The organism is Polaribacter sp. R2A056_3_33, assembly GCF_019278485.1.
Taxonomy (GTDB): Bacteria; Bacteroidota; Bacteroidia; order Flavobacteriales; family Flavobacteriaceae; genus Polaribacter.
The window spans coordinates 1,787,817-1,845,487 of sequence record NZ_CP058984.1; the positions used below are offsets into that span (position 1 = coordinate 1,787,817).

Consider the following 57,671-nt stretch of genomic DNA (forward strand, 5'->3'; position numbering starts at 1 on the left):
TTAAAGTAAACAACGCTTTAGATTACCAAACCAATATTCCAGGTATTTATGCCATTGGAGATGTAAATACCTATCCAGGAAAATTAAAGTTGATTTTATGTGGTTTTCACGAAGCTACTTTAATGTGTCAGAGTGCGTATCAACGTATTTTTCCAGATAAAAAATATGTAATGAAATACACAACAGTTGGTGGTGTGGAAGGTTTTGACGGATCTAAAAAAGAAGCGCCAAAAGCTGTAGTTAAAAAGATTGAGTAATTAACTTGTAATTCTTAACTTAGTTTTATAATCTTATTATAAAAGACCCTCCAGGTTTTTGAAACCTAAAGGGTCTTTTATTTTTTGTTGTTTATCTTAGTTAAAATTATAAACGATGTATAGCCTTAATATATTACCTTTTTTTCCTTTTTTCGATAGGGTTTTAACTGCATATGATTTATTAATGTTTAGTTTTGGTTCATTTGTAGTAATTTCATTTTTACTCTTTTATTATCAAAAGATTCCAAAAAATAATTCCCCAAAAAGTAAATTAGACCATCCATTATATCAATCAAACGATATTTTACTACAATCTAATAGTACAGATGTTAGTTTTAAAATAGCAGAAAGAAAAACATCTTCTTTGTTTACTGTATTAGCATGTATTTTAATCCTTTTAATAGCATTTACTCCTTTTCAAGATTGTAGTTTTTAATTCTGTAAATCAATCTTCTAACAATCTTTTGTTATATTTGTTGAACAACGAAATCGATTGAGATGTTTTCAGGTTTACTTGCATATCTAAAATTCTTCATAAAACGCAATCCAGAGTGATGATAGTTTACTGTCATTCTGAACTTGTTTCAGAATCTCTCAATTAAAACCTAAATTTTTATTTAAAGAACTATGTAGGTTTTATTCATCTATTCATTTTTTTAATCATTTAATACATTAAAATTATGCCTTTTTATCATAAGCTAGGGAAAATTCCACCCAAAAGACACACACAATTTCGTAAAAAAGATGGCAGTTTGTACTATGAGCAATTGTTTGGTACCGTTGGTTTCGACGGAATGTCTACCAACTCATATCATGAGCACAGACCTACAATGGTCAAAGAAATTAGAAAGCAATATTCTGTAAAACCCAAAATAGCGAAAACAAATAACATTCAATCATACCGTTTTCGAGGGTTTCAAGTTCCGCCAGAAAATGATTATTTAGAAAGTAGAAAAATTGTTTTAACAAATTCTGATTGTAATATTATTTTATCAGCACCAAAAAAATCTACCACAGATTATTTTTACAAAAATACAGATGCAGACGAAGTAATTTTTATTCATAAAGGAACTGGAAAATTAAGAACGCATCTTGGTAACATCAACTTTAAATACGGTGATTATTTGGTAATTCCACGTGGAATTATTTACAAACTAGATTTTGATGATGAAAACAACAGACTTTTTATTGTAGAATCTTACTCGCCAGTGTATACGCCAAAAAGATATCGAAATTATTTCGGTCAATTATTGGAACACTCACCTTTTTGTGAACGAGATTTAAGAAGACCCGAGGAATTAGAAACGCATAACGAGTTAGGCGATTTCCTAATAAAAGTAAAAAAACAAGGCGAAATTATAGAAATGATTTATGCTTCACATCCTTTTGATGTAGTGGGGTACGACGGTTATAATTTTCCTTATGCATTTTCAATTCACGATTTCGAACCAATTACGGGACGTATCCATCAACCGCCTCCTGTGCATCAAACATTTGAAACAAATGCCTTTGTAATTTGCAGTTTTGTGCCGCGTTTGTATGACTATCATCCAAACTCGATTCCCGCACCATATAACCACAGTAACATAGATTCAGACGAGGTTTTATACTATGTAGATGGCGATTTTATGAGTAGAAACAACATCGAACAAGGGCATATTTCCTTGCATCCAGCCGGAATTCCTCACGGTCCACACCCAGGAACTACTGAGAAAAGTATTGGTAAAACAAAAACCGAAGAATTAGCAGTTATGGTAGACACCTTTAAGCCTTTAATGGTTACAGAAGAAGCTATGAAAATTGCCGATGAAGAGTATTATAAATCATGGCTTGAGTAAATAGAAAATAGAAACAAGAAGCAAGAAAAGAGATTATGACCGTTAGAAAATGACATAATTATAAGAATTTAAAGATTTGGTTTAATTTATCAAATTAGTAGATGTTCAGTTTCTATTCCAAGTAATATTGCAGAAGGATCATCGAGAACAGATAAATCTTTTTCTGACTTTATTGATATCGCTTTAGGTTCTTCTTTCGAACTCGAAACTCAATTAATAATAGCTTGTAACAGAAATTATATAAATAAAGAACAATTAGCAAAGATTGAAATTAAAATTCAAGAATTTCAAAAGATGACAATGGGTTTTCAAAACAAACTCTAAAAGTCTTTTTTTTTGTTCTATAAAACATAAAGATGGCAAAAGAAATAAAATCAGTAAGCTACGGTTTAGAAAAAATATTTGAAGGCGCACAAGATTTCCTTCCATTGTTAGGAACAGATTACGTAGAGTTTTATGTAGGTAATGCAAAACAAGCAGCACACTTTTATAAAACAGCATTTGGATTTCAATCGCACGCATATCGCGGTTTAGAAACTGGTTCAAAAGATTCAGTGAGTTATGTGTTAACACAAGATAAAATAAAGTTAATGTTAACAACTCCGTTAAATAGCAAATCTCCCATAAATGATCATATTGTAAAACATGGCGATGGTGTAAAAATTATTGCACTTTGGGTAGAAGATGCTAGAAAAGCGTATGCAGAAACAACTTCTAGAGGAGCAAAATCTTATATGGAACCAACTGTAGAACAAGACGAACATGGTGAGGTTGTTAGAGCAGGAATTTATACGTACGGAGAAACAGTACATCTATTTGTTGAGCGTAAAAACTACAACGGTGCATTTTTACCAGGTTTTAAAAAATGGGAATCAGATTACAATCCGCCAGCTGCAGGATTAAAATACATAGACCACATGGTTGGTAATGTGGGTTGGAATCAAATGAATACGTGGGTAAAATTTTATGAAGATGTTATGGGCTTTGTTAACTTTTTATCTTTTGATGACAAGCAAATTCATACAGAATATTCCGCATTAATGAGTAAAGTAATGTCTAATGGAAATGGAAGAATCAAATTCCCTATAAATGAACCTGCAGAAGGAAAAAAACGTTCTCAAATTGAAGAATATTTAGATTTTTACGAAGGTTCTGGCGTGCAACATATTGCAGTTGCTACAGATGACATCATAAAAACGGTTGGTCAATTAAAAGTAAACGGCGTAGAATTTTTATCAACGCCACCAGAAGAATATTATAATGCAGTTCCAGGAAGATTAGAAGAATATAGCCATGAGTTAAGTGAAGATATCGAAAAATTAAAAGGTTTGGGTATTATGATTGATGCTGATGAAGAAGGATATTTATTACAAATTTTTACAAAGCCTGTGGAAGATAGACCAACTTTGTTTTTTGAAATCATTCAAAGAATGGGGGCTAAAGGTTTTGGAGCAGGAAACTTTAAAGCATTGTTCGAATCTATAGAAAGAGAGCAAGCAAAAAGAGGGACGCTTTAAAAAAAGCTGAACCAAGAATCAAGACAAAATTTAGTAAATAGTTTTCAGTTTCAGTAAACATTTACATATTCATTATCCTGCAAGGTTTCAAAAACCTTGTAGGTATAAACTAAAATTAGGACAAATCAAGAAATATTTTTATTCTAAAAAAAATCAATTTTTATAGTAAATTGCCATTAAAGTCAAAAAATCAAAATCATCTTGTTTCTTGACTCTAAAAATATAGATTTTAAAAAAGCATGAACAGAGAAGAAATACTAAAAGCAATAGAAGAAAAATACGATAAATTAGGAGTTCCGGTAGACTCTATGCTAGAAGGTTTACTCTGGAGCACACCAATAACATATTGGGATTATATTCAAACAGATGCACTTTTAGGCTTGCAAACCCCAAGAACCACGCAGCCAGATGAAATGGTTTTTATCATGTATCATCAAGTAAACGAGTTGTTATTTAAAATGATTTTGTGGGAAATTGATCAGGTTGCAAAAACAATAGAAGTTACTGCAGATAAATTTTCTTTGCATTTGGGGAGAATCAGTCGATATTTTGATATGTTATGTAGCTCTTTTAATGTGATGGCAGACGGAATGGAGAAAGATCAATATTTAAAATTTAGAAATACATTAACGCCCGCAAGTGGTTTTCAATCTGCTCAATACCGAAAAATAGAATTTGCTTCTACAGAATTAATCAATTTAATAGATGTACGTTTTAGAGATGAAATAGATAGAAATTCTTCTTTTAAAAATGCATACAATCACTTGTATTGGCAAGCAGCTGGTAAAAATTATACTACGGGACAAAAATCTACCTTATTAAATCTTTTTGAACAAAAATATATGGGAGATTTTATCGATTTTATGGAAGATTACAATGATATTAATCTGTCTTTAAAGTTTAAACAATTACCCAAAAAAGTTCAAGAGAATGAAGAATTAATAAAAGCCATGCGTCATTATGATTATACTGTAAATGTAAAATGGGTAATGGCACATTATAATGCGGCAGCAAAATATATTGGTGGAAAAGAGAAAGATTTAGAAGCAACGGGAGGTAGTAGTTGGCGTAAATATATGCACCCGAAATATCAGCGAAGAATTTTTTATCCATATTTATGGAGCGAAGAAGAATTGAAAAACTGGGGAACATTTTAAGGTTATTTATTCCTTAAGGATACAGTATTAAATAGTTAATAAGTTGCTTTTTATCGTTTTGGAACGGTAATTGTCATTACTTTTTTATAAGTTTGATTTTTATGAAAAGATATACCCTATTATTTTTTGCCCTTCTTTTTTTGACAACTACTAATAGTCAAGAAAATTTAAAAGCTTTTAAAAGCGGAGAGTCGTTACGTTATAAAATGAGTTACAGTGGTTTTTTAAGAGCGGGAACTGCGGTCTTAGAAGTGAATGAAAAAGAGCTTAATGGCAAAACAGTTTTTTATACAAAAGGAACTGGTTGGACTTCTGGAATGATAAAGTGGTTTTTTGAAGTAGATGATGTGTATGAATCTTATTTTGATAAAGATTCTGTAAAACCTTATCTTTTTAAAAGAAAGATTGATGAAGGTGGTTATAAAAAACATAGAATTACTTCTTTTAATTATAACTCTAATAAAGCTTACGTTCAGGATTTTACCATTCAAAAAGATACTTCTGTAGCTTTTTCTAATGTACAAGATATACTATCCTCTTTTTACTATTTAAGAAATAAAGATGTTTCTGGTATGAAAGTAGGTGAGGAAATTGCTATAGATATGTTCTTAGACTCTCAAGTATACCCTTTTAAATTACGTTTCTTAGGAACAGAAACTTTAAAAACGAAATTCGGAAAAATAAATACTTTAATTTTTAGACCTTTGGTGCAATCTGGTAGAGTTTTTAAAGCACAAGAAAGTGTTACACTTTGGATAACTGCTGATGCTAATAAAATACCAATAAAGATAAAAGCAGATTTAGCAGTTGGCTCTTTAAGAGCTGAACTAGAGACGTATAAGGGGTTGGCGAATCCTTTCGTTAAAAATTAAGAAATTTTTAACGAAACCGTTATCGGAAGTTCATAAAGATAGCGGCCTTAGAAATATTTTTTATTTGTACTTTTGAAACCACATTCAATAGCACCTATTCTTGAGAAAAATAATCTTCCTTTTAGTCTTAATTACCTCTATATCATCTTGTAAGAAAGAAGTTGAGAAAACCGTCACACCTCCCAAAAAAGTAAAACCTAAACCTGTTTTTAAATATGGGTATAATACAGATGATTATAAAGTAATTCAAGACACTATTAGAAGTGGAGAAAGTTTTGGTGAAATTTTAGATAGACACCATGTAGGTTACCCTAAAATTAGCGAAATATCTAACTCAATAAGAGAAGAGTTTGATGTTAGAAGATTAAGAGCAGGGAAACCTTATTTAATTTTATCGAGTAAAGATTCCTTAGCAGAGGCTAAGGTTTTTATTTATAAAAACAGTGTAATAAATGCGACAGTTATTGATTTTAAAGATTCAATAATTAAAGCACAAGTTTATGCGCAACCAATAAAAACGGTTGAAAGAGTTGTAGAAGGAGTCATTTATTCTAATCTATCTAATACAATGGATAGTTTGCATTTATCATCAAGTTTAACGTATGCAGTTGCAGATATTTATGCTTGGACTTTAGATTTTTACAAACTTCAAAAAGGAGATTCATTTAAGCTTGTTTTTGAAGAGAAATATATAAAAGATTCTCTTTTTGCGGGATACGGAAATATTAAATCGGCAGTTTTTAATCATAATGGTGCAAATTTACTAGCCTTTAGATTCATTTCAGATTCTAAATTAGGGATTCCTGAGTATTATGATGAGAATGGAAACATGTTGCGTAGTCAGTTTTTAAAATCTCCTATTAAGTTTCAATACAGAATATCATCAAGATATAATTTAAGAAGACGAATTGCCTATTATGGTAATAAAATTAAACCTCATAAAGGTACTGATTTTGCAGCAAAAATAGGAACACCAATTTTAGCAACAGCAAGTGGAACTGTTGTAGAATCTACAAGAAGAGGTGGTAATGGTAAGTTTGTTAAAATTAAGCACAATAGTACATATTCAACCCAATATTTACACATGAGAAATCAGAATGTAAAGAAAGGTCAGTATGTAAAACAAGGAGACGTTATTGGTTACGTAGGTATGACAGGTAATACTGGTGGGCCTCATGTTTGTTATCGTTTTTGGAAACATGGGCAACAAGTAGATCCATTTAAAGAAAAATTACCTTCCGCAGAACCTTTAAAGAAAAGTTTATTACCAGAATATTTAGAGTTTATTAAACCGCTTAAATATCAATTAGAAAACAAAATTCTTCCAGTTGAAGAACCAGAAGTTATAGAAAGAATAGCACAAAATTAAAATAAAATGGCTTTAAAAAACATCAACCCAACTACAACAAATGCATGGGAAGCATTAACAAATCATTTTAATGATATTAAAAATATCAGCATAAAAGATTTAGATAAAGAAACCAATAGAAAAGAAGATTTTTCTTTAAATTTTGATGATTTATTAGTAGATTTTTCTAAGAATAGAGTTACTAAAGAAACTATTAAATTGCTAGTTGATTTAGCAAAAGAGGTAGATTTAAAAGATGCAATAGATAAGCAATATGCAGGTGAAGTAATTAATGTTACTGAAGGTAGAGAGGTGCTACATACTGCATTAAGAAGTACTTCTGATGAACCTATTTTAGTTGATGGAAAAAATATTAAGCCACAAATACAAGCTGCTTTAAGAAAAATTAAAAGTTTTTCTAACAAAGTTATTTCTGGTAAATGGAAAGGATATACAGGTAAAGCAATTACAGATATTGTTAATATAGGTATTGGTGGGTCTGATTTAGGACCAGATATGGTTGTAGAATCTTTAAAGTTTTACAAGAACCAATTAACAACACATTTTGTTTCTAATGTAGATGGAGATCACGTTTCTGAAGTGATGAAAACTTTAAACCCAGAAACAACTTTATTTGTAATTGTGTCTAAAACTTTTACAACACAAGAAACTATTTCTAATGCGGAAACGCTTAAGAACTGGTTTTTAAAATCGGCAACTATTTTTGATATTCCAAAACACTTTGTGGCAGTTTCTACAAACTTAGAAGCAGTAGATAGTTTTGGTATAGATAAAGCAAACGTTTTTCCGATGTGGAACTGGGTTGGTGGTCGTTTTTCACTTTGGTCTGGAGTTGGTTTGTCTATTAGTTTATCTGTAGGATATGATAATTATAAGCAACTTTTAGAAGGAGCAGAAGAAATGGACCTTCATTTTAAAAATGAAGATTTCGATACAAATATTCCTGTAATTTTAGCATTGTTAAGCATTTGGTATAATAATTTTTACGGTGCAGAAACAGAGGCGGTTTTACCGTATTCTCAATATTTAGCAAAACTTCCAGCTTATTTACAACAAGCTATTATGGAAAGTAATGGTAAAGGTGTAGATAGAAACGGTGAGAAAGTAAATTACCAAACAGGTACTATTGTCTGGGGAAGTACAGGTACTAATATGCAACATGCTTTTATGCAATTAGTGCACCAAGGGACTAAGTTGATTCCTGCAGATTTTATTGGGTATAAAGAGTCGTTATATGGTTTAACAGATCATCATAAAAAATTAATGTCTAATTACTACGGGCAAATGGATGCTCTAGCTTTTGGTAAAACAAAAGAAGAAGTGCATTTAGAATTAAAGTTTTCTGGTGATGAAGATAAAATTGCAAAACTGTTACCTTTTAAAGTTTTTGAAGGAAACAGACCAAGTAATGCAATTCTTTTTGATAAATTAACACCTCGTTCTTTAGGGAAACTTATAGCCATGTATGAGCATAAAATTTTTACTCAAGGAATTTTATGGAATATCTATAGTTATGACCAATTTGGTGTAGAATTAGGGAAAGAAATGGCTAAAAAATTATTAAGTAATTCATAAAGATTTTTTTAAGTTTATAACACAGAAAAGCCTGCTATATAGCAGGCTTTTCTGTGTTATAAATAGGCTCTTTTAGCTAACAATCAAAAGAAATTTATCGAAATCGACTCACTATAATAAGGGGGCTTTAGGTAGCTGTCTTTAAATTATTTGGTTTCAATTTTTATTGTCGTTTTGTTAAATATTTGGTAACCTTAAAACACAAGTTTGTTTTATTGTAATAGTATAGTTTTCAGTTAAGAAAGTATAGATTTATTGCTTTAAGTGTCTTAATTTTTTGTTAAACCTTAACATTAAGTTAACATTAAACGTCTGTAAAAAGAGGAATTTTGCAGAACATTTAATAATATAAAATTAAACAATGAGAAATTTTAAAAACTTATTATTTGTAGCACTACTATTAGTAACGGCTACTGTTTTAGGACAAACTAAAATTACTGGTACGGTTGTAGATGATACAAACCAACCTTTACCAGGCGCAAGTGTTGTTGTGAAAGGCACAACAAACGGTACATCAACAGATTTTGATGGAAAATTTACGCTAACAGCAGATGTTAATTCTGGTACTATCGTTATTTCTTTTATTGGTTTTACAAATAGAGAAGTTGCTTTTTCTACTTCAAAAGCTAATTTAAAAATGATTAAATTAACAGAAGATGCTGGCGCCTTAGATGAAATAGTTGTTACTGCAACTTCTTTTGCTATTGGTAGAAAAACACCAGTGGCTGTTTCTACAGTTAAAGCTGCAGATATTGAAGCGAAGTTAGGAAGTCAAGAATTTCCTGAAATTTTAAAATCTACTCCTGGAGTATATGCTACTAAACAAGGTGGTGGTTACGGAGATGGAGATATTAACTTACGTGGGTTTAGAACTCAAAATATTGCTGTTATGATTAACGGTATTCCTGTTAATGATATGGAAAACGGAGCGGTATATTGGTCTAACTGGGCTGGTTTATCAGATGTTACTTCTGCAATGCAAGTACAAAGAGGTTTAGGAGCTTCTAAAGTAGCTGTACCTTCAATTGGTGGTACAATTAACATTATCTCTAAATCTACTGATGCTTTAAAGGGTGGTTCTGTTACAATGAGTACTGGTAATAATGGATACCAAAAATATGGTATGACTTTATCTACAGGAATGATGGATAATGGTTTTGCTGTTACAGCATCTGCTTCTAAAGTTTCTGGTGAAGGATATGTAGACGGATTACAGTTTGAAGGAACTAATTACTTTTTAAATGTTTCTAAACAAATTAATGATAATCACAAATTATCTTTTAATGCTATTGGAACAATTCAAGAACACGGACAAAGATTTAACAGAAGAACTATTGCTGAGTATAGAGCAACAGAACAAGGTGGAAAAAGATTTAATCCAGATTGGGGTTATAGAGACGGACAAGTAGAAAACTCTTCATTTAACTCTTATCACAAGCCTCAGTTATCTGTAAATTATGACTGGACAATTTCTGATAAAACATTCTTAACTACTTCTGTTTATGCATCTTTTGGTTCAGGTGGAGGTAGAAGAACTCAAGGAACAAAATTTACAAACAATGATTATAGATTAGGAGATATAGATCAACCAATCGATTTTGATTTAATTGTAGCAGAAAATAAAGCGAGTGGAGCTAATGGAGCAACAGATATTTTTGCTTCTTCAGAAAACTCTCATGAATGGTATGGTATTTTATCAACATTAAAAACAGACTTAACAGAAACACTTACTTTTTCTGGAGGTATAGATGCTAGAGATTATGTTGGTTCTCACTGGTATGAAGTAACAGACCTTTTAGGTGGAGAATATTTCTATAATGATGATCTTGAAGAAAAAACAGGAGGTCAAGCATTAAAAGTAGGAGATAAATTTAATAAAGATTACGATGGTCATGTAGGTAGATATGGTTTATTTGCACAATTAGAATATAGTAAAAATGACTTATCTGTATTTTTCTCATCAGCAGTATCTAACTCTGTATATAGTAAAGTAGATAGAATGTCTTATGGTGCTGAAAATAGAGAATCAGAATCAGCAGATTTCTTAGGATACAGTACAAAAGCAGGTGCTAACTTTAATATTGATGACGCACAAAATGTATTTGGTAATATTGGGTATTTCTCAAGAGCTCCAATTTTCGACAATATATTTGATAGTGACCAATCTGTAGAATTATATGACGGGGCATTAAATGAAAAAGTGTTTAGTGTAGAATTAGGTTACGGTTTTAAATCACAAATGTTTTCTGCAAACGTTAACTTATATAACACTTCTTGGTTAGATAGATTTATGACTTTTAGTCTTCCTGGTGCAGGCGGAGAAGTAATTACATCTAACGTAACAGGTTTAGACGCTTTACACCAAGGTTTAGAAATAGATTTCTTATTTAAGCCAATCGAAAAATTAGCTATTACAGGTATGGCTTCTTTAGGAAACTGGAGATGGAAAGACAATGCATCTGCAACTACGTTTGATGAAGCTACTGGAGACATTATATCTAGTGGAACAGTATATGCAAAAGACTTAAAAGTTTCTAATGCTGCACAAACAACATTTGCTTTAGGTCTTAAATATGATTTATTAGATAAAACTAGTGTTTCTTTAGATTATAATTATGCTGGAGACAACTATGCTACTATGAATGTTACATCTAGAACAGATGAGGCTGATAGCGGTATTGATACTTGGAGAATGCCTAACTTTCATTTATTTGATTTAGGACTTAGACATGGTTTCGAAATAGCTGGTTTATCTTCTACGTTAACTGCAAATGTGAATAACCTTTTTAATGTAGAATACATTTCAAATGCAAATAACGGTAATACTTCAGACTATGATACTGCACAAGTATATTACGGAGCAGGAAGAACATTTAGTTTAGGATTAAAAGTTAAATTTTAGAAAAATATAAAAATGAAAAAAATACTTTTATTATTAACAGTTTTTTCAATGGTTTTCACTTCTTGTGATCCATTAGAAGATATATATGAAGAAGTTGATGCTAATGCATCTGGAGTAGCAGGAGACGTAGTACTTACGCTTACGGATGAAGATTATGAAACTTTAGGTTTGTCTTATGGTAGTTTTAATTCAGAAGATGAAGCAAAAGAAGCTTTACCTGGTTTTTTATCAGATAAATACCCAGTTTGGGGAAATAGATCTACTGCATTAATTTCTTATGACTTATATGTAGGGAATGCATTTTCTGTTAAAAATTATACTTTAAGTTTAGAAGATTACGCAACTAGCGGAAGTACTTTATTAGGCTTTGAAGTTACTACAACGCCAGCAGACTATTTAACAGACATCATTGCAGGTGAATATGACGAGGCTAATGAAGGAGATTATGTATCTGCTTATTATGACCAATATACAGGTAGCGTATTTACGGTAACTCCAGAGGTTTCTTTAGATGAAAATTTAGATTACGGTACAGTTGCTGGAAATTTAACTACTATTTCTGGTGGTTCTTGGGTTAGTCATTCAGGTGCTCCTAATGAATTAATGTATGTAACTGATGGTTTAACAATGGCAGATTATCCATCTTCAAATGTTGGTGGAGCTTTAGAAATTTCTACTTCAGGTTCAGAAGATGTCAATACAGCTATTTCTCCAGAATTAACTTCAAATAAAGTTTACTCTAGTGCTTTAATTAAATTAAGTGAAGTAGGAGACGGAACTTATTTTTTCCATTTAATGGAAGAAGATGGGAGTTTTAACTTTTCAGCAAGAACAGGAGCTAAAAGCGATGGTAATGGAAAAGTATTATTTGGTATAGGTGCAAGTTCAAGTTCATTAACTTACGGAACAACAGCTTACGAATTAGATACTACTTACCTTATAGTAACTTCTTATGAAGTAGAAACAGGTATTGCAAATTTATATGTATTAACAGCAGTTTCAGATGTAGAACCAACAACTCCTGAAGCTACTAATACTGGAAACTCTGGTAATTCTGCAAAAAGAATTGGTATCCGTCAAGGAGGTGGTGGACCATCTGCAATAATTGATGGTTTCCGTGTTGCAAACACTTGGTCTTCTATTATGAGTAATGAAACTTTAGAGGATGAAACTGTAGGTGATAAAGAAACATATAATGCAATTTATACTTTTACTGAAGGAGCTTGGGTATTACCTTCTGGTAATGGTTATTATTCATTAACTGATGCAGATTTTGCTTCAATAGGTATCGAAAACTTTGGAAGTTCAACTTCTGCAGGTGATTATTTACCAGCATTCTTAAATCTTAAATATCCTTATGCATTAGAAGGAGATGTATTAAATGTATTGTATAAATATGTTTCTAGTTCAAGTGGAGAGCAAATACGTGGTGATGCATATACAAAAACAGCTGGTGTTTGGGTTGCACATGAGTCTACAGTAGTTGCTTCTTTACAATTAGAGCATGATGGTAGTAATTGGTTACCAGATAATACGATTAAATATGAATTAGTTGATGCTGATTATACATTAATTAAAGATACGTATGGAGAAAACCCAGATTTTGCAGCTGCTGTTGCAAACTTAGATACTTATGGAAACATCAGTACTTTTAACTGGACAGACGAGCAAATTGATACTGTAATTAATACAGTAATTAATAAGCACTTCTCTGGTATGGAAGAAGATCAAAAATTTGCAATTACAGTTTTTGTTTATAATGGTTCTTCTCAAAATGTAGTTTACAGATATATTTTAAAAGGAGATACTTACATAAGAAATTAATTTTTTCTTACATAAATTATTAAAACCACCTCAAATGAGGTGGTTTTTTTATTATTAAAATTAGTAACTTTACAGCTTTAAAAATCTATTAAAAAATATAATGAAAGACGTACATTCATATTGGGCTTATTTAGTATTAGCAATTTTAATCTTTACAGTATTTAATGCTATTACAGGTGTTCTTAAAAAAAGAACATTTACAGACAAAGATTTAAGATTAGGGTTGTTTACCTTAATTCTATCTCATATTCAATTATTAATTGGTTTAGGATGGTATTTTATGTCGCCTTGGTATAAAGCATTAAAAGCTAACGGAAGTGAAGTTATGGGAGATAAAGCAGCAAGATTATTAGCTGTAGAACATCCTTTAATGATGGTTATTGCTATTGTACTTATTACAATAGGTTGGTCTAAACATAAAAAGAAAACAGAAGACACAGCAAAATTTAAAACGTTTGCAATCTTTTACGGAATTGCTTTATTATTAATTCTTTCTAGAATACCTTGGAGTAACTGGTTTTAATAACTAACATTTCTGCCTAAGTAGAAACCTTTATTAGAGTTCAATGAAAATTTTAAGTTATATAGTATCACCAATTTTTATATTGGTGTTTTTTTTAAGTCTAGTTATATTTCATCCATTACAATGGTTGGGCTTAAAAATATTTGGATATAAAGGACATCAGTTGGTGGTAGATTATATGAACTGGTTTTTATCCAAAACACTATTAATTTTAGGAGTCGTTGTAAAGGTTAATAATCCACATAAATTACCAGAAAATTGTTCACTTATTTTTGTGTCTAACCATCAAAGTATGTTTGATATTTCTCCAATTAGTTGGGCGTTTAGAAAGTATCAACCAAAATTTGTATCAAAAAAAGAGTTAGGTAAAGGCATACCAAGTATTTCATTTAACCTAAGACATGGCGGTGCCGCATTAATAGATAGAAAAGATCCAAAGCAAGCAATTTCTGCTTTAATAACCTTTTCCAAAAGAATTAAGGAAAATAAATGGGGAGCTGTTATATTCCCAGAGGGGACTAGGAGTAGAGACGGTAAGCCTAAGCAATTTGCAATAAACGGACTAAAAGTAATAACTAAAGTCAATAAAGAGGGCTATATTGTGCCGATTACCATAAATAATTCGTGGAAAATTTTTAAATACGGAAAATTTCCATTAGGTTTAGGTAGTCCAATTACATTTACAGTTCATCAACCCGTAAAAATAAACACTTTACCTTTTGATGAATTATTAGAAAAAACAGAATCAGATATTAAAGAACACATAAAATAAAACCATGTCTATACACAACGTAAGAAAAGAAGTGATGATAACTTTAGAAAAAAGTATGGATCGCTTTATGGAAAAATACTTAATCCCTGCAGAAAAAATCTGGCAGCCAACAGACTTTTTGCCTAATTCTCAAAAAGACTCTTTTATTACTGAGGTAGAGGAGATTAGAGAACTATCTAAAGAGTTGCATGACGATTTTTGGGTTGTACTTGTAGGAGATACCATTACAGAAGAAGCATTACCAACCTACGAATCTTGGTTATTAGATTTAGATGGAGTATGTCAAGATCCAGACAATAGTTGGGCAAAATGGGTAAGAACCTGGACAGCAGAAGAAAACAGACACGGAGACGTGTTAAATAAATACCTTTACTTATCAGGGCGCGTAAATATGCGTGAAGTAGAAATTTCTACACAACACTTAATTGCAGATGGTTTTGATATTGGTACATCAACAGACCCATATAAAAACTTTGTCTACACTAGTTTCCAAGAATTAGCAACCTATGTTTCACACAACAATGTAGCTAAAATTGCACGTAAAAAAGGACACAAAGCCTTGGCTAAAATGTCTAAGATTATTGCAGGAGACGAAATGCGTCACCACAAAGCATATACAGAATTCGTAAAAGAAATCTTTAAAATTGATCCGAGTGAAATGATGTTGGCTTTTCAACACATGATGAAATATAAAATTGTAATGCCTGCAATGCACTTAAGAGAATCTTTTGAAGAGAAAGGGACTTTGTTCGATGATTTTTCTATCGTTGCACAAAGAGTGGGCGTTTATACAGGTTTCGATTATGTAGACATTATAAGAAAGTTAAATGAAGCTTGGGAAATTGATAAAATTACAAATCTTACGCCAGAAGCAGAAAAGGCAAGAGATTATTTAATGAAGCTACCAGACAGAATGTACAGAATTACAGAAAGAATTGTAGTTCCTCAAACTGACTTTAAGTTCAAGTGGATGTTAAATCCTAGTTAGTATTAGAAGCTATTTCCTGCTTTCCGTTATATCTTTTTGTGAAAAACAAAAAGGATGTCACTGCAATCAGGGCTAAACTAGTTTGCTTACTAAGGTCATTTCAAAGCAAATGTTTTGTATAATCTAGCAATCTTTTATAATAAAAATCAACCCCTTCAGGTTTCAAAAACCTAAAGGGTTTTTTTGTTTTAATACAATTATGTTTTCTATGCTCTATCTTGTCAACTTTTTTTGATGTTTATTTGTAATTGCTGGCTTGTAAAGAATTCTAGTAAAGGAAATGTAATTAGAGTTTTCATTGAACCCTCAAAATCTTTCACATCGAAGTATTGTGAAGTCTCATAACAGTGATAATGCCAAACTGTACGTAAAACAGATATTATATAAAAAGTTTTGCAAATTAATTAGTTGTTCTAAATAGGTTTCAGAGCTTAATTCTATGAGTTCATAAAAAAAATACACGCCATTTAGAGGAGCAAAGCAATTTCACCTTCTACTTATATCTAATAATAAATCATTTACAGAAGAGTTCCTCTCATATATTAGAGTCTATGTTCTTGTTTTTTTTGTAAAATCTATATTAAAAGGATCATTCTAATATTTTGAGGATAATTAACCTAAGTACTTTTTTACAAAAAGAACCATGGCAAGAACTATTATTGCGCCAGAAATGACGTAATTCTTAACTAACTGAACACATTTCAACCACACTATTTCATAGAACAACGCACATTTCAACAAACCACAAACAATAAAAAGGTCTATTTCTACTAAAATAAACCTTCCAACGATCTTGTATTTTCTGTGTTAAAAACAAGCATGCACTTCCAAAACCACCCCAAAACCTAAAACCTTCAAAATACCCTCAAAAAAACTTTCTTCATAAACAGTTAAAAACAAGTGTCTTAAAACGCATTGTAAAATTAAATTAAAATAAAGGTAAAAAAATAGTTGTTAGATTAAAAATGAGTTGTAAGTTTGCACCCGCTAACAGTAATATCACACAGTTAGCAGCGTTCATTAAGGAGTTGTAAGTAAGGTGAGGATTAGTAGTTTATCTAAATAAAATGTCAAAATTTTATTAAAAATAAAATAATAATTTCCTTAGGTTTATAATTAAAAAGAGTTGTATGTTTGCAGTCCGAAATTTTCGGCAAAACGTTCAGAAGTTTTTTAGTTTTAGAGCAAGCAAAAAGAAATTAAAAAAAAGTTTAATTTTTTATTGTCAGATTAGAAATAGTTTGTATGTTTGCAGCCGCTAAGAAATACAGCGAAAACGATCAGAGAAAATTTGGAATGACTCTTAAAAGAGTCAGTTAGTTCGAGTCTAACATTTCTACAAAGTTTTATTTAGGGAGTAGCTTTTAGGTTACTGTTTAAGATTAAAACAAAGTTCATTGAAAATATTGAAATTGACAGCGTAATTAAAGAGTAGAATAACCATGTTTAGATTTATTTAAACAAATTCTTTTGAAACTTATTCATTAAAATATTTAAAATATACAATGAAGAGTTTGATCCTGGCTCAGGATGAACGCTAGCGGCAGGCTTAACACATGCAAGTCGAGGGGTAACATTGTGCTTGCACAGATGACGACCGGCGCACGGGTGCGTAACGCGTATAGAACCTACCTTTTACTGGAGAATAGCCTTTAGAAATGAAGATTAATGCTCCATGGTATTGAGTTTTGGCATCAAGACTTAATTAAAGATTTATTGGTAAAAGATGGCTATGCGTCCTATTAGTTAGATGGTAAGGTAACGGCTTACCATGACTTTGATAGGTAGGGGTCCTGAGAGGGAGATCCCCCACACTGGTACTGAGACACGGACCAGACTCCTACGGGAGGCAGCAGTGAGGAATATTGGGCAATGGAGGCAACTCTGACCCAGCCATGCCGCGTGAAGGATGACTGCCCTATGGGTTGTAAACTTCTTTTATACAGGAAGAAACACTGGTATGTATACCAGCTTGACGGTACTGTAAGAATAAGGACCGGCTAACTCCGTGCCAGCAGCCGCGGTAATACGGAGGGTCCGAGCGTTATCCGGAATCATTGGGTTTAAAGGGTCCGCAGGCGGTCGATTAAGTCAGAGGTGAAATCCCATAGCTCAACTATGGAACTGCCTTTGATACTGGTTGACTTGAGTCATATGGAAGTAGATAGAATGTGTAGTGTAGCGGTGAAATGCATAGATATTACACAGAATACCGATTGCGAAGGCAGTCTACTACGTATGTACTGACGCTGAGGGACGAAAGCGTGGGGAGCGAACAGGATTAGATACCCTGGTAGTCCACGCCGTAAACGATGGATACTAGTTGTTGGGCATTAGCTCAGTGACTAAGCGAAAGTGATAAGTATCCCACCTGGGGAGTACGGTCGCAAGACTGAAACTCAAAGGAATTGACGGGGGCCCGCACAAGCGGTGGAGCATGTGGTTTAATTCGATGATACGCGAGGAACCTTACCAGGGCTTAAATGTAGTCTGACAGCTTTAGAGATAGAGTTTTCTTCGGACAGATTACAAGGTGCTGCATGGTTGTCGTCAGCTCGTGCCGTGAGGTGTCAGGTTAAGTCCTATAACGAGCGCAACCCCTGTCGTTAGTTGCCATCAAGTAAAGTTGGGGACTCTAACGAGACTGCCTACGCAAGTAGTGAGGAAGGTGGGGATGACGTCAAATCATCACGGCCCTTACGTCCTGGGCCACACACGTGCTACAATGGTATGGACAATGAGCAGCCATCTGGCAACAGAGAGCGAATCTATAAACCATATCACAGTTCGGATCGGAGTCTGCAACTCGACTCCGTGAAGCTGGAATCGCTAGTAATCGGATATCAGCCATGATCCGGTGAATACGTTCCCGGGCCTTGTACACACCGCCCGTCAAGCCATGGAAGCTGGGAGTGCCTGAAGTCGGTCACCGCAAGGAGCCGCCTAGGGTAAAACTGGTAACTAGGGCTAAGTCGTAACAAGGTAGCCGTACCGGAAGGTGCGGCTGGAACACCTCCTTTCTAGAGAAAGATGGTGAGTTACAAAAAAAAGGTCATTTTTACTCTTTGCTGTTAATTTTATAATATAAGTATTTTAAGCTATTATAGTCTCGTAGCTCAGCTGGTTAGAGCGCTACACTGATAATGTAGAGGTCGGCAGTTCGAGTCTGCCCGGGACTACAAAAAGCTAAAGTACTAAGGAAATTCTGGAAGTAAGAGGATTCTACATTCATAATTTAGGATTTATTCTGAATTTCATAATGGGGGATTAGCTCAGCTGGCTAGAGCGCTTGCCTTGCACGCAAGAGGTCATCGGTTCGACTCCGATATTCTCCACAACGGTCAATTTCAAGTAAATAGACCACAAGTTCATTGACATATTGGTAAAATGATATCGTAAGAATCAAATAGATAGAGAACAATTAGAATATTTATATTCTAATTAAATAATTTTTTTATAAAAATATAAAAGAGTTCATTATAGTATGGAAACATACTGTAGCAAAAAGTACAATAAGTTAAGTAAGGGCGTATGGCGGATGCCTAGGCTCTCAGAGACGACGAAGGACGTGATAAGCTGCGAAAAGCTACGGGGAGGGGCACATACCTTTTGATCCGTAGATATCCGAATGGGGCAACCCGGCATGTTGAAGACATGTCACCTAGCAATAGGGGTAAACCCGGTGAACTGAAACATCTAAGTAACCGGAGGAAGAGAAAACAATAGTGATTCCGTTAGTAGTGGCGAGCGAACGCGGATTAGCCCAAACCAAATTTGTTACGGCAAATTTGGGGTTGTAGGGCCACGATATTCGAAGATAAGTGAATTAGAACAGTTTGGAAAGACTGACCATAGAGGGTGATAGTCCCGTAAAAGTAAGCGAATTTAAGATAGTGGTACCCTGAGTAGTGCGGGACACGAGTAATCCTGTATGAATCCACCGGGACCATCCGGTAAGGCTAAATACTCCTGAGAGACCGATAGTGAACTAGTACCGTGAGGGAAAGGTGAAAAGAACCCTAAGTAAGGGAGTGAAATAGAACCTGAAACCGTACGCCTACAAGCGGTCGGAGCATCATTTATGGTGTGACGGCGTGCCTTTTGCATAATGAGCCTACGAGTTACTGTTTCTAGCAAGGTTAATTGATTAAGTCAAGGAGCCGTAGCGAAAGCGAGTCTGAATAGGGCGCTTTAGTTAGTAGTAGTAGACGCGAAACCGAGTGATCTACCCATGGGCAGGTTGAAGCTGTGGTAACACACAGTGGAGGACCGAACCAGTTGACGTTGAAAAGTCTTTGGATGACCTGTGGGTAGGGGTGAAAGGCCAATCAAACTCGGAAATAGCTCGTACTCCCCGAAATGCATTTAGGTGCAGCGTTGAGTAAAAGTTTTATAGAGGTAGAGCTACTGATTGGATGCGGGGGCTTCACCGCCTACCAATTCCTGACAAACTCCGAATGCTATAAAATGTTTCTCAGCAGTGAGGGCATGGGTGCTAAGGTCCATGTCCGAGAGGGAAAGAACCCAGACCATCAGCTAAGGTCCCCAAATATATGTTAAGTTGAAAAAACGAGGTGAAATTGCTTAGACAGCTAGGATGTTGGCTTGGAAGCAGCCATTCATTTAAAGAGTGCGTAACAGCTCACTAGTCGAGCGATTTCGCATGGATAATAATCGGGCATAAACATATTACCGAAGCTATGGATTAACGTTGAAAGACACGTTAGTGGTAGGGGAGCATTGTAATCAGCGTAGAAGGTGTACTGTGAGGTATGCTGGAGTGTTTACAAAAGAAAATGTAGGCATAAGTAACGATAATGGGGGCGAGAAACCCCCACACCGAAAGACTAAGGTTTCCTCAGCGATGCTAATCAGCTGAGGGTTAGTCGGGTCCTAAGGCGAATCCGAAGGGAGTAGTCGATGGATAACAGGTTAATATTCCTGTACTTCTTATAATTGCGATGGGGTGACGGAGTAATGAAAGCACCGCGAACTGACGGAATAGTTCGTTGAAACATGTAGCTATTGGCACTGTAGGTAAATCCGCAGAGTTAGGTGAAATGTGATAGTACCAAGCGTCTTCGGACAATTGGATAGTGTGCCTAAGGGCTTCCAAGAAAAACCTCTAAGCTTCAGATTATAAGAACCCGTACCGTAAACCGACACAGGTAGTTGGGATGAGAATTCTAAGGTGCTCGAGAGATTCATGGCTAAGGAACTAGGCAAAATAGACCCGTAACTTCGGGAGAAGGGTCGCCCATCTTCGGATGGGCCGCAGTGAAAAGGTCCAGGCGACTGTTTATCAAAAACACAGGGCTTTGCTAAATTGAAAGATGATGTATAAGGCCTGACACCTGCCCGGTGCTGGAAGGTTAAGTGGAGGGTTTAGCTTCGGCGAAGATCTGAAATGAAGCCCCAGTAAACGGCGGCCGTAACTATAACGGTCCTAAGGTAGCGAAATTCCTTGTCGGGTAAGTTCCGACCTGCACGAATGGTGCAACGATCTGGACACTGTCTCAGCCATGAGCTCGGTGAAATTGTAGTATCGGTGAAGATGCCGATTACCCGCAGCGGGACGAAAAGACCCCGTGAACCTTTACTATAGCTTAGTATTGGCTTTGGATAAGTAATGTGTAGGATAGGTGGGAGACATTGAAGCGGCGTCGCTAGGCGTTGTGGAGTCGTCCTTGAAATACCACCCTTTGCTTATCTAGAGTCTAACTCAGAGATGAGGACAGTGCTTGGTGGGTAGTTTGACTGGGGTGGTCGCCTCCAAAAGAGTAACGGAGGCTTCTAAAGGTACCCTCAGTACGCTTGGTAACCGTACGTAGAGTGCAATGGCATAAGGGTGCTTGACTGAGAGACATACAGGTCGATCAGGTTGGAAACAAGAGCATAGTGATCCGGTGGTTCCGCATGGAAGGGCCATCGCTCAAAGGATAAAAGGTACTCCGGGGATAACAGGCTGATCTCCCCCAAGAGCTCATATCGACGGGGGGGTTTGGCACCTCGATGTCGGCTCGTCACATCCTGGGGCTGGAGAAGGTCCCAAGGGTTGGGCTGTTCGCCCATTAAAGTGGCACGCGAGCTGGGTTCAGAACGTCGTGAGACAGTTCGGTCTCTATCTGCTGTGGGCGTTAGAAATTTGCGTGGATCTGACTCTAGTACGAGAGGACCGAGTTGGACTGACCTCTAGTGTACCTGTTGTTTCGCCAGAAGCATAGCAGGGTAGCTACGTCGGGAAGGGATAAGCGCTGAAAGCATATAAGCGCGAAACCCACCACAAGATGAGATTTCTTTAAAGGGTCGTTGGAGATTACAACGTTGATAGGTCATAGGTGTAAAGGCAGTAATGTCATAGCCAAGTGATACTAATAACCCATAGACTTATGTACGCTTCCCGCCGAAAGGCGGGAGCAGAACCTCTTTATTTATTAGACGATTTAGATATTATTTTACCATATGTTAACTTATACAGTTAAAATTATTTAGCTGAAAATTTTAGGGTGGTTATAGCATTGGGGCTCACCTCTTCCCATCTCGAACAGAGAAGTTAAGCCCAATCGCGCCGATGGTACTGCATTTATGTGGGAGAGTAGGTCGCCGCCTTTCTTTAATCTTGAATATTCAAGATCCTAAACCTCAATTCTTATGAATTGAGGTTTTTTTTTGTAATAAACTCAAAGGTTTGTTATGGGGTTGCATGTACTCGTTACAAAGGAGCACTAGCGAAATTTTAATCCTTGTTATTTTCTATTCTTAGATAGATTAATTTAAGTGACTTGAGATGTTTAAACAAGTTCAGTATGACTATGTTTGGTTTATTCTTTAGAACTGCAGTCTTATTTCTGAATTATATTCTTTTTTGCGTGAAGGATAGTAGTGTAAAGCCCACAGTGAGGTACGAGCGAGGACTTGTAGTGTATAGCCTGACCATTTTTACGCAATATGTTACCTATTATAAATTTTGTTTTTTAAAATGGGCACGCCCTAAATCATTTACAAAATTATGGTGTACTATGTAGTTATAAAAGGATTAATTACTAAATGATTGATATAATAATTTTTTATAAGATTTAAGAAATCTCATTTCTACATTGAATTAAGCCTATTTTAGTTATTTGGTTGAACTTCTATTGTTCAATTTTAAACGCATCCATATCAATTAAAAAGCCCAATTTTTCTCGACTTCTAGTTTGTTTATCTTTGAATAAAGTAGCTTTTATAATTCCAACTTCATTCTTTTTTAAATTAGAAGATTCCTCACCTAAATAATCAATCAATAAAGAGTTTCCTGTGTATTGATAATTATTGGCGTCCTTTCCGGTTCTATTTACGCCAATAACATAACTCATGTTTTCTATTGCACGTGCTTTTAAAAGTGTTTTCCAAGCTTTAATTCGAATAGTTGGCCAATTTGCCATAAAAATTAAAAGGTCGTAATTTTCGGTATTTCTAGCCCAAACTGGGAATCGTAAATCATAACAAATTAATGGGCATATTTTCCATCCTTTGTAATTTACAATTAATTTTTCCGAGCCAGATGTATATACTTTATCTTCCCCAGCTAAAGTAAATGAATGTTTTTTATCATATATCTCTATTTTTCCGGATGGAAGTACAAATACCAAACGATTGTAAAAGTTTCCTTTTTCTGAAATCACTAAACTTCCACAAATAGCAAGATTCTTTTCTTTCGCCATTTTTAACATCCACGAAACGGACTTTCCGTCCATTTTTTCAGCAACGTTTTCTGGTTTCATGGTAAAACCTGTAGTGAACATTTCTGGCAATACCACAAGATCTGTATTTTTAGAAAGTCGAATAATTTTTTCTTCAAAAAAGGCAAGATTTCTTTCTGGATTTTCCCAAATTAAATCAGCTTGAACACCAACAATGTTTAATTCATTTTGCATCAAAAAATAATTTAATGTTTAAAGATGTATAAAAGTAAGTTTTTGTAATTTAGAAATCCAAAAAAAAGCTATGCAATCTTTTATTTCTACTACAATAGAGACTATTTTAAAAACAACAAAATCTTTTGAAGATGTCATTTTTGTACTACCCTCTCAAAGGGCAAAAGTATTTGTAAAACAAACCTTTAAAAATAAAATTACCGTTGGTTTTTTACCAGAAATTATAAATGTTGAGCAGTTTATCAATAAAATTTCAGGAATAGAAAAAGCAGATAGCATTCAATTATTATTTCACTTTTACACTATTTATAAGGGGATAGAGAAGGAACCGGTAACTTTTGATGTCTTTGCATCTTGGGCTTTTACAGTTATTCAAGATTTTAACGAGATAGATCAACATTTAATAGAAACAAAAGATATCTTTCATTATTTAAGAGATATTCAGCGTTTAAAAAAATGGTCTGTAGAGGGAGAGTTTAAAGAAACTGAATTAATGAAGGATCATTATTTGTTTCTAGAAAAACTTAACACGTACTATAATGCATTTTACCAATTTTTAAAAGAAAATAATATAGGGTATCAAGGTTTAATTTATAGAGAATCTTGTAATAAAATAGATTACTTTCTAGAAGATAATGTAAATAAAAAATTCTTTTTCATTGGTTTTAATGCTTTAAATGCTGCAGAGGAATTGTTATTTCAGAAAGTTTTAGAAGGTGGAAACTCAGAAATTTATTGGGATATTGATGAAGCTTTTTTTAAATCGAATCATCAAGCAGGTAAATTTATTAGAAGGTATAAGAAAGAGTGGAGATATTATGAGAAAAATGATATAAAATCCTTAGGAGAAACCTTTTCTGCGCCTAAAAATATTGAAGTTATTGGTGCTTCTAAAAATACTACTCAAATTAAATATGCAGGTGAGATTTTAGAGAAAATTACAGATTTTAAAAATACCGCTTTGGTGTTAGCAGATGAAACATTGTTGCCAATCACTTTAAATTCTTTGCCTAAAAACATCAATGCTATTAACATTACCATGGGATATCCGTTAAAAGATGTGCCTACAACAAACTTGCTATTATCTATATTTCAACTATTTATCTCTCAAGATAAATTGCAGAAATCTATTGTGAATGAGTTTTATTATAAAGATGTAATTCGGTTTTTAAAGCACCAATCTATTTACAGGTTAATTCCCGAAATAGATCCCTTTTCAGACAATATAGCAAAACATAATCAGACGTTTATCAACCAGGATGATATTCATAAATTATTAGAAAATTCAGAAGTAGTATTAAAACAAGTGTTGGTTTCAATATTTAGTACTTACGCTTCCGTAGATGAATTTATAGACAGAATTTTAAACTTAATAAACTACCTAAAAGAAGATGTTAGCGATTTAGAAAAAGAATATTTATTTCGATTTTACACCACATTTACGCAGTTAAAAACATTGCAAAATGAGTTTAAATATTTTCCAGATTTAAAAACATTAGCACTGTTTTTTAGACAATTAATTTCTTCGGAAAGTTTATCATTTCAAGGAGAACCATTAAGAGGTTTGCAGTTAATGGGAATGTTAGAAACCCGTGTTTTAGATTTCGAAAACATCATTTTAGTTTCTATAAACGAAGGAGTTTTACCAGCTAGTAGTCAGCAAAATTCTTTTATTCCTTTTGATGTTAAAGTAGAGTTTGGCCTGCCAACCTATAGAGAAAAAGATGCTATTTACTCATATCACTTTTTTAGATTAATGCAAAGAGCAAAAAACGTTTTTATCATTTATAATACAGAACACGACGTTTTAGGAAGTGGAGAAAAAAGTAGATTTGTTACGCAATTAGAAATGATGCGAACAGATGTAATTCAAAAAACGGTTGCTCCAAAAGTAGTGAATCAAAAAGTGGAATTGAAAGAAATTAAAAAGGATGAAACTGTTTTAGAAAAGCTGCAAGAATTGGCTGAAAAAGGAATTTCTCCATCTGCATTAACCAATTATTTATACAATCCGATTTCGTTTTATAAACAAAAAATAATAAAACTTAAAGAGTTTGAAGATGTAGAAGAAACTGTTGCCTATAATACATTAGGTACTGTTGTTCACGAAACTTTGGATGAATTGTATACGCCCTTTGTAAATAAGTTTTTACAAGCGGAAGACATCGATTCAATGAACAAGAAGTCGAAAGATTTAGTGGTTAAGCATTTTAAAGAAGCTTTTAAAAACGGCGATATTTCTACAGGTAGAAATCGTTTAATTTTTGAAGTAGCCAACCGATTTGTCAATAATTTCTTAGCACAAGAAAAAGAATTATTAAAAGATAAAAACAATCAATTAAAGATTCTTGCAACTGAAGAAAATTTATCCGCAGAAATAGAAATTGAAGGAATCGATTTTCCTATTAAAATTCACGGTCAAGTAGATCGAGTGGATGAGCTCAATGGTGTTTTGCGCATTATTGATTATAAAACGGGCATGGTTAGTAGCTCCGATTTACGCGTGGTAGAATTCGAAAAACTAAGAGAAAAAGAGCAACACAAAGCCATTCAGGTACTACTATATGCTTATTTGTACACTAAAAGTAAAAATTACGATTTTAAGAAACCTTTAGAAGGTGGTATTTATTCTTTTAAGAACTTAAATAGTGGTTTTTTATCCATTAATTTTTCATCGAACTATAGAAAGGCAGATGTAGAAATCACCGAAGATAAATTAGAAGAATTTATTGTTGAGATAAAAGCATATATTAAAGAGATGTATACCTTAGATATAGGTTTTATTGAACCCGCAGATTTAAAATATTAAAATAATTTTTTGGGCGTTACCACAAGGGTCAGGCTTTCCGTTACAAGTCCTCGTTCGTACCTCACTGTGGGCTTTTCACTGCAATCCTTAACGCAAATGTAATTACCTTTGTAAAAAATAATTTTTTGAGCACAACTATTACTTTAAAGAAGATTAATAAGTTAGCAATTCCTGCTTTAATTGCAGGTATAGCAGAACCATTATTATCTATTACAGACACAGCAATTATTGGTAACATCTCTGAAAATGCAACAGAAAGTTTGGCCGCTGTGGGAATTGTAGGCGCATTCATTTCTATGTTAATTTGGGTTTTCGGACAAATCAGAAGTGCCATTTCTTCTATTCTTTCGCAATATGTTGGCGCCAACAAATTAGATGAAGTAAAAGGATTACCAGCGCAAGCAATTGCCATTGTAGTTTTTGGAAGTTTAATTATATTGGCAATTTCATATCCGTTTGCAAAACAAATTTTTGAATTTTATAATGCATCCGGAACTGTTTTAGAGTATTGTGTTACCTATTTTAAAATACGAATTTTCGGATTCCCATTTTCACTTTTTGTATTTGCTGTATTTGGTGTTTTTAGAGGTTTACAAAACACTTATTATCCAATGATTATTGCAATTATAGGGGCTTTGTTAAATGTTTTTTTAGACATTATTCTAGTATACGGAATTGAAGGCTATATACCAGCTATGAATATAGAAGGTGCTGCATATGCAAGTATTATTGCCCAAATTACAATGGCTATTATTGCCTTAGTTATGTTGCTGAAAAAAACGTCTATATCCTTAAGAATTAGTTTGCCTTTTCATAATGAAGTGCCGCGTTTGTTAGGAATGATAGGAAATCTTTTTGTAAGAACTATTGCCCTAAATACCGCTTTATACTTTGCTACTTCATATGCCACAGATTATGGTAAAGAATACATTGCTGCCTATACAATTGGTGTTAATATTTGGTTGTTAGGTGCTTTTATGGTAGATGGGTATGCTAGTGCAGGAAATATATTATCTGGAAAATTTTTAGGAGCAAAAGATTTTACTTCTTTAGTAGAACTAAGTAATAAACTTTTAAAATATGGTTTGGCAATAGGGGTGCTTATTGGTCTGATTGGTTTTATTTTTTACAATTTCATCGGACAAATTTTTACGAAAGAACCTGCTGTTTTAGAACAGTTTTACAATGTTTTTTGGATTGTTTTATTAATGCAACCTATAAATGCCATCACTTTTATTTTTGATGGAATGTTTAAAGGAATGGGAGAAATGAAATATTTAAGAAACCTCTTACTTCTTTCTACTGCATTGGTTTTTATACCCACATTATTGATTTTTGATTATTTTGATTTAAAATTAATTGCAATTTGGATTGCCTTTACACTTTGGATGATTGCAAGAGGATTGCCTTTAATTATTAGGTTTAGATCTAAATTTATATCATTAGTAATCAACGAATAATTTTTACGTGTCATTCCGAAATTAGCTTTTTGGCGATTGAAGAATCTCATTTTTAATTTCTTTGATTGAACTTCTGAATACTAAATAGTCTCATTTTAAAAAGACATTCAAAATAAAATCCACTATTTTTACAAAAAGATACATTTTATGAGCACTACAAGACAAAACGGAAGTTTATTTACGAGTATTCAAAATAAAATTGCAACTATAGAATTTGGGCATCCTGCAAGCAATTCTTTTCCGAGTGAATTATTAGGGAGGTTAAGTAAAGAATTACTTTCAGTAGGTAATAATGAAGACGTTTCTGTTATTATTTTAAAGTCTGAAGGCGAAAAAGCATTTTGTGCTGGCGCTTCTTTTGATGAGTTAGTCGCTATTTCTAATTTAGAAGAAGGTAAACAATTCTTTTCTGGTTTTGCAAACGTAATAAATGCCATGAGAACTTGTGGTAAATTAATTATTGGGAGTGTTCAAGGAAAAACTGTTGGTGGTGGAGTTGGTTTAGCTGCTGCTTGCGATTATGTCTTGGCAACTGAAAGTGCATCCATAAAATTATCTGAATTTACCATAGGAATTGGTCCTTTTGTAATTGAACCCGCTGTAACACGTAAAATTAGTGTTGCAGGAACGGCAGAATTAACGTTAGATGCAACTAGTTGGAAAAACGCGTATTGGGCAAAAGAAAAAGGCTTGTATGCTAGGGTTTTTGATTCTCAAAAAGAATTAGAGAAAGAAGTAGAATTGTTATCAGAAAAATTGGCTTCCTACAATCCTGTAGCTTTATCAGAAATGAAGAAAGCACTGTGGCAAGGAACTGAAAATTGGACTGATTTATTAGCCGAAAGAGCTGCTGTTTCTGGTGAATTGGTTTTATCTGAATTTACAAAAAGAGCATTAGAGAAATTTTAAAAATAATCTATAAGATTTTATATTTAAGAATGAAAATCATTTCAACAAATATTGGGGAACGAAAAGAAATAGACTATAAAGGTACTTTGGTTACTACGGGAATTTTTAAATACTCTGTAGATAAACCTATCTTTTTAGATATCGAAGATGTAAAAGGAGATGCTATTTGCGATAGAGAAAATCATGGTGGAGTTTTGCAAGCAGTTTACGGATATTCTCTAAAACATTATGAATATTGGAATGCTATTTTTCCGAAAGTAGATTTTGAAATGGGAATCTTCGGAGAAAATTTAACGATTGATGATTTAGATGAAACTAAAATACATCAAGGAGATACGTTCAAAGTTGGTGAGACTATTTTAGAAGCAACTGTGCAAAGAGATCCTTGTTATAAATTAGGTGTTCGTTTTAACAATATGAAAATTGTAAAAAAGTTTTGGAAGACTACTTTTTGTGGGGTTTATTTTAAAGTTCTACAAACAGGTTTTGTAAAAGCTGGTGATGAATTTATAAAAATAAAAAGTTGTCCAGAAAATCCAACTATTGCAGATTTGTTTGTTGCAAAAAGAATTTTAAACGGAATTAGTGAATAGCTTCTAAACCGTTTCTTCTTTTTTGTGTAAAAAACGAGTCAATTTCATGGATAAATCTAACAAAATAATCTTTGGATTTCCGTTTCTTTCTATGTGGTACATGGCATCATTTAGTTCTTTTTCGATGTCTAAAATATTGCCAGAATGAACAAAAGGTGCAAATTTAGAAAGATTGAATCCGGTTTTAGATTCCATAAAAACCAAGTGATCCGATTTATAATTTAGCAACATTGCTTGTCTAAAAAATTGCAAACAATAGTCTAAAAAACGTTTTTGAGTTTCACGTCCGGTTTTGGCAATGGTGTCCGACCATTCAATTAATTGTTGCACAACGGCAGCATTTCCTTTCGCTTTAAAAGCAGTTCTAATCCATGCAATAAACCATTCTTCAAAAACAAGATCGCTAGAATCGTTTTGTAACAGTTGCAATGCTTTGTTGAAATTTCCTTCTGCTTGATGTGCAATTTTAGTAGCATTATTTTCTGAAACTTGATGCTTTTCAACTAGCGCATTAGAAATATCTTGCTCACTTAAAACAGGAAAATGTAATGCCTGACAGCGAGATTTTATGGTGTTTATAATCTGACCTTCGTTTTCTGTAATTAAAATAAAGACCGTTTTTTCAGGTGGCTCTTCAATTAATTTTAGCAATTTATTGGCGGCAGCAATATTCATTTTTTCTGCCATCCAAATAATCATCACTTTAAAGCCACCTTCGTAACTTTTAAGACGAAGTTTTTTTACCACTTCTTCTGCTTCATCAACTCCAATAATTCCTTGTTTGTTTTCTACACCAATATGTTGCAGCCAATTAAATAAACTTCCGTAAGCTTGTGTTTCTATAAAACTTCTCCAATCTTCTAAAAACAAACTACTAACAGGATGTTTTTTTACGTTATCATTGGAAGTAACTGGGTAGGTGAAATGTAAATCTGGATGCTGTAATTTGTCGCATTTTAAGTTGCAGACATCAGCGTTATCAGAAAAATTACACAATAAAAACTGTGCGTACGCAATTGCCATTGGCAAAGTTCCGCTACCTTCTTTCCCTACAAATAATTGAGCATGTGGTATTCTGCCGTTTTCAGCAGATACTTTTAAGTGTTTTTTAATGTGTTCTTGTCCGATAATTTGGTTGAAAAGCATGGGCAAATATAAAATTTGTTTGGCATTAATCCATTAATTTTAGAAGGCAATCTTTTTAAAGATTAAATATTTGAAAAGCACAGTATTCGGCTTCGCAAACGTTGTATTAAATTTAAGGTTTAACATTTCTAAAAGTTTAAATAATTCGGTATTTTTGTTGAAAATACATTAATAAAAGATGAAAACATTAAAAGATTTTAATTTCAAGAATAAGAAGGCGTTAATTCGTGTAGATTTTAACGTGCCTTTAAATGATAAATTTGAAGTAACAGATGCTACTAGAATTCAAGCTGCAAAATCTACAATTATAGATATTTTAGAGCAAGAAGGAAGCTGTATTTTAATGTCACATTTAGGGCGTCCAAAAGGATTTCAAGATGAATTTTCTTTAGGTCACATTGTAGAAAAAGCTACTGAAATTTTAGGAGTTAAAGTAAAGTTTGTTGCAGACTGTATTGGAGATAAAGTAGAAGAAGCTGTTGCAAATTTACAATCTGGAGAAATCTTGTTATTAGAAAACTTACGTTTCTACGAAGAAGAGAAAAAAGGAGATGTTGCTTTTGCAGAAAAATTATCTAAATTAGGTGATGTTTATGTAAACGATGCTTTTGGTACTGCACACAGAGCACATGCATCAACAACAATTATTGCACAATTTTTTCCAGAAAACAAATGTTTTGGAAACTTATTAGCAAGAGAAATAGAAAGTATAGATAAAGTATTAAACAATTCTGAAAAACCAGTTTTAGCAATTTTAGGTGGTGCAAAAGTATCTTCTAAAATTACTGTTATTGAAAATATTTTAGACAAAGTAGATCACTTAATTATTGGTGGTGGAATGAGTTTTACTTTTATTAAAGCACAAGGAGGAAAGATTGGAAACTCTATCTGTGAAGATGATAAAATGGAATTAGCTTTAGATATTTTAAAGCAAGCAAAAGAAAAAGGAGTAGAAGTTCATATACCTGTAGATGTTATTGCTGCTGATGATTTTTCTAACGATGCTAATACACAAACTTTAGATATTGATGCAATTCCTGATGGTTGGGAAGGAGTAGATGCTGGACCAAAATCTAGAGAGATTTTTGATACAGTTGTAAATAAGTGTAAAACTATTTTATGGAACGGACCTTTAGGTGTTTTTGAAATGGAATCTTTTGCAGGCGGAACAATTGCATTAGGTCATTCTATTGACAAAGCAACCAAAAACGGAGCGTTTTCTTTAGTTGGTGGAGGAGACTCTGTTGCTGCTGTTAAACAATTTGGTTTTGCAGATAAAGTAAGTTATGTTTCTACTGGTGGTGGTGCAATGTTAGAAATGTTAGAAGGTAAAACATTACCAGGAATTGAGGCTATCTTAAAATAATGGTTTAATAGATAATTCTATTTTTAATTAACATTTAAGATATCAAACTGAGCTTGTCTAAGTTTCGTATTAAAATATAAATTTATTAATAAGCGTGTAATTGTAAAATTACACGCTTATTGTTTTATATAAGAATATATTATAATTTCGCAGTAAGTTTTTGTACAGTTACACGATTAAATATTTACACAATTACACTTCATTTATATATGAAATACACAAAATTACCAAATACAGATATTAAAGTTTCTAAGATTTGTTTAGGAACCATGACTTGGGGGAAACAAAACACGCAAGAAGAAGGTTTTGAACAAATGGATTATGCTTTAGAGCAAGGTGTAAATTTTTTTGATACCGCAGAACTATATGCTGTTCCTGCAACGCCAGAAACGTATGGAACCACAGAAACTATTATTGGAAACTGGTTTAAAAAAACAGGAAACAGAGATAAAGTTGTTTTAGCAAGTAAAATTGCAGGTCCTGGTCCATATACGGCACATATTAGAAAAAACGGATTGGCTAAAGAAGCAATTATTGAGGCCGTAGAAGGTAGTCTTAAAAGACTGCAAACAGACTATGTAGATTTGTATCAGTTGCATTGGCCAGAAAGAGGGGTTAATTGTTTTGGTACGAGAGATTATCCTTATAAAACATCAAATGAAGAGGCAGAAAATCATGTAGAGATTTTAGAAACTTTAGATGCCTTAATAAAACAAGGAAAAATAAGACAAATTGGTTTGTCTAATGAAACTCCTTGGGGAACCATGCAGTATTTACAAGCTGCTAAGGAATTGAATTTACCAAGAATGGCAACGATTCAGAATTCATATTCATTAATACATAGAAGTTATGAATACGGAATGTCTGAAGTGTCTATGAGAGAAAATATAGGTTTATTAGCCTATTCTCCTTTGGCACAAGGTGTATTAACTGGTAAATATTTAAGAGGACAAAAACCTGCAGATGCAAGAGGAATTATATATCCTAATTATATTACTCGATATCAAACAGGTGCTTCTGAGCAAGCGGTTTTAAAGTATGAAGAGATTGCGTTAAAAAACAAATTGAGTTTAACGGAGTTGTCTTTGGCTTATATAAATCAATTGCCATTTGTAACGGGTAATATTATTGGTGCATCTAAAATGAGTCAGTTAAAAGAAAATATTGGAAGTATAAATATTGATTTATCAGAAGAAATTTTAACTGAAATTGAAGCAGTTCACAAATTAATACCGAATCCTGCACCTTAGGTTAGTATTCAGTCTTCAGTAGGCAGTATAAAAACAAATTGTCTTAAAAACAAATTTGTCATGCTGAACTTGCGTAACTTCAATAATCATAAGAGTCTGAAATAAATTCAGATTGACAAAAAAATCCGATGAAAATTATTTCATCGGATTTTTTATTTATTGTCATTCCTGCGAAAGCAGAAATCTGTTTTTACGTCTTAATTCTAAATATCTTGGTTCTTTTACTCAACCAGTTTAATATCACTTGCAAAAAAGCGTCCATTCTCTACAACACCAGTAATTTCTGCTTTTCTAATTGCGTTACAGAAGCCAATGTTTTCGTCATGTGCATCACCAAAATCATCAATGTCAAAACCATCAACAAAATAGGCTTTATCATCAAATCTAACGGCTAAACTACAACCTGCTTCAGAATCTAAATTAAGCTGACATTGACCACAAGAAATTTCTGCAACATGTTTCACTTCCTTCTTGCTGGTGCAAGAAGCGAATATTAATAAACTTAAAACAATTAATTTTTTCATCATTATAAATTTTAAATGAACATTCTATTTTAAAACACAACAGTGATAGCTGCTACTGAATACTGCCTACTTATTTCCCTCCCCAAGAATCTCTCAATCCAACAATTTTATTAAAAATTAAATTGTCTTTGGTTGTGTCATTATCAACATTAAAATATCCCATTCGCTGAAACTGGAAACGTTCTCCAATGGTAGCCGTTTTTAAACTAGGTTCTACAAAAGCAGTAATTACTTCTAAAGAATTTGGGTTAATAAACTCCATAAAATCTTTGTCTTTATGGCTATCTGGCGCTTCATCTAAAAATAATCTGTCATAGGCTCTTACTTCTACTTTTGCAGCATGTTTTACAGAAACCCAATGCAAAGTACCTTTTACTTTACGTTTGCTTTCTTCGGTATCCATTCCAGATTTTGTTAACGGATCATACGTACATTGTATTTCAGTAATATTTCCATCAGCATCTTTAGTACAACTAGTCGCTGTAATAAAATAAGCATTTTTTAAACGGACCTCTTTCCCTAATTTTAAACGGAAGAATTTTTTATTTGCTTCCTCTCTAAAATCTTCACGTTCTATATAAATCTCTCTAGAAAAAGGAACCTCTCTGCTACCAAAACCATCTTCATAGTCGTTATAGTTGGCGTCTAACATTTCTTCTTTTCCTTCAGGATAATTTGTAATTACCACTTTAACAGGATCTAAAACTCCCATAACTCTCTTGGCAGTTTTATTTAAATCCTCACGAATTTTAAACTCTAAAAGAGCTACGTCAATTACGTTTTCACGTTTAGAAACACCAACAGTCTCAATAAAACTTTTTATAGATTCCGGAGTATAACCACGTCTTCTTAAACCAGAAATTGTAGGCATTCTAGGGTCGTCCCAACCAGCAACAATTCCTTGTTCAACCAAAGTTAACAATTTACGTTTACTCATTATGGTATAACTCAAATTTAAACGAGAAAACTCACGTTGTTTTGGCGGATTTGGGAATTCAGATTTGCTAAAATCGTACACATTATCTCTAAACCAATTGTACAATTCTCTGTGAGGTTTAAACTCTAAAGAACACAAAGAATGCGAAATTTGCTCAATATAATCACTCTCACCATGCGTCCAATCGTACATTGGGTAAATGCACCAATCAGAACCAGTCCTATGGTGATCTTTGTACATAATTCTATACATTAAAGGATCACGCATTAACATATTTGGGTTTTCCATGTCAATTTTTGCACGCAAAGTATGTTCACCTTCCTTAAATTTTCCATCCTTCATTCCTTGGAATAATTCCAAGTTTTCTTCAACAGAACGATTTCTAAAAGGACTATTAGTCCCAACCTGAGTTGGTGTACCTTTTTGCGCTCTCATATCTTCCGAAGATTGAGAATCTACATATGCTTTTCCATCTTTTATCAACAAAAATGCCCAATCGAACAATTGCTGAAAATAGTCTGATGAATAACACTCATTTGCCCAAGAATAGCCCAACCAAGAAATATCTTTCTTAATTGCATCTACATATTCTTGCTCTTCTTTTGCTGGATTTGTATCATCAAAACGCAAATTTACAGGTGCATTATAAGTCTCACCCAAACCGAAACTAATTCCGATTGCTTTTGTGTGACCAATATGTAAATAGCCATTTGGTTCTGGCGGAAAACGAAAACGTAAATTTTCTTTTGGCATTCCGTTTGTTAAATCCTCTTCAATAATATGCTCTAAAAAATTGAGCGATTTTTTCTCTTCAGACATCTGTTTCGGTACAAAATTAAGCTCCAAAATTACGTAAAATAACTCATTTTTCAGATCTTTTTTTGGGTGTTTCCCTGCGGGTCGTGCTTTACACTGTAGTTTTTTATAGTTTCCAAAAAAAAACTATAAAAAAGCTGCCGTTTCAATCACTAACACAAGTAGTAGAAAGTCTATAAAAATCGGTTAATAACGCTATATTTGTTCTTTTAAATTACAAAATGGGAATAATACAAGTAAACAACATTAAACTCTATGCTTTTCATGGATGTTTAGACGAAGAAGCAAAAATAGGATCTGAATACACTGTAGATTTAGAAATTAAGGCGAATTTAAAAAAATCATCTAGAACAGATGAATTGGCAGATACGGTAGATTATGTGCACTTAAACCTTATTGTAAAAGAAGAAATGGCTATTCGTTCTAAACTGTTAGAAGAAGTGGCGCAGAGAATCTTAGATAGAATATTTAAAGAAATTTCTAGAGTAAAAAAAGCGAAGGTTTCTGTAGCTAAGATTAATCCGCCAATTGGTGGAAACGTAGAAGAAGTAGTAATTATTCTTACAGAAAAAAGATAAATTTTACGCAGATAAAAAGAGGATAACTTGTTTTAAAATCTTAAAAATTATTTGTTTTGAGTATTAATTAAAAAAAATGCTTGTAATCTTTGTAAAATTGCGTAAATTTGCAATCCTTAAAAATAGATTTACATCTTGCTTTAAGATAAAAGGTGTCTTGGCCGAGTGGCTAGGCAATGGTTTGCAAAACCATGTACAGCGGTTCGAATCCGCTAGACACCTCAATAAAAAACCTTAACAAGCTATTTAATAGTGAGTTAAGGTTTTTTTAGTTTAACATTTGTACGATTTTTGTATTGTTGGTCTTTATAAACTTGTTTTTTTCTTTTTTATTAGTAACAAAGGATTGTTTTAAATGTATGTTTTTTGTTAACGTAGAGTGATACTTCTTTATCTTTGAGATAAAAAACTATGAAAAAAACACTTATTACACTATTGTTATTGATTCAAGTAGTAAATTTAAGTTCTCAAAACTCTAAAATTGAGTATGAGAATTTTAAACTTCAAGAAAATAAAAAATTAGTTTGGCAAAAAATTTATGATAATAAAGTATCTAAGGATTCAATATTTACAATATTAAGTGGATTTATATCCCAAAATAGTTTTTTGAATAATTTAAAATATAAAGATTTTACATTTAGTGGGTATTCTAATTTTTTAAGTATATCTAATACAAAAGGCTTGTCTTTAGCTGTGCAAAAAGAATTCAATTGTTTTGTGAAAATTGAAATTAAACCGAATAAATATAGAGTTACAATATCTAATGTTAAATTTAAACCAGTAAGTATGGATTTTGGGGGAATTACATTTGATGACCCTATGGAATTAGAGAGTTTGGCAGTTAGAAATAATCATTTTGAACTTAGGAAAAATAAAAAGTCTAAAGAAACCTTGCAAAGGCTTAATTCTGATTTTATTAATTTATTAGAATTAAAAAATACAAAGAAAGATAATTGGTAGTTTTGTTTATTGATATGAAAAAAATAATTGAAGATATATTCGAGGTTTTTTATCCTGATTCAAAAGAACCATTTAGTACAAAATTATTTGTAGTCTGTTTTTTGATATTTACTTTTATAATACTTTCTATTGTATTGTAATTATTTAGTAAAAAAAAAGATTGTTTTTAAACCTACATTTGGTACATTTCATACATCTTTAAAATGTAAATTATTGTTATTATCTTCTGTAATGTTAGTAAATGTTAGGTTTTTTGATAAAACTTGAATAATCAAAATGAATAAAGCCTTTTATTGATTCAAAAACAATACATAAGAATCTTTAAAATACTGAATAATTAAAACAATACGCGCGCGCGAGTTCAAAAAAAATCTTACGCGCAATACGGATAGTGGAATATTAAAAGAATATTAATTGTTTAAATAATAATCAGCCAGATCAAAACCGTTTTTAGAACTTGTTTTTTCTAAAATATTACTAACTGCTATTTTAAAACCTTTTTGGTTTAAATCTGTTGCTTTAGTATTCCAATTATCAAATTCGCCTTTATCAGGAAACGCAATACATTTTCTTTTTTTAAGTGGTTGTAATAATTCAATTTTAAAATTTGATTTGCTTCCTGTTGCAATCCAAATAAATTGAGGTAAAAATATACTCATAATTATAGCTGTTTTTTCACTCTCTACAATTGCAATTTCTTTTTGATAATCTGTATTAATAAGATGTAAACCAAATAAGCATTGTTTAAGATTGAAATTATGCTCTTTTAGGGCGTTATGTAGCCAATTGATGCAATTGTAAGGTTCTTTTACTCTTTTGCCTGTAAGGTTGTTGTATAGCATTATTTTACAAGCGTGAATTTGTTCTTTGTTATCTATTTGCCAAAATAAGGTTGAATTATTCCAATAATGATTATTACCTGAAATAAAATAATTTTGAGTAGCTTTAAAAACCTCATCAGGTGTAAAAATCGTACTTAAATATTCTGTTAAGTTGTCCTTTGTAGGTGTATCATTATACAAAGTGTCTAATATTTCTAAATTATGATAAGTAGGTTCTTTTGTTACTTCAGGTTTAACTTGTACTTTATCATTTATAAAAGCGGTGTTTTCTGTATTAAAATACTTGCTTTCATTGTTTAAATATTGAATAGTAGAGGTTTTTAAATACCATTCAGTAATATAACAACTTTTTAAATTTAGTTCTAATATTTGCGACTTTGGAACAATCGAAATAGTACCGTTTACATCGACTAATTTATATGCTTTTTCACTTATCTTTTTTACCGTGCAAAAAACAATTAAAAAAGCCTTTTTTCCTTTTGGTGGTGCTTTGTGATATTTACAGTTTTGCTCCCTATCACATCTGCCAAAATCAGTAGGCAAATATTCGCCCTTAACTGTATCTACATAATAAACAAATGTATTTTTATTACAGTTAGGACAAATATTTTTCTTACTACTTTTATCTAATGAATATCTATATTCATTCATTATTAATAAACTGTTTTATCAGTTGAAATATAAGCTACATTTCCAATACTAATTCTTTTTATCAATATTTTAAAATGTCGTAAACGCTTCATAAAGTTTGATTTGTTTACATTACAAAAACCGTCTTCAATACAAAATCTTTTGTACTGGCTGTATAGTTCACTTATTGAGGTGTAATCAGTAGAGGTTTTATATTCTAATTCGTCAATAAACATCTTAACACTATCGCTTTGTTTTTCGTAATCATTTCGACTATTTTCGACGGCTTTACATTTACTAAAATTCTTTTGAGATAAAACCCTTTCAAGTCCTTCAAGAATCCAGTTAAAAACGCCTGATAATTCGTTGTTAATTATCTTTTGTGGCAATTGTTTGTCTTGTTTGTCTTCAGGTATTGTAACATCAAAACCAATAATTAAAAACCGTCTAAAAAATGCGTTTGTGTGTTCTACGTCTTTAGGCAATTCATTACAATTGAAAATTAACTTTGCATACTCATTTAAAATAAAAGGTTCTCCAAACGGTAAACGTGCTTCAATCGGTTCGCCTGATGCCATTTGTTTAAATACATCAGTTTCTAATTTTCCGTTTATTTCTGATGCATAATTGACTAATTTATCACCAATTTTTGCCCTTTGATAGCCTCTATCATCTGTTAAGCTTTGTAAAGAGTAATTACTAATGTTTTCAGTACTTAGTAAGGCGTTTAAAACCTCAAAGAATACACTTTTACCATTTGCACCAGTACCATACAAAATAAGCATCTTTTCAAGCTTTAAAACGCTTGGTTTTATAAAGATATAACCACAATATTCTGCAAAAACTTTTTGTTTGTCTTTATCGGGTAAAACCTCATCTAAATATTTTTGAAATAGCGGTGCGGTTGCTTCAGGTTCATATTCAAAAGGTAATTGATGCGTTAAAAAATCAACTCGATTAAAATCTCTTAAACCTCTTTTAGTGGGTGTAATTTCAAATGTACCATTTTGTAAATTGATAAGTACATTCTTTTTATTTGTCTTTGGTGTTGGCAAATAAGCATCTGCCATAAACTGTTTAAATAACTCATCTTTAAAAGTATGTATTTTACCTCTAAATTTATCAACGCCCATTTTTAAAGATACATTTCCTAAAAAAGATTGAAAACTTTCTTTGTCAATTCCAGTCCAATAATAACCATTATACAAATAGATAAAACCGTTCTTTTTGCATAAACCCCAGTTATTAATTTTAGCAATCTTTAAAAGTTGTTCAATACAAATAATTAAATAGTGATTTTTAGTGAGTTTATAAGATTGTAAGCGTTTGTTTAATACCTTGTATTTGTCAAATTCAGCCTTATTTTCTTTATTATAAGAACCGTCTTTGTTAAATACAAAAGGTTTTAAAACTTCAATATCGTTTTCTAATTTAGTAATATCAGGAAACGCCAATATTTTAAAATCTATTTGACTGATACTGTTTGCGAGTTCCTGTAAAATGTCTTCAGAATTTTTTTCTAATAATTCTAATTGGTCAGATAAATTAACTACTTCTTTAGTAACTAAATTATTTTTGCTTAGTATGTTCTTAGTGTCCATATCTTAAAACATTTTTAATTGATTGTTAATAGGTAGTAAATCAGTATTATTCCATTTATTAGGATTTGTACATAAATATTGAACATTTCTTGATTTTGTTACAGGGCAAACTCCAAAACCAACCACTTTAAGTAGGTTTTTATCCTCATAATATTTTTTACATTCTGTTAAATATTTGTGAGGTATTGAAGTGTTTTTTTCTACGTCTGCACAAGTTGTTACATTATTAAAAAGGTAATTGTAAAACCTTTTTCGGTATTCATCTCTAAAAAGATTCTTCATATAATGTAAGTCAAAACTATTACAAACTTCAATTTGTTCTAATGGTTCAAAGTATCTGTTTTTTTCTATAAATTCGCTTAATTTAGATACTTTATTTGTATCTTTACCTGTATTATAACTCTTATTATAAAGGCTTTGTGTTTCTGTTGTATTCATTAAGCCTTTATTTTTTTAAGTGGTTTTAATCCCTCTAAGATTTCACTGCGTTTGTAATAATTCTTATTAGCAAATTTGTAAACTGTAATTTTATTACTATTCTGCCAATGCCATAAGGTTGTCGGGTTTATTTGTAGTAGTTCTAAAACCTGTTCCCTTGTCATTAAGTCTTCTTTGTTGTTTTGACTGCTAAGTTCTTTTTTCAGGTTTTCAAACTGTTCTGTTAACCATTCTTTATTTAATTGTGAAAAGTCTTCAAATAGTGCCTGAATTAAATTATTACTTTTTAAGTTTTTAGTTTCCATTGCTTAATCTTTTTTTAGAGTTAAACAATTCAACTTCTTTGGCATCAAAAAGAAAAAAATCTTTGTGATTATTAACTGGTTTTAATTTACCAGATTTTACAATTAAGGCGACATTGCGACTTGTACAACCAATTAAATTGGCTACTTCTTTTGTTTTTAATAACATAGGTTACTATTTGCGTATTAAATGAATATTAACGCAAATGCTTTAGGTAAAAGCAATCATAAGGAAGTTAAATAATGCTGTAAGTTTTTGTAATAACTACAAAAGAACTACATTTGTATTGTAATTGGGTTAAATTTCCTAGGTTGAACCCTTTTACAATGAAAAAAAAACTAAATATATGAAAGCATTTGTGAACTTCGCATTTGCTTTTTTTTATGTTCACAATTGAACTTTTTAAGGTTCAACTTTGCAGGTGCAAGATAATACTTAATTAAGAAGTTAATTGATATTTTATTAACAGGTTATGAGCATTTTGTTAATGAATTTTCAAACATTATAATTATGTTAATAAAATTATCAATTAGAGATTTAATGATAAATAATGTATGAAATGCACCAAATGTAGGTTTAAAAACAACTTTATTTTTTTGATTAAAAATAGTTGGTTATTTCAAGTGCTAAATCTTTGTTACTTTTTCCTATGTAATTTAAAAACATTGTTTCAGTGCTATGTCCTGTAATGTAGATTAAATAAGTAGTAGGTATTTTTCCGTAAAAGTTAGTTGCAAAACTACGTCTTCCAATATGTGAGGTTACAAGTTCCCATTTCTTATAAGTTCCTGATTGTTTTCTGAATATCTTACTGCCTTTTTTGGTTTCTACTAACTTACTGCCTTTTGTAGGTTCGTTTATTTCTGCCAGTTCGCAAACGTCTTTTATAAAGTCATTATACTTTTGGTCTGAAATTGAATAAGGAAATTTTCCACCTCGTTTGTTTAATATTTCTAAAACTTTAGGGTGTAAAGGAACAGTCATATTTTTACCTGTTTTCTTTTGAGTAAATTCAATTAAATGTTTACCGTTTTCAATTCTTATTTGTTCATCTGTAAAACGCATAAAATCTGAAATTCTTTGACCTGTATAACAACTAATAATTAACCAGTCTTTTACGTTGTCTAAGCTATCAGTTAATTTTTCTTTACTGATATTTTCAATCTTTTCTAAATCTTCAAAAGTTAAATATATCTTTTCTACTTTTTGTTTTTCAATTCTTAAACCGTCTAATTGGTGGTGTGTTTCAAGTCCTAAATATCGAGCGTGTTTACAAAAAGTTTTAATAGTTACAAATTCTCTTTGAATAGTGTTTTGAGAATACATTCTCTCTTTTTGATAATTTACAAATTCATTTTTAAAACTATCATTTATATTTTTTATTAATATTTTCTTATTGATGAAAGCTTCATATTTAATAAGCTTATTTTTTATTACTCTACATTTTTTTTTGGTGGTTTCTGTTATTTCGTTTTTTCTATAATCTAAATAAAAATCTATGTAACTGATTAAATCAGTAGGTATATTAGTTTCTTCTTTTGGATTGTAATAATTATCAATTTGAGTTTGTAACCATTCTTTATTTATGTTTTCTATATTTTCAGAACTAAAAGCCTTTAAAACGTGGTTTTCTATTTTATTGAGTTCGTTATTTACATCAGTTTGTTTATTTGTAATCTCAATATCTTTTGATTTCTTTTTATGTTGTTTACTCCAATAGGTTTTTTCAATTTCAAATTTTGTCTTTGCTCCGAAAACATAGTCTATATCATTATAGCGGTATAATAACCTTAATACTAAATTTGATTTTTCTTTTGTAGAACGGTATAAAAAATTAACTGATGCCATATTGTAAGATTATTTAACAATACAAATATAATAAATATGTATTATATTTGTACGGCTGAATACAATTTGTTTAAAACCATTGCAAACTAAATAAAAGTTAATATATTTTAAAATTCTTACTATTGTTTGTTTTGTAAGGGGTTTTTCAATAAAATTAAGTGTTTTAGTTTGTACTGCCTTTGATTGTAAAGAAGTCCGCTAGACACCTCCAAAAACCCCAGTCATTCCGATTGGGGTTTTTTTATTTGGAATTTTTGCTGGAATATATAGTCTTTGGGATTTATGTAAAAACCTTGACTAAGGTTTTAGTAATAAAAAGCTCTTATCCCTAAAAGAAGAAAAGAGTTAATAACCATTTTTCACGAATACTAAATAAACCATAGCGAATACTAAATAGTCTTACTTAAGCTCAAAGGGAATCCTTATTTTTGAGCTGTGTTTATAAATACAATTACTATGAAAAAGAAAAATCTACTTTTAACAATCTCAATCTTTTTACTTATCCTTTCTTGTAAGAAAGAAGAAGTTAAAACAGATAACATTTTTAAGTTTAAAGAATATATAAGTTACACTACTTCTGGAGTGGTTTCTGTAGCAAATAATATAGAAATAAACCTAGCCAAAGAAGTAGAAGGATGGGAAGCAAATAAAGAGATTTCAACTGAAATTATTTCAGTGAAACCGCATGTAAGTGGTACTGTTAAAACAGTAAATAAACATGCTTTTGTATTTATACCGGATGAAATCTTAAATGCAGATACAGAATATAGTGTTTCTGTAAATCTAGAAGAAATTTATAAAGACACGCCTCATGACTTCGAAACTTATACTTTTCAGTTTAAAACAATTGCGCCAAATTTTAATATTCAGACCAATAATTTACAATCCTATTCTAAAGAATTTCAATATTTAGAAGGTGTTGTAAAATCTGCAGATATTATTTTATTAGAAAATGCTAAAAAATTAATAAGTGCTTCTCAAAATGGAACATCAAAAAACATCGTTTGGAATGAATCCTACAAAAACGGAAAGGTTTTCGAATTTAAAGTTGATAGTATTCAGCGTTTTGTAGAAGACTCTCAATTAGCCATTTCTTGGGATGGAAAAGCAATAAATGCTGAATCTAAAGGTGAAAATGAAGTTCTAATTCCTGGTAAAAATAATTTTAAAGTACTTAGTTTAAAAGTTAACAATACATCCGAGCAGTATATTTCCATTAATTTTTCTGATCAACTTAAAAAACAACAAAACTTTGACGGCTTGGTAACCATTCAAAATGAAAAAAATCCACGTTTTATTGTCAACGGGAATGAGTTAAAAGTGTTTTCAGAAAATAAGTTTCAAGGCGATGTTTTAGTTTCTGTTTTTCAGGGAATTAAAAACTCTTATGATTATAAATTGAAAGAATCTTTTAAGGAAACCATCACTTTCGAGCAAAAGAAACCAGCAATAAGAGCGATAAGCAGCGGAGCTATTTTACCAAATTCTAAAGATTTAAAATTCAATTTTGAAGCCATCAACGTAAAAGAAGTAGATGTTAGAATTATAAAAATTTACGAAGATAATGTGCTTCAGTTTTTGCAAGAAAACAGTATGAATAGTGATAATGAATACCAAATTAAACGAGTTGGTAGGCGTGTTGCTAAGCAAACCATTTCCTTAATTGACGGCAAGACAATTAATACTCAAAAATGGAAGGCGTATAGTGTAGATTTGGCTAAATTAATAGATGCTGAACCTGGTGCTATTTATAGAGTAGAGTTGAGTTTTAATAAAAGTCAGGCACTTTATGATTGTTCAGGAAATCAAAGTTTAAACTCTGATTTCGAAGAGGAAACGTATGATGAATTAAGTAAAATAGAAGACGAAGAAGCGAGAGAAGAATTGTATTGGGATAATAAATTATACGATTATAAAGACCGTAATTATAATTGGCAAGAAAGAGACAACCCTTGTTCAGATTCTTTTTATTATTATAAAGAAGTAACTCAAAATTTATTAGCCTCAAACTTAGGGATTATCGCAAAAAAAGGAGAAAATAACTCTTATTTCTTTGCCGTAACAGATATTTTAAGCACAAAACCTCAGGCTGGAGCAACTATTAAATTATTTAATTTTCAGCAACAAGAAATTGTAACCACCAAAACAGATTCAGAAGGATTTGCTAATATAGAAACCTCTAAAACAGCGGCTTTTGCAGTGGTTTCTAAAGGGAATAATAAAGGGTACATTAGATTGTTCGACGGGAATTCTTTGTCTTTAAGTAAGTTTGATGTTGCTGGTAGCAAAACAGAAAAAGGCTTAAAAGGATATATTTATGGAGAACGCGGAGTTTGGCGCCCTGGAGACAATGTGTATTTAACGTTTTTACTAAATGATGCAGATAATAAGTTGCCAAAAAATCACCCTGTTAAGCTAGAAGTTACAGACCCTAGTGGAAAATTGGTGTATAAAAAAGTAACTTCAGAAAACGTAAATAACTTTTACAACTTTATATTTTCAACCACTCAAGAAGCAAAAACAGGAAACTACAATGCAAAAATTTCTGTAGGTGGTGCAAAGTTTTACAAGTCACTAAAAATAGAAACGGTAAAACCAAATCGTTTAAAAATTAAGGTTGATTTTGATGATGAAGTTTTAACAGCCAACAAACCTATTAACGGAACTTTAGATGTTAAATGGTTGCACGGAACCCCTGCAAAAAGCCTAAAAGCAGAAATTAAAGCAAAAGTTTCTACGGCAAATTATGGTTTTGAAGATTACAAAGACTATGTTTTTACAGATCCATCAAGAGAGTTTTCATCTGAAGAAATAAATATCTTTGATGGAAAATTAGATGAGAATGGATTCGCAAAAATTGATAGTAAACTAGCTATTGGTAAAAATGCTCCCGGAATGTTAAATGTTCAGTTTTTAGTAAGAGCTTTTGAAAACGGAGGAGATTTTTCTATAGATGCTTTCACTAAAAAATATGCGCCATTTACCTCTTTTGTAGGTTTAAAATCGCCAGAAGGAAATAGATATGATTCTTTCTTTACAGATGAAAGTCAGACTTTTTCTGTGGTTTCGGTTGATGAAAAAGGAAGTCCAGTAAAAAGAGATGAAATAGAGGTTGAAGTTTATAAAATTGAGTGGCGTTGGTGGTGGAGTTCTTCGGATGATAACTTGTCTAGATATACTTCTAGCACGTATAATAAACCATATAAAACTTTAAAAATTAGCACGAACTCTAAAGGAAATGGAAGTTTCAATTTAAATATTCCAGAAAGAGATAGAGGTCGTTTTTTAATAAGAGTGATCGATAAGAAAAGTGGTCACGCAACTGGTAGAACAGCTTATTTCTATAAGAATTGGTGGGAAAATTCTGGTTCTGATAATAAAGAAGCTGCAAAAATGTTAGTGTTTTCTGCGGATAAAGAAAAGTATAATGTTGGTGAAACTGCTAAAATTACATTTCCTTCAGGCAGTGAAGGTCATGCGTTAATTAGTATAGAGAATGGTACAAAAGTATTAGAAACAAAATGGATAAAAACTACAAAAGGGAATACTTCTGTAGAAATTCCTATCAACAAAAATATGGCGCCAAATGTGTTTGTAAACATTTCATTATTACAACCACACCAAGTCTCAGAAAATGATTTACCAATAAGATTATTTGGTGTAATTCCGCTTTTGGTAGAAGATGAAAGTACCAAATTAGAGCCTCAAATTTCGATGCCAGAAGAGTTGCAACCAGAAAAAGAATTTACTGTAAAAGTTTCTGAAAAAAACAACAAAGCCATGACGTATACTTTGGCTGTTGTAGAAGAAGGGCTGTTAGATTTAACACGTTTTAAAACTCCGAATGCATTTGATGTTTTCTATGCAAGAGAAGGTTTAGGTGTAAAAACTTGGGATATTTTTGATGATGTAATTGGTGCCTATTCGGGTAGTGTAGATCAGGTTTTCGCAATTGGTGGAGATGGAAGTGCTGCTGCTGCAAAAAATAGAAAAGCCAACAGATTTAAACCAGTTGTAAAATTTATTGGTCCGTTTTATCTTAAAAAAGGAAAAACAGCATCACATAAAATTACCTTACCAAATTATATTGGCTCCGTTAGAACCATGGTAGTTGCGGGAGATGTAAATAATGAAGCTTTTGGAAATGCAGAAAAAGCAGTACCTGTTAAAAAGCCTTTAATGGTGTTGGCTACGTTGCCAAGAAAATTATCGCCAAAGGAAAAAGTTACGTTGCCAGTTACCATTTTTGCAATGGATAAAAAAGTGAAAAATGTAACGGTAGAGGTAAAAACATCTAACGGAATTGCAGTGATTGGTCATAAAACTCAAAAACTTAATTTTGAGAAGCCAGATGAAAAAATGGTGTATTTTGAAATGGATGTATTAAAAGCAAACGGCATCAACACCGTTGAAATTATTGCATCAGGAAACGGAGAAAAAGCAACCTATAAAGTAGAGTTGGATGTTGTAAATCCGAATCCAATTACTTCTAAAATAGTAGATGTAACTGTAGAAGGGAATCAAAGTCAAACTATTAATTTTGATACGTTTGGAGTTGAAGGATCAAATACCGCAATGTTAGAAATCTCTACCATTCCTCAAATTAACTTTTCAGGAAGATTAGAGTATTTAATTCAGTATCCGCATGGTTGCGTAGAGCAAACTACATCAGGTGTTTTTCCACAATTATTTTTGAATGATATTTTTGATTTAACAGCGGATAAAAAACGTCAGGTTCAGGAAAATATAGAAAACGGAATTAAACGATTAGGTAACTTTCAGCAAGCAAATGGAGGTTTGAGTTATTGGATGGGAGAAAGTGAGACAGATGATTGGGGAACAACATATGCTGGTCATTTTATGTTAGAAGCTGCCAAAAAAGGATTTGTTTTACCGTTAACTTTTAAAAGCAACTTTATTAGTTATCAGAAAAAAGCAGCAAGAAATTGGAGGCCAGATTACAGAAATAATTATACAGATTTAGCACAAGCTTATCGTTTATACACATTGGCTTTAGCTGGTAGTCCAGATTTGTCTGCGATGAACAGAATGCGAGAGTTTAAACAAATTTCTAATGATGCAAAATGGCGTTTGGCTGCAGCGTATGCTTTGGCAGGACAAAAAGAAGCGAGTTTAGAAATTATGAGTACTGCAAACATTAATTTTACTACTTCTAAATACAATTATTATTCTTACGGTTCTGTAGATAGAAACCGAGCAATGGCCTTAGAAACCATGTTAATAACTGATCATAAGGACATAAGAGAGGTGGCGAAATCTATTGCAAAAGAATTGTCTGGTAGTAAATGGATGAGTACACAATCTACTGCATATAGTTTATTAGCAATTGGTAAAATGGTAGTTAAAAACGGAGGGAAAGCTATCAACTTAAAATATACTAATAATGGCAAAAAGGTTGCTGTAGAAACGCAAAGTTCTATGGTGCAAAGAACCGTTCAGGTTAAAAATGGTGCAAACTCCATCACTATAGAAAATGAGGATAACAATGTTGTCTTTGCAAGAATTATCAATTCAGGACAATTGCCATTGGGTGATGAAATTACAGAAAGTAGAGGCTTAAGTGCAACTGTTCAGTATGTAGATTTACAAGGGAAATCCATTGATATCAACAATTTAAAACAAGGTCAGGATTTTGTAGCAAAAATAATTGTGAGCAACCCTAAAAATGAAAATGTAAAAGACATTGCTTTAACGCAAGTTTTTCCTTCTGGATGGGAAATTGTGAACACTCGTTTTACAGATTTTGGAACCACTACAAAAAGTGAAGCTCGTTATACAGATATTAGAGATGACAGCGTTAATTTTTATTTCGACCTAAATGAACGGTCTAAAAAAGCAGAAACAAAAACTTTTACTGTTTTATTGAATGCAGCGTATTTAGGGAATTATTATTTACCAGGAATTCAGGTGGAAGCGATGTATGATCATGACTATTTGGTAAGAACAAAAGGACGTTGGATTGAAGTGATTAAGTAATACAATCCAAAAAATAAGAGTGTCATTTCGACGATAGGAGAAATCTCATAATGAGAAGAATATAAATATGAGATTTCTCAATCGCCTGAAAAAGTCTCATTTCGAAATGATAATTAAACCTTAAAAGAAATAAATAAGCAAAAAATTGAAAATAACAAACTACATAAAACGTCATAAAAAGAAAACAATATTTATTGTTGTTCTGCTTATTTTCTATGTGTTTTGTTTGCCAAGTCAGTTGTTTACCAAGCCAACATCAACTGTAATTACAAGTAATAATAATGAGTTATTGGGGGCATTAATTGCAGAAGACGGACAATGGCGTTTTCCTCATAAAGACTCCGTTCCTGAGAAATTTAAAACCTGTTTAATTCAGTTTGAAGACGAACATTTTTATATGCATCCTGGGTTTAATCCAGTTTCCATTTTTAAAGCCTTAAAACAAAATTTACAAGCAGGAAGTGTAAAAAGAGGTGGAAGTACCATTACACAACAAGTTATTCGTTTGAGTAGAGATAACAGACCTAGAACTTATTTTGAAAAAGTAAAAGAATTAATTTTAGCAACACGTTTAGAGTTTAGAGCATCCAAAGAAAAGATTATTACCTATTGGAGTTCTAATGCGCCTTTCGGAGGAAATGTTGTAGGCTTAGATGCTGCTTCTTGGCGCTATTATAATAGACAAGCATCCGATTTATCTTGGGCAGAATCTGCCACTTTAGCTGTTTTACCCAATGCTCCAAATTTGATTTATCCAGGGAGAAATCAACATAGATTGTTGGTGAAAAGAAATAGATTGTTAAAAAAGTTACTGAATAAGAATATCATTGACTCGATAACGTATGAATTATCAGTTTTAGAAGAATTACCACAAAAACCGTATCCACTTCCTCAAGTTACACCACATTTATTACAGAAAATCAATAAAAAAAATAAAGGAAAGTTTGTAAAAACGACCATAAATAAAAAGTTTCAGAATCAAACAAATTTAATTGTAAATAATCATTATAATCAATTAAAAAACAATGAGATATTTAATATTTCTGTTTTGGTTTTAGATGTGAATACTAGGCAAGTTTTAACCTATGTTGGCAACTCTAAAACGACTAAAAATAATCAGAAAGATGTAGATGTTATAGACAAACCTAGAAGTACCGGAAGTATTTTAAAACCATTTTTATATACAGCCATGTTAGATAGTGGAGATTTGTTGCCAAATATGTTGGTTGCAGATGTGCCTACAAATTTCGGAAGTTATCATCCAGAAAATTTTGATAAAAAATATGCTGGAGCAATTTCTGCAAAGTTAGCACTGTCTAGATCTTTAAATGTGCCCATCGTTAGAATGTTGCAAAGTTTTGGGTTGGAGAAATTTCATGATTATTTACAAAAATTAAAACTGAGAGATTTAAATAAAGACCCTAATTATTACGGACTAACACTGGCTTTGGGTGGTGCAGAAAGTAATTTGTGGGATTTATGCAAAAGTTATGCTTCCATGGCATCTACAGTAAATCATTATTCAGAAAACTCTAGTAGGTATTTTAAAAACGAATTTTGTGAACCTACTTTTTATGCGAATCAAAAAATAGATTTTGGAGAAAAATCATCAGAAAAAATGATTTTTGATGCCGCTTCTATTTATCTCACTTTTGAGAGTTTAAAAGATGTAAATAGACCCAATGCAGATCAAAATTGGGAGTTTTTTGATGCTTCTAAACAAATTGCTTGGAAAACAGGTACAAGTTTTGGTTTTAGAGATGCTTGGGCAATAGGGACCACTAAAGATTATGTAGTAGGAGTTTGGGTTGGGAATGCAGATGGAGAAGGAAGACCTGGTTTGGTTGGTGTGCAAGCTGCAGCTCCTATTTTATTTGATGTTTTTGATAAATTACCAAATTCAACATGGTTTGAGAAGCCTTTTGATGAAATGACTGAAATCGAAATTTGTGCACAAAGTGGTTATAGAGCAACTCAAAATTGTGAAGAAACATCATTAGAATTTGTACAAAATGCAGGTTTAAAAACAGCACCTTGTCCGTTTCATGTTTTGGTAAATGTAGATGCTTCAGAAAATTATCAGGTAAATACTTTTTGTGAACAACTAGAAAACATCAAACAAAAATCTTGGTTTGTGTTGCCTCCTTTAATGGAATATTATTACAAGGATAAAAACCCGTTTTATAAACCGCTACCAAAATTTAGAAATGATTGTTTAGGTGCGGCAAAAAACGCGATGAAATTTATTTATCCAACGGAAAAAAGCACCATTTTTTTACCAAAGAATTTCGATGGAAAGAAGAATGAACTTGTTTTAAAAGTAGCTCATGCCAACAATGAAGCTGTTTTATATTGGTATGTTGATAGTAAATATTTAGGGAGCACAAAAGAACTGCATGAGTTTGGAGTGGATTTAAATACTGGAAACTATCTTATTTCGGCTACGGATAATTTTGGAAATGAAATTCATCAGCAAATAACAGTAAAAGAATAATTTACTTAAAGTAGATTAAGTGCATGTCAACGTAAGAAAAGGGTTTTTTATCGAAGAACAAGAGGTATGCGCTTAATTTTATAGATTTTTGATATAACTAAACCGAACTCCTTATTATGATGTTACAAATCTCTACTCCAATTAATGGGGAAATTCCCTCGTCATTCTTAGACAATCAATTATTGTTTGTTATTTTGGGATTGATTGCTTTGGTGTTTGTAATTATTAGAGTGGCTAAGTTTCTAAGTGAAATGGATTTTAATAGGACCTCTAAATAGGCCTAATTTCACTCAAAATGTGTTAGTTTTCCTTTTTCGATTCAGAAAAAATAATTAGAATTTATTGGGCAATCATTTTTAAATTGTTTTAGTGTAATCTTTAGACTTTCTTAACAAAAAACTATCTTATTTTCTTCATCTTTGCTTTCTGTATACTTTTAAGAAGTATTATGAATATATTGAATTCTAATTGATTATTTTTATAGTCAATTTTTTTTATGATTTTAATCTATACAGAATGAAAATATACCCTATAGAAACTGGAAATTTTAAATTAGACGGAGGTGCAATGTTTGGTGTTGTACCAAAAACTATTTGGCAAAAAACGAACCCTGCAGACGCTAATAACTTGATAGATATGAGCATGAGAAGTATGCTTATAGAAGATGGAGATCGTTTAATTTTAGTTGATACAGGCCTAGGAGAAAAACAATCAAATAAATTTTATAGTTATTATTACCTTTTTGGAGATTTTTCTTTGGATTCTTCTTTAGCAAAACATGGTTTTCATAGAGATGATATTACAGATGTTTTTTTAACACATTTACATTTTGATCATTGTGGAGGTGCTATAGAGTGGAATGCACAAAGAACCATTTTACAACCAGCTTTTAAAAATGCCAAATTCTGGTCTAATGATAAACATTGGAAATGGGCAACCGAGCCCAACCCAAGAGAAAAGGCTTCTTTCTTTAAAGAAAATATCAATCCTATTAAAGAAAGCGGACAATTAAATTTTATACATAGTAATTATAAAGACCAAATAGGTTTCGATGTCCTTTTTATGGATGGTCATACAGAAAAACAAATGCTACCAATGCTATCTTATCAAGGCAAAACAATTGTTTTTGTAGCAGATTTATTACCTACAATTGGGCACATTCCTTTGGCTTATGTTATGGGATATGATACAAGACCTTTGTTAACTTTAAAAGAAAAAGCAGCTTTCTTAAACCAAGCAGCAGATAAAGAATATTACCTTTTTTTAGAACATGATGCTTATAATGAACTTTGTACTGTTCAGCATACAGAAAAAGGAGTTAGATTAAAGAACACACACAAATTTATAGATATATTTAATTAATATTATGAGAGTTTTAAAACCAATTTTATATACAGCTTTTGCTGGACTTGTTTTTACAGGTTGTAAATCAATTTCTAACCTTCCAGTTCCAAATGGTTCTGATGTAGCAATAATAGCAGTAGCTAAAAAAGCACCATTAACAGAAGCACAAAAAAATACTTGGGGACATTTAGATTTGGTAAAAGATTCTATTCCTGGAATGTCTGTAGACAAGGCGTATGATTTTTTACAAGGTAAAAAAAGTGTAACGGTTGTAGTAGGTGTTGTAGATTCTGGAACAGATTTGGGGCATGAAGATTTAAAAGATGTGGCTTGGGTAAATGAAAAAGAAGTTGCTGGTAACGGAATTGATGATGATAAAAATGGTTATGTAGATGATATTAATGGTTGGAACTTTTTAGGCGATGCTTATAAAGAAAACTTGGAGTCAGCTAGAATTTTACACAATCCTTCTTTAGAAAGTCCAGAAATTGTTGCAGAGATCCAGGCAGCGCACGACATTAAAGTTGGGAATGCTGAAAAGACAAAAACTAGATTTGAGCAAATGTTAAGCGGTGTTAAAGGAGCAGATGAAAATTTAGCTAGACACTTTGGTAAAGACGATTATAGTGCTATAGAAGTTGCGGCAATTACAACCGAAGATCCTTCTTTATTACAGAGCATTGCAATTGCAAAACAAATGTTTGGTTTTGGTTTGCCTTCTTTAAGCCAAGCGCAAGAAGAAATTAAAAAAGAATTAGACAAATCGATTGCTTTATTAAATAACGAATATACTAATTATAGAATAGGAGATAACCCAGAAGATATTAATGACTCTCCAGGTTATGGAAATGGAAATCCAGGGGTTTCAACTAAAAGTGAAGCACATGGTACTCATGTTTCTGGAATTATTGGAGCATCTAGAAATAATGGAAAAGGAGTTAATGGTGTAGCAGATAATGTAAAAATTATGGCTGTACGTTCTGTACCAGATGGAGATGAGTATGATAAAGATGTTGCTTTAGGTTTACGTTATGCAGTAGATAATGGCGCAAAAGTAATTAACACTAGTTTTGGTAAAGGATACTCACCTCATAAAGAATGGGTGTATGAAGCAATTCAATATGCAGCAAAGCACGATGTATTAATTATAAATGCAGCAGGAAACGATGGTAAGGATATTGATGTAGAAAGAACGTACCCAAACGATTCTAAAGATTTAATAACAGAGGTTTCAGATAACGTATTAACAATTGGAGCAATGAGCTCTAGTTATAATGAAAACCTACCAGCTAATTTTTCTAATTATGGTAAAAAAAATGTAGATATTTTTGCTCCTGGAGTTCAAATTTATTCTACAACTCCAGAAAATGAATATAAACACTTTAGTGGAACATCTATGGCTGCACCTTCTGCAGTAGGAGTAGCTGCTTTAGTACGTTCTTATTATCCTAAATTAACAGCAAGTCAGGTAAAGCATATTTTAATGAATTCTGGTGTAAAAATAGATTTAGAGGTAATTAAACCAGGATCTCAGTCTAGAGAAAATCCTAAAGGAGAGTTAGTTCCTTTTGCAGATTTATCAGTTACAGGTAGAGTTGTTAATGCTTACAATGCATTACAAATGGCAGACAGAATGGTAAACGGAAAAAAATAATTTATTAAACTTAAAAAGCAGCATTTTAAAAATGCTGCTTTTTTTTTGAACATTAATTAATATAAATATGAGAAAAATTTATTTTTTAGGATTGTCACTAATAATGTTAACCTCTTGTAAGGTTATAAAAGATACAACCAATGTGGCTAAAGAAACTTATTGGCAGCAACATGTAGACTATACAATGGATGTTGATGTAGATGTAAACAACTATCAATACAAAGGAAAGCAGACGTTAGTTTATACAAACAATTCTCCCGACGATCTAGATAAAGTATTTTATCATTTATACTTTAATGCTTTTCAACCAGGATCTCAGATGGATGTTCGTTCTTTAAATATTAAAGATCCAGACAGAAGAGTAGGAGATAGAATAAGTAAATTACAGCCAGATGAAATAGGTTATATTAAAGTAAATTCATTAAAACAAGATGGTGTTGCGGTTTCTCATCAAACTGTTGGTACAATTTTAGAAGTACAATTAAACCAACCAATAAAATCTGGAGAAACAGTTACTTTAGAAATGAATTTTGATGCTCAAGTTCCTGTTCAAATTCGTCGTTCTGGAAGAGACAACAAAGAAGGTGTTGCTTTATCTATGTCTCAATGGTATCCTAAATTAGCAGAATACGATTTTCAAGGTTGGCATACACCACCTTATATCGGAAGAGAATTTCAAGGAGTTTGGGGAGATTTTGATGTAACTATTCATATAGATAAAAACTACACTGTTGGTGGTTCTGGTAACTTACAAAACCCTCAAGAAATTGGTCATGGTTATCAAGATGATTCAAAAGAATTAAACTTGCCTAAAGGCGATAAATTAACATGGAATTTTAAAGCACCAAATGTGCACGATTTTATGTGGGCGGCAGATCCAGCATATATTCATGATGTTTTAAAAATGGAAAACGGAATTGATTTACACTTTTTGTATAAGAAAGATTTAGCAGCAGAGTATTTAAAAAATTGGAAAGATTTGCAGCCTAAAACAGCAGAATTAATGACGTATTATAGTAAGCATGTTGGTCAATACCCATATAAACAATACTCTGTAATACAAGGTGGAGATGGTGGTATGGAATATGCAATGTCTACATTAATTACAGGTAAACGTAAATTTGGAAGCCTTTTTGGAGTAACTGCACATGAGATGGCACATACTTGGTTTCAGTTTTTATTAGCATCAAACGAAAGTTTGCACCCTTGGATGGATGAAGGTTTTACTTCTTACATTTCTAACAAAGCAGAAAACGAAATTTTAAAAGAAAATAAAGAAAACCCACATGCAGGTTCTTACAGAGGTTATAGGTTTATTGTAGCAAAAGGGCTTGAAGAGTCTTTGTCTACACATGCAGATAGATACCATACAAATAGAGCTTATAGTACAGCAAGTTATTCTAAGGGAAATATTTTCTTAAGTCAATTAGAATATGTTGTAGGTAAAGAGAATGTTGCCAACGGATTAAAGAAATATTTTAATGAGTTTAGTTTTAAACATCCTACGCCAAATGATATTAAACGATCTATGGAAAAAACTGCTGGATTAGATTTAGGTTGGTATTTAAATGAATGGACAGAAACTACACATACCATAGATTATGGTGTAAAATCTGTTGATGAGAAAACAATTACTTTAGAGAGAATTGGGCAAATGCCAATGCCAATGGATGTTGATGTAACTTATGTTGATGGAACTTTAGAAAGTTTTAACATTCCATTAGAAATGATGAGAGGTAGTAAGCCAACAACAGCAACCATTTTAAAAGATTGGGGTTGGGCAATGCCAACATATTCTTTTACAGTTTCTAAAGCTGTAAAATCTGTTACTATTGATAAAAGCGGATTAATGGCTGATATTAATTTAGAGAATAATGTTCTAGAAGTGAAGTAAAAGTGTTAAAATATTATGAAAAACCTCTCCTACTTGGAGAGGTTTTTTTTATTGGTTACTTTTGTAATTGGTAACATCAATAGATGATTAATATTGTTGTCTTTTCGGGTAAAATAGATATAATGTTGTCGTGTTCTAATATTTATATTTATCAAGAAATTAGTTTTATTAAAATATACATAATTGAAAAATCACCTCTCCATACGTCTAAATTTTAGTAATTTTTTTTATCTCTATCTTTTTTTCTTCGTTTTATTAAGCACTTCTTTTTCTTCGAGTGCGCAACATGCTGTAACCGCTGTTTATGGTGATAATGGAGGTTTTTATACTTCTACAACGGCTACACAAGTTACTTATGATGATTCTAATAATTTATTAGGGTTTAGTGTAGATGGTGCTACGTATTCTACCGGTGTTAATGATGCAATTTTAACAGCAAATAATATAACATTTACAAGCGGAAGTTTTGTCTCATTTCCAATGCCTGCTTCTATTGATTATAAATCGGAAGAATTAATTGGTATTGGAACTAATTGGGGGGGAGTTTCTCAAAATAATAGTGCAACAGATTATATAAAAACATTTAGCCCTATTGTTCCTTCATTTTTTGTTAGAGATGGTAGTAGTGGTTTAGAATTAGCTACCAATTTTTTTAATATAAAAAGTCAAGTAATCATATACGATGCCATTGTAATAAATCAAGCAGTAAGTATAAACGATGCATTGCCAGACATTATTGTTACCCAAACAGGGTCTCCTGGTAATACCGATAAGTTTAAATTTATAGACAGTGCAGGGAATATAGTAGGTACAGAAATAAACGTTTCCTTTGGAAATGTTGCTGTTGTTGGAGGAACAGATTGGACTATTTATAGAATCAACCCTTCTACAGGTTTGGTTAAAAGTACATTTGGCATAGATACCTATAGAGATTTAAGAGTTCTATCTATCAATTTAAGCGATTTTGGCATAACAACGAGTAATTTTAACCAGATAACTAATTTTGTACACACTACATCTGGTAATACAGATATAGCTTTTACGGCATATAATTCTGATGCGATAAAAATATTGCTACCAGCAACAGATTTAGAAGTATCAAATTCAATGATTTCTGCAGATGATTTTTGTGCGCCTACTACGGCTAATTTTACAACAACGATAACTAATTTATCTGCAACCGAACTATCAAAAGATTTTGAGGTAGATTTTACAATTCCAGTTGGTATGACAGCAACAAGTAACTCCGCAGTTTTTTCTGAATCAGGTGTTTCTCCTTTATCAGCAAGTTTTAATAATACGAATAATACCTGGACTATTGATAATTTATCAGTAGGAGAAAGTGTTACGTTAACGGTTAATACTTCTGTAAGTACGGCTTCATTTCCTATCAGTTTTACAGCTACAGCAACGGGGGTGTTTCAACCAGATAGTGATCCAAGTAATAATACACAAACAATATCTGAAGCCGGTGAAGACAATGATTGTGATGGTGTAAAAGATACGGATGATTTAGATGATGATAATGATGGTATTTTAGATACTATTGAAGGAACTGGAGATTTTGATGGAGACGGAATTGCTAATTATTTAGATTTAGATAGTGATGGAGACGGTTGTCCGGATGCTTTAGAAGCAACAGGTACTGTTAAGCAAACGGATTTAGATGCTAGTTTTGTAATTATCGGAACAGTAAATGCACAAGGAATACCAACTTTAACAGAAGCTGGTGCTGGAGCAGGACAAGATATTGGTGATAGCCAAAATG

The 57,671-nt window shown here is 32.1% G+C and carries 39 protein-coding genes, 3 tRNA genes and 3 rRNA genes (2 of these 45 cut by a window edge); 35 read left to right on the forward strand and 10 right to left on the reverse strand.

The window, feature by feature from the left end; genetic code table 11:
* The 19 genes from H0I29_RS07595 to rrf form a co-directional block, all read left to right on the forward strand.
* On the forward strand, nucleotides 1-257 hold the end of the coding sequence (locus tag H0I29_RS07595) for an NAD(P)/FAD-dependent oxidoreductase (RefSeq protein WP_218732230.1). 799 nt of this gene lie to the left of the window's left edge; the window shows 257 of its 1,056 coding nt (coding positions 800-1,056); its start codon lies beyond the left edge, outside the window; the stop codon is at nucleotides 255-257.
* A 115-nt stretch (nucleotides 258-372) separates the two neighbouring features.
* The gene (locus H0I29_RS07600; RefSeq protein WP_218754965.1) at nucleotides 373-693 is read left to right on the forward strand and encodes a hypothetical protein; all 321 of its coding nucleotides are present in this window, start codon (nucleotides 373-375) and stop codon (nucleotides 691-693) included.
* Between the two features lie 244 nt (nucleotides 694-937).
* Nucleotides 938-2,095: a homogentisate 1,2-dioxygenase gene (locus H0I29_RS07605; protein WP_218754966.1), complete on the forward strand. Its 1,158-nt coding sequence runs from the start codon at nucleotides 938-940 to the stop codon at nucleotides 2,093-2,095.
* Between the two features lie 126 nt (nucleotides 2,096-2,221).
* Nucleotides 2,222-2,419: a four helix bundle protein gene (locus H0I29_RS07610; protein ID WP_254712746.1), complete on the forward strand. Its 198-nt coding sequence runs from the start codon at nucleotides 2,222-2,224 to the stop codon at nucleotides 2,417-2,419.
* Nucleotides 2,420-2,451: 32 nt separating this feature from the next.
* Nucleotides 2,452-3,612: a 4-hydroxyphenylpyruvate dioxygenase gene (gene hppD, locus H0I29_RS07615; RefSeq protein WP_218754967.1), complete on the forward strand. Its 1,161-nt coding sequence runs from the start codon at nucleotides 2,452-2,454 to the stop codon at nucleotides 3,610-3,612.
* Nucleotides 3,613-3,851: 239 nt separating this feature from the next.
* Nucleotides 3,852-4,769, forward strand: a complete 918-nt coding sequence (locus tag H0I29_RS07620) for a tryptophan 2,3-dioxygenase family protein (protein WP_218732234.1) — start codon at nucleotides 3,852-3,854, stop codon at nucleotides 4,767-4,769.
* A gap of 101 nt (nucleotides 4,770-4,870) precedes the next feature.
* Nucleotides 4,871-5,641, forward strand: coding sequence for a DUF3108 domain-containing protein (locus H0I29_RS07625; protein WP_218754968.1), 771 nt, complete (start codon nucleotides 4,871-4,873; stop codon nucleotides 5,639-5,641).
* 100 nt (nucleotides 5,642-5,741) lie between these two features.
* Nucleotides 5,742-7,010: a peptidoglycan DD-metalloendopeptidase family protein gene (locus H0I29_RS07630; protein ID WP_218754969.1), complete on the forward strand. Its 1,269-nt coding sequence runs from the start codon at nucleotides 5,742-5,744 to the stop codon at nucleotides 7,008-7,010.
* Between the two features lie 6 nt (nucleotides 7,011-7,016).
* Nucleotides 7,017-8,585, forward strand: coding sequence for a glucose-6-phosphate isomerase (pgi, locus tag H0I29_RS07635; RefSeq protein ID WP_218732237.1), 1,569 nt, complete (start codon nucleotides 7,017-7,019; stop codon nucleotides 8,583-8,585).
* 361 nt (nucleotides 8,586-8,946) lie between these two features.
* Complete coding sequence (locus tag H0I29_RS07640; RefSeq protein ID WP_218754970.1) at nucleotides 8,947-11,487, forward strand: TonB-dependent receptor; 2,541 nt, start codon at nucleotides 8,947-8,949, stop codon at nucleotides 11,485-11,487.
* 12 nt (nucleotides 11,488-11,499) lie between these two features.
* Complete coding sequence (locus H0I29_RS07645) at nucleotides 11,500-13,311, forward strand: hypothetical protein (protein WP_218754971.1); 1,812 nt, start codon at nucleotides 11,500-11,502, stop codon at nucleotides 13,309-13,311.
* A 100-nt stretch (nucleotides 13,312-13,411) separates the two neighbouring features.
* Nucleotides 13,412-13,834, forward strand: a complete 423-nt coding sequence (locus H0I29_RS07650) for a hypothetical protein (RefSeq protein ID WP_218754972.1) — start codon at nucleotides 13,412-13,414, stop codon at nucleotides 13,832-13,834.
* A gap of 43 nt (nucleotides 13,835-13,877) precedes the next feature.
* Nucleotides 13,878-14,606, forward strand: coding sequence for a 1-acyl-sn-glycerol-3-phosphate acyltransferase (locus H0I29_RS07655; protein ID WP_218754973.1), 729 nt, complete (start codon nucleotides 13,878-13,880; stop codon nucleotides 14,604-14,606).
* A gap of 4 nt (nucleotides 14,607-14,610) precedes the next feature.
* The gene (locus H0I29_RS07660) at nucleotides 14,611-15,594 is read left to right on the forward strand and encodes an acyl-ACP desaturase (RefSeq protein WP_218754974.1); all 984 of its coding nucleotides are present in this window, start codon (nucleotides 14,611-14,613) and stop codon (nucleotides 15,592-15,594) included.
* A 1,502-nt stretch (nucleotides 15,595-17,096) separates the two neighbouring features.
* Nucleotides 17,097-18,614: ribosomal RNA gene (locus tag H0I29_RS07665) — 16S ribosomal RNA — on the forward strand.
* Nucleotides 18,615-18,699: 85 nt separating this feature from the next.
* Nucleotides 18,700-18,773 (forward strand) — tRNA-Ile (locus tag H0I29_RS07670).
* 82 nt (nucleotides 18,774-18,855) lie between these two features.
* Nucleotides 18,856-18,929, forward strand: a tRNA-Ala gene (locus H0I29_RS07675).
* 175 nt (nucleotides 18,930-19,104) lie between these two features.
* Nucleotides 19,105-21,989: ribosomal RNA gene (locus H0I29_RS07680) — 23S ribosomal RNA — on the forward strand.
* Between the two features lie 107 nt (nucleotides 21,990-22,096).
* A 5S ribosomal RNA gene (rrf, locus tag H0I29_RS07685) occupies nucleotides 22,097-22,206 on the forward strand.
* The 16S, 23S and 5S rRNA genes sit together here with 2 tRNA genes alongside, the layout of an rRNA operon.
* Nucleotides 22,207-22,727: 521 nt before the next feature.
* Here rrf and H0I29_RS07690 read toward each other — a convergent pair.
* Complete coding sequence (locus H0I29_RS07690) at nucleotides 22,728-23,510, reverse strand: nitrilase family protein (protein WP_218754975.1); 783 nt, start codon at nucleotides 23,508-23,510, stop codon at nucleotides 22,728-22,730.
* Between the two features lie 70 nt (nucleotides 23,511-23,580).
* Between H0I29_RS07690 and H0I29_RS07695 the strand changes: the two genes are divergently transcribed.
* The 4 genes from H0I29_RS07695 (at nucleotide 23,581) to H0I29_RS07710 (ending at nucleotide 29,281) form a co-directional block, all read left to right on the forward strand.
* Nucleotides 23,581-26,319, forward strand: a complete 2,739-nt coding sequence (locus H0I29_RS07695) for a PD-(D/E)XK nuclease family protein (RefSeq protein ID WP_218754976.1) — start codon at nucleotides 23,581-23,583, stop codon at nucleotides 26,317-26,319.
* A gap of 125 nt (nucleotides 26,320-26,444) precedes the next feature.
* A complete protein-coding gene (locus H0I29_RS07700; protein WP_218754977.1) occupies nucleotides 26,445-27,779 on the forward strand; it encodes an MATE family efflux transporter in 1,335 nt (444 codons plus the stop codon).
* A gap of 147 nt (nucleotides 27,780-27,926) precedes the next feature.
* Nucleotides 27,927-28,688 carry an enoyl-CoA hydratase/isomerase family protein gene (locus tag H0I29_RS07705; protein ID WP_218754978.1) on the forward strand — a complete coding sequence of 254 codons (762 nt, stop codon included), beginning with the start codon at nucleotides 27,927-27,929 and terminating at the stop codon, nucleotides 28,686-28,688.
* A gap of 29 nt (nucleotides 28,689-28,717) precedes the next feature.
* Nucleotides 28,718-29,281, forward strand: coding sequence for an MOSC domain-containing protein (locus H0I29_RS07710; RefSeq protein ID WP_218754979.1), 564 nt, complete (start codon nucleotides 28,718-28,720; stop codon nucleotides 29,279-29,281).
* 3 nt (nucleotides 29,282-29,284) lie between these two features.
* On the opposite strand, the gene H0I29_RS07715 is transcribed toward H0I29_RS07710, so the two are convergent.
* Nucleotides 29,285-30,427, reverse strand: a complete 1,143-nt coding sequence (locus tag H0I29_RS07715; RefSeq protein WP_218754980.1) for a DNA polymerase III subunit delta' — start codon at nucleotides 30,425-30,427, stop codon at nucleotides 29,285-29,287.
* A gap of 178 nt (nucleotides 30,428-30,605) precedes the next feature.
* Here H0I29_RS07715 and pgk point away from each other — a divergent pair, with 178 nt between their 5' ends.
* Both pgk and H0I29_RS07725 read left to right on the forward strand, forming a co-directional pair.
* Nucleotides 30,606-31,793, forward strand: coding sequence for a phosphoglycerate kinase (pgk, locus tag H0I29_RS07720; protein ID WP_218754981.1), 1,188 nt, complete (start codon nucleotides 30,606-30,608; stop codon nucleotides 31,791-31,793).
* A gap of 209 nt (nucleotides 31,794-32,002) precedes the next feature.
* The gene (locus H0I29_RS07725) at nucleotides 32,003-33,043 is read left to right on the forward strand and encodes an aldo/keto reductase (RefSeq protein ID WP_218754982.1); all 1,041 of its coding nucleotides are present in this window, start codon (nucleotides 32,003-32,005) and stop codon (nucleotides 33,041-33,043) included.
* Nucleotides 33,044-33,264: 221 nt separating this feature from the next.
* Here H0I29_RS07725 and H0I29_RS07730 read toward each other — a convergent pair whose 3' ends face one another.
* Nucleotides 33,265-33,570, reverse strand: coding sequence for a DUF6370 family protein (locus tag H0I29_RS07730; RefSeq protein WP_254712720.1), 306 nt, complete (start codon nucleotides 33,568-33,570; stop codon nucleotides 33,265-33,267).
* A 67-nt stretch (nucleotides 33,571-33,637) separates the two neighbouring features.
* Nucleotides 33,638-35,323 carry a glutamine--tRNA ligase/YqeY domain fusion protein gene (locus tag H0I29_RS07735; RefSeq protein WP_218754983.1) on the reverse strand — a complete coding sequence of 562 codons (1,686 nt, stop codon included), beginning with the start codon at nucleotides 35,321-35,323 and terminating at the stop codon, nucleotides 33,638-33,640.
* Nucleotides 35,324-35,541: 218 nt separating this feature from the next.
* On the opposite strand from H0I29_RS07735, the gene folB reads away from it, so the two are divergent.
* From folB to H0I29_RS07750, 3 genes are all read left to right on the forward strand, one after another.
* A complete protein-coding gene (folB, locus tag H0I29_RS07740; protein ID WP_218754984.1) occupies nucleotides 35,542-35,898 on the forward strand; it encodes a dihydroneopterin aldolase in 357 nt (118 codons plus the stop codon).
* 151 nt (nucleotides 35,899-36,049) lie between these two features.
* Nucleotides 36,050-36,120, forward strand: a tRNA-Cys gene (locus tag H0I29_RS07745).
* Between the two features lie 189 nt (nucleotides 36,121-36,309).
* Nucleotides 36,310-36,858 carry a hypothetical protein gene (locus H0I29_RS07750; protein ID WP_218754985.1) on the forward strand — a complete coding sequence of 183 codons (549 nt, stop codon included), beginning with the start codon at nucleotides 36,310-36,312 and terminating at the stop codon, nucleotides 36,856-36,858.
* Nucleotides 36,859-37,268: 410 nt separating this feature from the next.
* On the opposite strand, the gene H0I29_RS07755 is transcribed toward H0I29_RS07750, so the two are convergent.
* The 6 genes from H0I29_RS07755 to H0I29_RS07780 form a co-directional block, all read right to left on the reverse strand.
* Nucleotides 37,269-38,351: a DUF6371 domain-containing protein gene (locus H0I29_RS07755; protein ID WP_218754986.1), complete on the reverse strand. Its 1,083-nt coding sequence runs from the start codon at nucleotides 38,349-38,351 to the stop codon at nucleotides 37,269-37,271.
* 2 nt (nucleotides 38,352-38,353) lie between these two features.
* Entirely contained in the window at nucleotides 38,354-39,931 is a 1,578-nt protein-coding gene (locus tag H0I29_RS07760) for a phage/plasmid primase, P4 family (protein ID WP_218754987.1), read from the reverse strand.
* 3 nt (nucleotides 39,932-39,934) lie between these two features.
* Nucleotides 39,935-40,369 carry a hypothetical protein gene (locus H0I29_RS07765; protein WP_218754988.1) on the reverse strand — a complete coding sequence of 145 codons (435 nt, stop codon included), beginning with the start codon at nucleotides 40,367-40,369 and terminating at the stop codon, nucleotides 39,935-39,937.
* A complete protein-coding gene (locus tag H0I29_RS07770; protein ID WP_218754989.1) occupies nucleotides 40,369-40,674 on the reverse strand; it encodes a helix-turn-helix domain-containing protein in 306 nt (101 codons plus the stop codon). Before H0I29_RS07770 ends, H0I29_RS07765 begins: the two co-directional genes overlap by 1 nt.
* Complete coding sequence (locus H0I29_RS07775; protein WP_218754990.1) at nucleotides 40,664-40,840, reverse strand: hypothetical protein; 177 nt, start codon at nucleotides 40,838-40,840, stop codon at nucleotides 40,664-40,666. Before H0I29_RS07775 ends, H0I29_RS07770 begins: the two co-directional genes overlap by 11 nt.
* A 432-nt stretch (nucleotides 40,841-41,272) precedes the next feature.
* Nucleotides 41,273-42,520 (reverse strand): tyrosine-type recombinase/integrase, encoded by a 1,248-nt coding sequence (locus H0I29_RS07780; protein WP_218754991.1) that lies wholly within the window; start codon nucleotides 42,518-42,520, stop codon nucleotides 41,273-41,275.
* A gap of 456 nt (nucleotides 42,521-42,976) precedes the next feature.
* On the opposite strand from H0I29_RS07780, the gene H0I29_RS07785 reads away from it, so the two are divergent.
* From H0I29_RS07785 to H0I29_RS07815, 7 genes are all read left to right on the forward strand, one after another.
* Nucleotides 42,977-48,517 (forward strand): alpha-2-macroglobulin, encoded by a 5,541-nt coding sequence (locus H0I29_RS07785; RefSeq protein ID WP_218754992.1) that lies wholly within the window; start codon nucleotides 42,977-42,979, stop codon nucleotides 48,515-48,517.
* A gap of 145 nt (nucleotides 48,518-48,662) precedes the next feature.
* Nucleotides 48,663-51,011, forward strand: a complete 2,349-nt coding sequence (gene pbpC, locus H0I29_RS07790) for a penicillin-binding protein 1C (RefSeq protein WP_254712721.1) — start codon at nucleotides 48,663-48,665, stop codon at nucleotides 51,009-51,011.
* A 116-nt stretch (nucleotides 51,012-51,127) separates the two neighbouring features.
* Entirely contained in the window at nucleotides 51,128-51,289 is a 162-nt protein-coding gene (locus H0I29_RS07795) for a hypothetical protein (RefSeq protein WP_218754993.1), read from the forward strand.
* A 238-nt stretch (nucleotides 51,290-51,527) separates the two neighbouring features.
* Complete coding sequence (locus H0I29_RS07800) at nucleotides 51,528-52,373, forward strand: MBL fold metallo-hydrolase (RefSeq protein ID WP_218732255.1); 846 nt, start codon at nucleotides 51,528-51,530, stop codon at nucleotides 52,371-52,373.
* A 4-nt stretch (nucleotides 52,374-52,377) separates the two neighbouring features.
* Nucleotides 52,378-54,009, forward strand: a complete 1,632-nt coding sequence (locus tag H0I29_RS07805) for a S8 family peptidase (protein WP_218732256.1) — start codon at nucleotides 52,378-52,380, stop codon at nucleotides 54,007-54,009.
* Nucleotides 54,010-54,076: 67 nt separating this feature from the next.
* On the forward strand, nucleotides 54,077-55,903 hold the full coding sequence (locus H0I29_RS07810) for a M1 family metallopeptidase (protein WP_218754994.1): 1,827 nt from the start codon (nucleotides 54,077-54,079) through the stop codon (nucleotides 55,901-55,903).
* A gap of 183 nt (nucleotides 55,904-56,086) precedes the next feature.
* Nucleotides 56,087-57,671, forward strand: the beginning of a protein-coding gene (locus H0I29_RS07815; protein WP_218754995.1) for a T9SS type A sorting domain-containing protein. Its footprint extends 2,774 nt past the window's final position; 1,585 of the gene's 4,359 nt are visible here — the first part of the coding sequence; it begins with the start codon at nucleotides 56,087-56,089; its stop codon lies beyond the right edge, outside the window.

What these genes read in the sequence shown, in the direction of transcription:
- H0I29_RS07650 (WP_218754972.1), top strand. Translation starts at nt 13,412, where the DNA reads ATGAAAGACGTACATTCATATTGGGCTTATTTAGTATTAGCAATTTTA.
- pgi (WP_218732237.1), top strand. Translation starts at nt 7,017, where the DNA reads ATGGCTTTAAAAAACATCAACCCAACTACAACAAATGCATGGGAAGCA.
- H0I29_RS07805 (WP_218732256.1), top strand. Translation starts at nt 52,378, where the DNA reads ATGAGAGTTTTAAAACCAATTTTATATACAGCTTTTGCTGGACTTGTT.
- H0I29_RS07760 (WP_218754987.1), bottom strand. Translation starts at nt 39,931, where the DNA reads ATGGACACTAAGAACATACTAAGCAAAAATAATTTAGTTACTAAAGAA.
- H0I29_RS07620 (WP_218732234.1), top strand. Translation starts at nt 3,852, where the DNA reads ATGAACAGAGAAGAAATACTAAAAGCAATAGAAGAAAAATACGATAAA.
- H0I29_RS07645 (WP_218754971.1), top strand. Translation starts at nt 11,500, where the DNA reads ATGAAAAAAATACTTTTATTATTAACAGTTTTTTCAATGGTTTTCACT.
- H0I29_RS07600 (WP_218754965.1), top strand. Translation starts at nt 373, where the DNA reads ATGTATAGCCTTAATATATTACCTTTTTTTCCTTTTTTCGATAGGGTT.
- H0I29_RS07735 (WP_218754983.1), bottom strand. Translation starts at nt 35,323, where the DNA reads ATGTCTGAAGAGAAAAAATCGCTCAATTTTTTAGAGCATATTATTGAA.
- H0I29_RS07605 (WP_218754966.1), top strand. Translation starts at nt 938, where the DNA reads ATGCCTTTTTATCATAAGCTAGGGAAAATTCCACCCAAAAGACACACA.
- H0I29_RS07750 (WP_218754985.1), top strand. Translation starts at nt 36,310, where the DNA reads ATGAAAAAAACACTTATTACACTATTGTTATTGATTCAAGTAGTAAAT.
- H0I29_RS07810 (WP_218754994.1), top strand. Translation starts at nt 54,077, where the DNA reads ATGAGAAAAATTTATTTTTTAGGATTGTCACTAATAATGTTAACCTCT.
- H0I29_RS07775 (WP_218754990.1), bottom strand. Translation starts at nt 40,840, where the DNA reads ATGTTATTAAAAACAAAAGAAGTAGCCAATTTAATTGGTTGTACAAGT.
- H0I29_RS07655 (WP_218754973.1), top strand. Translation starts at nt 13,878, where the DNA reads ATGAAAATTTTAAGTTATATAGTATCACCAATTTTTATATTGGTGTTT.
- H0I29_RS07715 (WP_218754980.1), bottom strand. Translation starts at nt 30,427, where the DNA reads ATGCTTTTCAACCAAATTATCGGACAAGAACACATTAAAAAACACTTA.
- H0I29_RS07640 (WP_218754970.1), top strand. Translation starts at nt 8,947, where the DNA reads ATGAGAAATTTTAAAAACTTATTATTTGTAGCACTACTATTAGTAACG.
- H0I29_RS07780 (WP_218754991.1), bottom strand. Translation starts at nt 42,520, where the DNA reads ATGGCATCAGTTAATTTTTTATACCGTTCTACAAAAGAAAAATCAAAT.
- H0I29_RS07800 (WP_218732255.1), top strand. Translation starts at nt 51,528, where the DNA reads ATGAAAATATACCCTATAGAAACTGGAAATTTTAAATTAGACGGAGGT.
- H0I29_RS07705 (WP_218754978.1), top strand. Translation starts at nt 27,927, where the DNA reads ATGAGCACTACAAGACAAAACGGAAGTTTATTTACGAGTATTCAAAAT.
- hppD (WP_218754967.1), top strand. Translation starts at nt 2,452, where the DNA reads ATGGCAAAAGAAATAAAATCAGTAAGCTACGGTTTAGAAAAAATATTT.
- H0I29_RS07690 (WP_218754975.1), bottom strand. Translation starts at nt 23,510, where the DNA reads ATGCAAAATGAATTAAACATTGTTGGTGTTCAAGCTGATTTAATTTGG.
- H0I29_RS07710 (WP_218754979.1), top strand. Translation starts at nt 28,718, where the DNA reads ATGAAAATCATTTCAACAAATATTGGGGAACGAAAAGAAATAGACTAT.
- H0I29_RS07795 (WP_218754993.1), top strand. Translation starts at nt 51,128, where the DNA reads ATGATGTTACAAATCTCTACTCCAATTAATGGGGAAATTCCCTCGTCA.
- H0I29_RS07785 (WP_218754992.1), top strand. Translation starts at nt 42,977, where the DNA reads ATGAAAAAGAAAAATCTACTTTTAACAATCTCAATCTTTTTACTTATC.
- folB (WP_218754984.1), top strand. Translation starts at nt 35,542, where the DNA reads ATGGGAATAATACAAGTAAACAACATTAAACTCTATGCTTTTCATGGA.
- H0I29_RS07660 (WP_218754974.1), top strand. Translation starts at nt 14,611, where the DNA reads ATGTCTATACACAACGTAAGAAAAGAAGTGATGATAACTTTAGAAAAA.
- pgk (WP_218754981.1), top strand. Translation starts at nt 30,606, where the DNA reads ATGAAAACATTAAAAGATTTTAATTTCAAGAATAAGAAGGCGTTAATT.
- H0I29_RS07625 (WP_218754968.1), top strand. Translation starts at nt 4,871, where the DNA reads ATGAAAAGATATACCCTATTATTTTTTGCCCTTCTTTTTTTGACAACT.
- H0I29_RS07695 (WP_218754976.1), top strand. Translation starts at nt 23,581, where the DNA reads ATGCAATCTTTTATTTCTACTACAATAGAGACTATTTTAAAAACAACA.
- H0I29_RS07765 (WP_218754988.1), bottom strand. Translation starts at nt 40,369, where the DNA reads ATGAATACAACAGAAACACAAAGCCTTTATAATAAGAGTTATAATACA.
- H0I29_RS07725 (WP_218754982.1), top strand. Translation starts at nt 32,003, where the DNA reads ATGAAATACACAAAATTACCAAATACAGATATTAAAGTTTCTAAGATT.
- H0I29_RS07730 (WP_254712720.1), bottom strand. Translation starts at nt 33,570, where the DNA reads ATGATGAAAAAATTAATTGTTTTAAGTTTATTAATATTCGCTTCTTGC.
- H0I29_RS07770 (WP_218754989.1), bottom strand. Translation starts at nt 40,674, where the DNA reads ATGGAAACTAAAAACTTAAAAAGTAATAATTTAATTCAGGCACTATTT.
- H0I29_RS07755 (WP_218754986.1), bottom strand. Translation starts at nt 38,351, where the DNA reads ATGAATGAATATAGATATTCATTAGATAAAAGTAGTAAGAAAAATATT.